We start from the raw sequence: 57671 nt of genomic DNA, 5'->3' as shown, positions 1-57671 counted from the left end.
ACGGAACGCATGCGCGAGCCAGGGCGGAAGGGCGGCGGCGGGAGCGGTACGGCGGAACACGGCAGGGCCTCCTGTCCGGACGACGGCGGGGGTACGCCTTCGGACAACGGCGGCCGAGCGGGTGTGCCACCCACGGTAGATCGCGTTCTTGGCCGGACGGGGACGATGGTGTTTCGGGGATGTGACGGATGTGGCCTGATCCGGCCTTGCGGAGCGGCGGCCCGGAAGTTCAGCCGCTCGCGTGCCGGCGTCGCCGTTCCGCAGCGAAGACGGCCTCGGCGGCATCGACGGCCCCCGCCAGGGCGTCCGGTCCGGCTCCCGTGGGCAACGAACCGATGATGCCGTCCACTTCCCGCAGCCCCGCCCGTTCCAGCAGCCGCTTCTCGTTCGTCACCCACTCGCCCCGCGCCGCCAGCCTGGCGTGACCGGCCTGCAGGGCGGCCGTGGCGATGGCCCCGACGACCTCGGTCAGCCGGCCCGCGGGGGCGTGGTTGGCCTTCGCATACGCGAGGGTGGCGCTGGCCGTGCCGTACCAGCGCTCGGCAGCGGCCGCGCGAAGCTTCGGAGGGTATGCCCGAGGCCGGGGCAACTGCCCCCGCAGGACCTGGTTGACGGCGAGTTCGGCCACGACCAGGTAGCTCGGAATGCCCGCGAGGTGGAAGAGCAGCGGTTCCACCCGGAACCGTCCCTCCTGCGCTTCCGCGAGTTCGTGGTCGACCACGTCGAGGTCGCGGTAGTGCACGTCGACGCGCCGCCCGTCGATCGTCAGCCACGCCCCGCCGTTGAAGACACCCCCGCCCCAGCCACCGACCTCGGAGACCTCCCCCTCCCAGCCGACGGCACGCAGATCACCGGGATCGAAGGCCCCCCGGTAGTAGACGGCAAGGTCCCAGTCACTGTCGGCCCGATGCGTCCCCTGCGCCCGGGACCCACCGAGCGCGACGGCCCGGACGGCGGGCAGGCCGGCGAGACGGTCGGCGGTGGCGTCGAGGAAGGCCTGGTCGGTGGGAGAGGGCTGGGAGGGCACGGACGACACGGGCGGGGCTCCAGCGGAGGACGGGGCCGGGATCGGGATCGGGATCGACCGCAGCGTACGTGGGGTGTGGCGGAGGCGCGAGGCGATTTATCCACGTGCGGTGACCGCGCCGTCCGGGCAGGATCGGCGGGTCGTTTCTCCTGAGGAGGCCCTTTCGTGGACACCCGGCCGCAGGTCGCTCTGCGCCCCGCCATCCCCGCCGACGCCGAGGTTCTCGCCGGTGTGTATCTGCGGTCGTTCGATGCCGCGCTGCCTCAGGTGGTGCGGGCGCATTCGGACGCTGAGGTGCGGGGGTGGTTCCGGTACGTCGTGGTGCCCGAGTTGGAGACGTGGGTGGCCGAGGAGGGGGGTGCGCGGGTCGTCGGGCTGATGGTGCTGGACGGGGGTGAGCTCGCGCAGCTGTATCTGGAGCCCGAGGTGCGCGGGTGCGGGATCGGGGACCGGTTCGTCGCGCTGGCCAAGGAACTGCGGCCGCGGGGGCTGCAATTGTGGACCTTCCAGGTCAACGGGCCCGCCCGGCGCTTCTACGAGCGGCACGGTTTCGTCGCGGCCGAGTTCACCGACGGCAGCCGCAACGAGGAGCGGGAGCCGGATGTGCGGTACGTCTGGGCGCCCTGACCCGGCAGTCGGTCGGTGCGGCCGGTTCCCGTCCGGCGTCACTTCGGGCGCGGATGCGTGTCGGTCAGTGTCCGGCGTACCGGTCCGTCGCCGCCACCAGTGCCTCCTGTACCCCGGGCGCCCCCGCGTCGTGTCCGGCCTCGTCGACGATCAGCAGTTCGCTGCCGGGCCAGGCGTGGTGCAGGCGCCAGACGGTGCCGAGCAGGTTGCCGAAGTCCAGGCTGCCCTGGACGAGGGTGCCGGGGATGCCCCGGAGCAGGTGCGCGTCCCGCAGCACCGCGCCCTGATCGTCGAGGAAGTGGTCGTTGGCCCAGTAGTGCGTCACCGTGCGGGCAAAGCCCGTCCTGAACCGCTCGTCCTCGAACCGCGCCACCGAACGCGGTGGCGCCGGGATGATCGCCGTCTCCCAGTCCGTCCAGGCCCGAGCGGCCCGACGGCGCGTCCCGGGATCGGACGACTCCAGCAACCGGTGGTAGGCCGCGGCCAGATTTCCGGCGCGCTCCTCCTCGGGCACCTGGGCCAGGAAGCTCCGGAAGGCATCCGGGAAGATCTTCCCCAGTCCTCTGGTGAGCAGCTCGACCTCGGCGTTCGTCCCCGTCGCGACACCGGTGAGCACCAGCTCCGACACCGCTTCCGGATGTGTCTGCGCATACCGCAGGCCGAGCATCGACCCGAAGGACACCCCCCACACCAGCCACCGCTCGACCCCGAGATGCCGGCGCAGCAGCTCCAGGTCGGCGAGGAGGTGCTCGGTGGTGTTGACGCTCATGTCCGTGGCGTACGCGCTCGCATGCGGTGTCGACCGTCCGCAGCCGCGCTGGTCCAGCAGCACGATCCGGTACGCCTCCGGGTCGAACAGCCGTCGCGGATACGGCGTGCACCCGGATCCCGGCCCACCGTGCAGCACCAGCGCGGGCTTGCCACGCGGGTTGCCGCACGTCTCCCAGTAGACGCGGTTGCCGTCTCCGACGTCGAGCATGCCGTGCTCGTACGGCTCGATCTCGGGGTAGAGGGCCATCCGCGCACCGTACGTGGGCCCGCGCGCCCCGGTCACCTCAATTTGGTGATCAGCCGGTGTGCGGCAGCCCGGCCGCCTGCGCCGCCGTGCGGAGCACGTTCCGCAGCATCTCGGGGGTGAGCCGCCCCGTGAAGGTGTTGCGCTGGCTGACGTGGAAACAGCCGAAGAGCCTGAGCGGGGCGCCGCCATCGTCCTCGGTCTCCGTGCCGTCACCTCCATCACCGCGGTGCAGCGTCACCTGCGTGCCGTGCGCGAACGCAGGCCGTGGGCGCGGCACCGGCCAGCCCGCCTCGGCGAACGCGGGCAGCGCCGCCTGCCAGCCGAAGGCCCCCAGCACCACCACCGCCCGCAGCGTGGGCCTGAGCAGCGTCAGCTCCTGCACCAGCCAGGCCCGGCAGGTGTCCCGCTCCTGAGGCGTCGGCTTGTTCGCGGGCGGCGCGCAGTGCACCGGCGAGGTCACCCGCACGCCGTACAGCTCCAGACCGTCGTCCACGCTGACGGCGGTCGGCTGCGAGGCCAGCCCCACGTCGTACAGCGCCTGGTACAGCACGTCCCCGGAACGGTCGCCGGTGAACATCCGTCCCGTCCGGTTGCCCCCGTGCGCGGCCGGCGCCAGCCCGAGGATCAGCAGCCGCGCGTCGGCCGGGCCGAACCCGGGCACCGGCCGCCCCCAGTACGTCCACTCGGCGAACGCTGCCCGTTTCGTCCGCGCCACCTCCTCCCGCCAGGCCACCAACCGGGGGCAGGCCCGGCATCCGGCGATCCGCTGGTCCAGGTCGGCGAGTCCGGAGGCTGTGCTGGGGGTCATGGCTCCACGGTAGGCGAGGGCAGGAAACCCGTACGGGACACCCGGCCCTGAGAGTTAAGGTCGGAAACATGGTTGCTGAAGGTGCGGACCACGAGACGACGGACACGGCCGGCGGGGGCGGTGCTCCCGGGGGCGCGGGGACGTCCCGTACGGCTGGCCCGGCTGGCTCCGGTCCGACGGGCTCCGGTGCCACGGGCTCTGGTCCGGCGGGCTCTGGTCCGGCGGGCGCGGACGCCGACGCCGCCGCGTCCTCCGTGGACGCCGCCGCCCCGCAGGAGATCACGGATCCGAAGATCGCCGCTGCCGTGGCGGCCGCCGAGGCCGCCGGGCCGGGGCCCGGGGAGTCCGTCCGGATCGACAGCTGGATCTGGGCCGTGCGGCTGATCAAGACGCGTTCCCTGGGGGCCACCGCCTGCCGTGGCGGGCACGTGCGGGTGAACGGCGAGCGCGTGAAGCCGGCGTACAACGTCCGCGTGGGCGACGAGGTGCGGCTGCGGCACGAGGGCCGGGAGCGGGTCGTGGTCGTGAAGCGGCTGATCCGCAAGCGGGTCGGAGCGCCCGTGGCGGTCCAGTGCTACATCGACAACAGCCCGCCGCCCCCGCCTCGCGAGGCCGTCGCTCCCGCGGGCATCCGCGACCGCGGTGCCGGCCGCCCCACCAAGCGCGACCGCCGCGAACTCGAACGGCTCCGGGCGCTGCGCGGCCTGTCCGGCATGGGCGGCAGCGGTACCGGAGGGTCGGGACGCCGCTGACGCGGGGCACCGGCGGCCGGCACCTCCTGCGAAGCCGCCGGTGCCGGTCACCGCCGCCCGTGCCGGTCACCGCCGCCGGGTGCCCGTCGACGTCGCGGGTGCCGTTCGACGCCGCGCCAGTGCCGCTCAGCGCCACGCCGCCCCGGCGCCGGTCAACGCCGCCGCAGCTCAGGGTCGCCCACACGCTCAACGCCGCCCGTACCGCCTCACGCCGCCCGTACCGCCCGCACCCATATGCGGTCCTCCGTCAGGTAGCGGTCCACCTTCAGGCCCTCCTCCGCCAGCGCCTGCTCGAACTGTTCCCTGGTCAGTGGCCGGGTGCGGAAGGTCTGGGTCCAGACCGCGTCCGGGAACACGTACTCGCACAGCACCTCGTTGACTCCGTCCCCGACCGGCTTCGCCGAGGCGATCCGCACGGTGAAGCCGCTCGGGTCGACGCGTTCGCGCGGCACCTCGGTGTGGTAGTCCTCGCCCTCCCGCTGGATCAGCACACAGCCCCCTTCGGCGAGGTGCCGCACGCAGGTGCGCAGCAGCCCACGCCGCACCTCGACGTCCCCGGAATGCACGAGGAACGACGCGAGCAGCACCACGTCGAATCTCTCGCCGAGGTCGAGGTCCTCGATGGGGCTGCATATCGTGCGTGCTCCGCGCACGTGCTCCAGCATCTCGGCCGACTCGTCGACCGCGGTGACCGTGAAGCCGCGCTCCAGCAGCCGGTGGGTCATCCGCCCGACGCCGCTGCCCAGCTCCAGGATGCGCGCGCCGGGCGGCACGGCCCCGGCGATGATCTCCGGCTCGTCCCCGATCGGCAGCCGCGTGTACAGCTCGACCGCGCAGCCGTCCGGGGTGATCGGCCCCGGCCCCGTTCCCTGATGTCCTGCTCGCTTCGTCCGTCCCATGCCCGTTCAACGGCCCGCTCCCGGACGGCCGTTCCCCCATGCCCCTTCTTCACCCGTTCGAGCGAAGACCCTCCGTTCGAGGCCCGCCCGGAGACCACTTGGTGCGGGCCCCGGGCAGGAGTACGTTGCAAGGAGGAGTGGTGATCGCGATGCGTACCGGGAGTGAGCCGACGACAGCGCGCAGTGCCCTGCGGATGCGCTTCTGGCTGAGCGTGTGGGGCCTGATCTGGGCGGTCGCGGGAACCGCGGCGTTCGCCCTCGCCGGGCGGCCCGGGTGGGCGGCGGCCTTCGGCGTGCTGTGGGTGGTGATCACCGTCGACATGACGGTGATCCTGCGGCACATGCGGCAGGGCCCGCACTTCCAGCCCGGCCCGGACATCCCGCCCTACCGGCCGCCGGAGCAGCGCCGGCGGTGAGGGCGGGGCGGCCTGCGCATCGAGCCTGACGTCTAGGCATCGCAGCGGGGGCTCACGCGTCGAAGCGGGCCGCCTTCAGGTACCGCGGGTTCGGGTCCAGCGCGGCCGCCAGCCGGAAGTGCCGCCGCGCCTGGTCGTCACGGCCCTGGCGCTCGTAGGTGCGGGCGAGCGCGAAGTGGGCGTAGGCGTTGTCCGGTTCCCGCTCCAGGACGATGGTGAATTCCAGCTCTGCGGGCCGCAGTTGCGCGGCGGCGAAGAACGCGCGGGCTCGCAGCAGCCGGGCGGCGGTATTCTCCGGGTGCGCGGCGATCACTCCGTCGAGCAGCTTCACCGCGCCCCGCGGATCGCGGGCGGCGAGCAGTTGCTCGGCGGCACGAAAGTCGATGACGTGTGTTTCCGGAGTACCTCCGGTCGAACCGCTGGTTTGGGGCACGGAGCATTCCTTCCCTCACTCGAGGGCTTCAACGCCCCGTCCGAGTACCCCTATTCCTGCGCCACCCTCGCCGATCACGGGGTCTGCCGGGACTCCCCCGCCCTGCGCGCCAGCTCCTCCCAGACCTCCCGCACCCGCCGCTGCAGCCGCTCCAGCGGCACGTCGTTGTCGATGACGATGTCGGCGATCTCCAGGCGCTTCTCGCGCGAGGCCTGCGCGGCCATGCGTGCGCGTGCGTCCTCCTCGCTCATGCCGCGCAGCCGTACGAGCCGGTCCAGCTGCGTCGCGGGGCTCGCGTCGACGACGACGACCACGTCGTACAGCGGCGACAGGCCGTTCTCGGTCAGCAACGGGACGTCGTGGACGACGACGGCGTCCTCGGCGGCGGCCTGCTCCAGTTCGCGCGAGCGTGCGCCGACCAGCGGGTGCACGATCGCGTTCAGGGCGGCGAGCTTGGCGGGGTCGGCGAAGACGATGGAGCCCAGCTTGGGCCGGTCGAGTCTGCCGTCGGCGGTGAGCACCTCGGACCCGAACGTCTCGACGACGGCGGCCAGGCCGGGTGTGCCCGGCTCGACGACCTCGCGGGCGATACGGTCCGCGTCGATCAGCACGGCCCCGCACTCGACGAGCAGCCGCGACACCTCGCTCTTGCCGGCGCCGATGCCACCGGTCAGGCCCACAGTCAGCATGAGCGGAAGCTTAGGGCCTGCGGCCGACGGCCCGCCCCGTGGGCCGCGTCACGCCGGCGCGGCCCCCGCAGGGCGTGCCGCGGCCTCAGAGGTCGCCTTCCCGCTCCGCCAGGAAGCGCTCGAACTCGCGGCCGATCTCGTCGGCCGAGGGGATCTCGACCGGCTCGGCGAGCATGTTGCCGCGCGTCTCGGCGCCGGCCGCGGCGTCGTACTGGTGCTCCAGGCCCTGCACGAGGGCGGTCAGCTCCTCGTCGCCCTCCCGGATCTGGCGGTCGATCTCGGTCTGGGTGCGATGGGCGTCGTTGCGCAGGGAGTGCGCGATGCCTGGCAGCACCAGCCCGGTGGCGGCCGTGATGGCCTCCAGCACGGTGAGGGCCGCGTCCGGGTACGGCGAGCGGGCGATGTAGTGCGGGACGTGCGCGGCGACGCCGAGGACGTCGTGGCCGGCCTCCATCAGGCGGTACTCGATCAGGGCCTCGGCGCTGCCGGGCACCTGGGCCTCCTCGAAGGGGCTGCGGTGGCCCGGGACGAGGTCGGTGCGGTTGCCGTGCGGGGTGAGGCCGACCGGGCGCGTGTGCGGGACGCCCATGGGGATGCCGTGGAAGTTCACCGACAGCCGGACCCCGAGCCGTTCGACGATCTGGCGTACGGCGGCGGCGAAGCGCTCCCACTCCACGTCCGGCTCGGGGCCGGACATCAGCAGGAAGGGGGCGCCCGTGGTGTCCTGGACGATCCGCACGGTGATGGCCGGCTCCTCGTAGTCCGTCCAGCGGTCGCGGCGGAAGGTCAGCAGCGGGCGGCGGGCGCGGTAGTCGACCAGACGGTCGTGGTCGAAGGTGGCGACGACCTGGTGGGGCAGCGCGTCGAGCAGCCGGTCGACGATCTGGTCGCCGGTCTCCCCCGCGTCGATGTATCCGTCGAAGTGGTAGAGCATGACAAGTCCGGCCGATTCCTGGGCGAGCGCCATGTCGACGACGGCCAGCCCCTTCGGCTCCCACGTGTACAAACCCTGCGGATCAAGCACAGTGACCGCTCCTCCTCGTGTCCGAAGAGAACAACGAGGAACGCAGCGTGAGCATTCCCGTGATCACGCCGCACGAGGATCCGAAGATCAAGAAACGCGGGGCGCCGGCAACGCCCCGAAGGGGCGCGAGGTACTGCGTGACCAGCCACGACGGACCGGCACCGGCATCCGCGCCGCACCCACGTCCGCGCCCGAAACCGCACCGGACCCGCACCCGCACCGGCACCGGCACGGCACCGGCACCCGCACCCGCACCCGCTACCCGCAGGACGACAGGCGTCCGGCAGACGCCACCACGCATGACCGAGGGGCCGCACCTCGAAAGGTACGGCCCCTCAGCAACTACCGGCTGAGCCTCAGCGGCAAGCGATCAGCTCTGGCCGCCGGCCAGCTTCTCGCGCAGCGCGGCCAGCGCCTCGTCCGACGCCAGGGCGCCGGAGGTGTCGCCACCCTCGGAGGAGTACGAGCCACCGGTCGCGGCCGGAGCGGCAGCCTCGCCACCCTCGGCAGCGGCCTGGGCGTCCGCCTCGCGGGACTTGATGACCTGCTGCTGGTGCTGCTCGAAGCGCTGCTGCGCCTCGGCGTACTGGCGCTCCCACTCCTCGCGCTGCTTCTCGTAGCCCTCGAGCCAGTCGTTGGTCTCGGGGTCGAAGCCCTCGGGGTAGATGTAGTTGCCCTGGTCGTCGTAGGACGCGGCCATGCCGTACAGGGTCGGGTCGAACTCGACCGCCGTCGGGTCGGCACCGAAGGCCTCGTTGGCCTGCTTCAGCGAGAGGCTGATGCGGCGACGCTCGAGGTCGATGTCGATGACCTTGACGAAGATCTCGTCGTTGACCTGGACGACCTGCTCCGGGATCTCCACGTGGCGCTCGGCCAGCTCGGAGATGTGGACCAGACCCTCGATGCCCTCGTCCACGCGGACGAACGCACCGAACGGAACCAGCTTCGTGACCTTGCCGGGCACGACCTGGCCGATCTGGTGGGTGCGGGCGAACTGCTGCCACGGGTCTTCCTGGGTCGCCTTCAGCGACAGGGAGACACGCTCGCGGTCCATGTCGACGTCGAGAACCTCGACGGTGACCTCCTGGCCGACCTCGACAACCTCGGAGGGGTGGTCGATGTGCTTCCAGGACAGCTCGGAGACGTGGACCAGACCGTCGACGCCACCCAGGTCCACGAAGGCACCGAAGTTGACGATCGAGGAGACGACGCCGGAACGGACCTGACCCTTCTGCAGGGTGGTGAGGAACGTCTGGCGGACCTCGGACTGGGTCTGCTCCAGCCAGGCACGGCGGGACAGGACCACGTTGTTGCGGTTCTTGTCCAGCTCGATGATCTTGGCCTCGAGCTCCTTGCCCACGTAGGGCTGGAGGTCGCGGACACGGCGCATCTCGACCAGGGAGGCCGGGAGGAAGCCGCGGAGGCCGATGTCGAGGATGAGACCACCCTTGACGACCTCGATGACGGTACCGGTAACGATGCCGTCCTCTTCCTTGATCTTCTCGATGGTGCCCCAGGCACGCTCGTACTGGGCGCGCTTCTTCGAGAGGATCAGGCGGCCTTCCTTGTCCTCCTTCTGGAGGACCAGGGCCTCGATCTCGTCGCCGACGGCGACGACCTCGTTCGGGTCGACGTCGTGCTTGATCGAGAGCTCTCGGCTCGGGATGACACCTTCGGTCTTGTAACCGATGTCGAGCAGGACCTCGTCCCGGTCGACCTTCACGATGACGCCGTCGACGATGTCGCCGTCGTTGAAGTACTTGATCGTCTCGTCGATCGCGGCGAGGAAGGCTTCCTCGTTACCGATGTCGTTGACCGCTACCTGCGGGGTGGTGGCGGTGGTCTCGGTGCTGCTCGTCATGTGGAAAAGGGCTCCGGTACGGACATTGAAGTCGTAGGTACTGCTACGCCGGAGCCCGTTTCGCTCTGCAGAAGCCGGACAGCCAAGGAAGCGCCACACTCCGAGCACCAGGTGCCCTGTGGCGCCTCGACAACCGAGGGGACATACAACAGATGCGAGCGCAGCCTGCTACGTCTGAGGTGCGCAGGCCCGCAGCGCAACTTGTAGCATACGGGCGCGGCCGGGCAGGGTCAATGCGCGAAGCCGCACACCCGGGGCGGATCACCGCAATCCCGGCACAAAAGCTGTCTCGTGAGGCCACACGGGCCGCACCACGCCCCTCTGATGACGCCCCCGGGACGGTCTGGACCAGAGAGTACGACGAGGGAGCCGATCATCCAAGAGCCCGTATCCACCCAGCCCGCTCCCGCCGCGCCCGACGCCGAGGCCGAGGCCACCCGGCGCGCCGCGGGGGTCACCGAGAGCGCCCGCGCCAACCGGGGCTGGTGGGACCGCAACGCCGACGAGTACCAGATCGAGCACGGCACGTTCCTCGGCGACGACCGCTTCGTGTGGGGGCCCGAGGGGCTGGACGAGGTGGAGGCCGCGCTGCTCGGGCAGGCCGAGGAGCTGAAGGGGCGCACGGTGCTGGAGATCGGCGCCGGCGCCGCGCAGTGCGCGCGCTGGCTCGCCGCGCAGGGCGCGCATCCGGTCGCCCTGGACATCTCGCACCGCCAGCTTCAGCACGCGCTGCGCATCGGCTCCTCCTTTCCCCTGGTGTGCGCGGACGCGGCGGCGCTGCCGTTCGCGGACGCCTCCTTCGACCTGGCGTGCTCGGCGTACGGGGCGCTGCCGTTCGTCGCCGACCCGCGGCTGGTGCTGCGGGAGGTGCGGCGGGTCCTGCGGCCGGGCGGGCGGTTCGTCTTCTCGGTGACCCATCCGATCCGCTGGGCCTTCCCCGACGAGCCCGGCCCGGAGGGGCTGACGGTCGCGGCGTCCTACTTCGACCGCACGCCGTACGTCGAGCAGGACGAGGACGGCAACGCGGTGTACGTCGAGCACCACCGCACGATCGGCGACCGGGTGCGGGACGTGGTGACGTCCGGGTTCCGGCTGGTGGACCTGGTGGAGCCGGAGTGGCCGGACTGGAACACCTCCGAGTGGGGCGGCTGGTCGCCGATGCGCGGGCATCTGATCCCCGGCACGGCGATCTTCGTCTGCGAGCGGGACTAGGGCGGGGCGCCAGCGGGCGGGGCCGGAGGCAAGGCGTCCGCGAGCGGGACCGACGGCCGGGCGCGGAGTTTTCCACAGGCCCGCCCGCCGGGCTTCCGGGGTTGTCCACAGGCTCCGCGCCCGCCGTCGCGGACGTACGACACTGGGGGCGTGATCCGTTACGACGCCCTGGACGCGCTGCCCGTGCGCAGCGCCCTGCCCGAGCTGAACGACGCCCTGGAGGGGCACGGTGCCGCCGTGCTCGGGGCGCCGCCCGGCACGGGCAAGACCACACTGGTGCCGCTCGCCCTCGCCGGGCTGCTGGACGGCGGCGCCGAGCGGCGGGTCGTCGTGGCCGAGCCGCGGCGGATCGCGGCCCGTGCCGCCGCCCGGCGAATGGCGTGGCTGCTGGGCGAGCAGCCCGGGCGGAGCGTCGGGTTCACGGTGCGCGGTGAGCGGGTCGTCGGGCGGCACACGCGCGTGGAGGTCGTCACGACCGGTGTGCTGCTCCAGCGGCTGCAGCGCGACCAGGAGCTCGCGGGGGTGGACGCGGTGCTGCTCGACGAGTGCCACGAGCGGCATCTGGACGCCGACACGGTCGCGGCGTTCCTGTGGGACGTACGGGAGGCGCTGCGGCCGGAGCTGCGGCTGGTGGCCGCCTCGGCGACCACGGACTGGGCGGAGTGGGCCCGGCTGCTGGGCGGGGCGCCGGTCGTCGAAGCGCACGGAGCCACGCACGAGGTGAAGGTCGTGTACGCGCCCCCGGCCCGGCCCGTGCGGCCCGCGCACGGCATGTGGGTCGACCCGGCGCTGCTCGCGCATGTGGCGTCGGTGGTGCGGCGGGCGCTGGGCGAGCGGGAGGGGGACGTGCTGTGCTTCCTGCCCGGCGTGGGCGAGATCGCGCGCGTGGCGGGGCTGCTCGGGGATCTCGGTGACGTGGACGTGCTCCAGGTGCACGGGCGGGCGCCGGCCGCGGTGCAGGACGCGGTGCTGGCTCCGGGACGGCGACGGCGGGTGGTCCTCGCGACGTCGGTCGCGGAGTCCTCGTTGACGGTGCCCGGAGTGCGGGTGGTCGTCGACGCGGGGCTGGCGCGGGAGCCCCGGGTGGACCACGCGCGGGGGCTGAGCGCGCTGGCGACGGTACGGGCCTCGCTCGCCGCCGGGCGGCAGCGGGCGGGACGGGCCGGGCGTGAGGCGCCGGGAACGGTGTACCGGTGCTGGGCGGAGGCCGAGGAGAGCCGGCTGCCGAGGTTCCCCTCGCCGGAGATCAAGGTGGCCGACCTGACGGCGTTCGCCCTCCAGGCGGCCTGCTGGGGCGACCCGGACGCCTCCGGTCTGGCGCTGCTGGACCCGCCGCCGGGCGGAGCGATGGCGGCGGCCCGCGAGACGCTGGCGGCCCTCGGCGCGGTGGACTCCGACGGGCGGGTCACGCGGCGCGGGCAGGCGCTGGCGCGGCTGGGCGTGCACCCCCGGCTGGGGCGGGCCCTGCTGGACACGGCCGGAGCGGGCGCCGAGGTGGTGGCGCTGCTGTCGGAGGAGGCGCCACGGGAGTACGGCGACGACCTCGCCGCGGCGGTCCGCGCGGCGCGACGCGGCGGCGACCCCTACGCCACACGCTGGCGGACGGAGGTACGCCGCCTGCGGGCGGCGGTCACGGAGGTCTCGGGCCCTGCCACCGGTCTTCCCGGTGCGGCCTCGGGCCCGGCCGTCGGCGCCATTCCCGGTGCGGCTTCGGGCCCGGCCGTCGGCAACCTTCCGGGTGCGGCCTCGGGCCCGGCCGCCGGCGACCTTCCCGGTGCGGCCGCCGCGGACGCGGGGGCCTCCGGACGGCTTCCGGGTGCGGCCGCCGCGGACGCGGAGGGCTCCGGCACGGCTGCCGGACACCCGCCCGCGGACGCCGCGGCCCCCGTTGCCGTGGACCTCGCAACCCCTACCACCGCCGAGGTCGGTGCGGGTGGTCGCGGGCGAGGGGGCGCGCTCTCCGATGACCGGCTGGCCGGGCTTGTGGCCGCGCTTGCCTTTCCCGAGCGTGTCGCCAGGCTCGACGGGGGTTCGTATCTGATGGCCTCCGGGACCCGGGCGGACCTGCCCGAGTCATCTGCCCTGCGGGGGTCGCCGTGGATCGCCGTCGCGGTGGCCGACCGGCCGCTGGGCCGGGGGCACGCGCGGGTGCGGCTGGGCGCGGTGATCGACGAGGACGTGGCGCGGACGGCCGCCGGGTCGCTGCTGGACGCCGGGGAGGAGGTGCGCTGGGCCGACGGGGACGTCGTGGCGCGGCGGGTCGAGCGGCTCGGTGCGATCGAACTGGCGGTGCGGCCGCTCACCGACGCCGCCCCCGGTGCCGTACGGCAGGCGCTGCTGGACGGGTTGCGGCAGGAGGGGTTCGGGCTGCTGCGCTGGTCGCCCGATGCCGTCGTGCTGCGGCAGCGGCTGGCGTTCCTGCGGCAGCGTCTCGGGGAGCCCTGGCCGGACGTGTCCGACGACGCGCTGCACGCGCGCGTCGAGGAGTGGCTGGAGCCGGAGCTGAGCCGGGCCCGGCGGCGGGCCGATCTGGCCCGGATCGACGCGGGGCAGGCGCTGACCAGGCTGCTGCCCTGGGCGTCCGGGGAGGCCGCACGGTTCGACGAACTGGCGCCGGAGCGGATCACCGTGCCGAGCGGGTCGAGGATCCGCGTGGACTACGCCGATCCCGAGCGGCCGGTGCTCGCGGTCAAGCTCCAGGAGATGTTCGGGCTCCAGGAGTCGCCCACGCTCGCCGGGACGCCGGTGCTCGTGCATCTGCTGTCCCCGGCGGGGCGGCCGGCGGCCGTGACGGCCGACCTGGCCTCCTTCTGGCGCGACGGATACAAGGGAGTGCGGGCCGAACTGCGCGGCCGCTACCCGAAGCATCCGTGGCCGGAGGACCCGGCCACCGCGGAACCGACCCGGCACACGAACGCCCGGCTCAGACGCTGATCGTGTCCCGCTCAGACGCTGACCGTGGCCCGCTCGGGCGCTGACCGTGTCCCGCTCGGGCGCGCATACGACGACACGGCGCCCCTCGCGCGGAGGGACGCCGTGTGCGGTGGTGACGGGTCAGGCGCTCGGGCTCGCCGACGGCGAGGAGGACGGGCTGCCCGTGGGCGACGGGGTCGGAGAGGGAGACGGGCTGGTGGTCGTCTCCGGCGCCGTCACGGTGAGCTCGACGGTGAGCGTGGCCCCGCCCGCGGTGGTGATGCGCAGCAGGAAGGTGCCGGTGGTGTCGTCCGCGTAGAGCTTCGGCAGCTTCAGCAGGCCGTCGGCGCCGGTCTGCAGGTTCAGGGTGCGGACGGTCTTGCCGTCGGCGTCCTTGAAGTAGGGACCCTTGTCGTTCTCGGCCGGGTCGTCGCCCGACTTGACGAGGGTGGCGGTGGTGGCGACCTTGCCGGCCGCCGCTCCCTTGTAGGTGGCCTTGACCTCGATCTGCTCGTCGAACGTGCCGCCCGCGACACAGGTCTGCCGGGTGTCGCTGGTGCGGGCCAGGGCGTCGGCGACGCGCTCGGTCACGGTGGCCGTGTAGGAGAGCGCGGGCACCATACGGCCGACGACAGTGGCGTGGACAGTGAAGTCGCCGGTCTTCTCGCCCGCCTGGAGGGCGGGGGCGAGGGCGACGCCGGAGCTGTCGGTGAGGACGGTGGCGACCTTCTCCCCGCCGGCGAAGGCGGCGTCGGTGTCACCGTCGATGGTGAAGCGGACGCGGACCTTGGCGACGGTCTTGCCGGCCTTGGTCTCGGCGCGGGCGCCGATCCGCTGGGTGAACGGGGCGCCGGCCATCGCGGTGGGCTTGACCGTGCTGGTGCGGTCCAGGTGGTCCACCGTGTCGGTGGGCGTGGGAACCGGCGTGGGCGTGCCGGGGGTCGTGGGCTTCCCGGGCACGGTGGGGGTGCCCGGCTTGCCCGGCTTCGGGGTGGGGGTGCCGCCGGGCGTGGCGGGCGTGCCGGGTGCCGGGTGCGACGGGGTGGGCGTCGGCCGGGGGCTCGCGCCGGAGGTGCCCGAGTCGCTGGGGTGCGAGGGCAGGGTGCCCGTGCCGTCGGGGATCTCGTGGGCGCCCTTGCGGTAGTACTCCAGCCACGTCAGGACCGTGTTGAGGTAGTCCTGCGAGTAGTTGTAGCTGAGGATCGCCCGGTGCAGGTCGGCCTCGACGGCCAGGTTCAGGTTGTTGCGGCACAGGTAGTGGCCGGCGGCAAGGGCGGCGTCGTAGATGTTGTTGGGGTCCTTGACGCCGTCGCCGTTGCCGTCGCGGCCGGCCCACGCCCAGGTGGACGGGATGAACTGCATGGGGCCGACGGCCCGGTCGACGGTGGTGTCGCCGTCGTACGCGCCGCCGTCGGTGTCCTTGATGAGCGCGAAGCCGTTGCCGTCCAGCGCGGGGCCGAGGATCTTGCCGACGGTCGTGCCGTTCGCGTCGACGCGGCCGCCGCGGGCCTGGCCGGACTCGACCTTGCCGATCGCGGCGAGCAGTTCCCAGGGCAGGTTGCAGCCGGGCTTGGACGAGCGCAGCTCGGCGGCCGCCTTCTGGTAGGCGTCGAGGACGGTCGCGGGGATGCCGGACTCGGTGGCGCCGGTGGCCGTGGCCGGCGGGACGGTGCCGGTGGTCGGCGCCGGGTTGGGGCTGTTGAGCGGCGGCAGGTCGGTGTAGTACCGCGAGTTGCCGGTGGCCGTGTCGTCGGCCTGCACGTCGGGGGCGGGGGTGGCTCCGGTGGCGGACTGTCTTCCCTGGTCGTCGATCGTGACGCCGGGAGCCTGGGACGCGGAGAGCGCGGCGACCGCCGCAGCGGCCACGGCGGTGGTGAGCGCGCCCTTGCGCAGCCTGCTGCCGAATTGCGCCGCCATGTAGTGAACCCCTCCCGTGGACGCGTGAACGTCCGGTCTTTTGTTGTGCCAGCCGTCGATGGTGCCCGGTGTGGCGTACTCGCCTTGGTGTGACGAACGAACGGCCGCTCCGGTTGCCCTCATGGGGCGATCGGTCCTCCCCGGCGCGGCATCCAGGTGACCCTACGACAACTTCCTTTCCTCGGGCACCTGTTCGTGCCCGATTTTTACCGGTTGGCCACATGCCGTTCGGGTACCGTGCCGCACCGCATACTGGACGGCGCCGATCATCGGCCGGATGCGGCCGGTCAACGTCCGTCAGGGGGGGGTGAGCACCGTTGCCGTTCACGCTGAGCCACGCGGCCGCCGTCCTGCCCGCCGTGCGCATCGACGGCTCCGGGCGCGGCCCCCTGGTGCCGGCCGTGCTCGTGGCGGGCTCCTTCGCGCCCGACATGACCTATTACGCGGCGAGTGCCGTGCCCGGGGCGATGGAGTTCGGGCAGGTCACCCACTCCTTCCCGGGGGTGTTCACCGTCGACGTGCTCGTGGCCTGGCTGCTCGTGGCGCTGTGGCTGCTGGTGCGGGAACCGCTGGTGGCGCTGCTTCCGTGGGCCCGCCAGGGCCGGTGGGCGGCGCTGCTGCGCTGCGGGGCACCCCGCGCGCGGGTACGGCCCGGCACGGCCTTCCGGTGGTACGCGTCGGCGGCGCTCGGCGCGCTGACCCACGTGGTGTGGGACGCGTTCACCCATCTCGACCGGTGGGGGATGCGGGTGTTCCCCGTCCTGGGGCGGCAGCTGGCGGGCGCGCCGCTGTACTGGTACCTGCAGTACGGCGGGTCGGTGGTGGCCGCGGTCGTGATCATCGTCTTCGTGTGGCGGGCGGTGCGCCGGGCGCCGTCGGGCGAGCCGGCCGGGGTACCCGCGCTGTCGGCGCGGGACCGCTGGTGGGCCGGCGCGCTGCTCGCCGGCTGCGCCCTGGCGGGCGCGGTGCAGCGGGCGACGCGGTGGTGGGCCTACTGGGGGGCGTCGGCCAAGCCGTGGGAACTGATCCCGACGGTGTGCTTCGGCACCGGCGCCGGGCTCGTCCTCGGACTTCTCCTGTACGCCGCCGGGGTGCGGGTACGGCGGCCGGTCGCCCTCGGCGAGCCGACCGCCGGCGGTGAGCCAGCCACCTGCGGTGAGTCCGTGGTCCGCGGGGAGTCCGTGGTCCGCGGTGAGTCAGTCACCCGGAGTGAGCGAGCCAGTCACCCGCGGTGAGTCCATTGCCCGGGGTGAGCCGCTCCCCCTCGGTGAGCCCGAGGTCAGCGGCGTGATCGGGCGGGACCGTCCGGACCGCCGGCCGCCGCGGTCGGGGGCGGCGGGACCACGAACACCGTGACGCTGCGGGTGGGGCGGTGCGGGCGGGGCAGCCGGCTGAGCAGCAGGGCCAGATAGCTCAGGCCCAGCTCGGTCCACACCTGCCGGCGGGACGTCCCGGACGCCGTCGCCGATCCGGCGGTGTCGTCCGACACGGCAGTGCCGTCGCGGTGGGTGAGGCGGCGGGCGAGCGCCGCGGCGCGGCGGCGCAGGGCCTCGGTGCGGGTGACGGGGATGCGGCCGGTACTGGCGTCCGCCGCGAAGGGCGGGACGGGCGGAAGCGGCGCGGGGAGATCCGCCAGGGCGTCGGCTCGGGCCGGTACCTGGTGCTGGGCCTGAGCTCGTGCCGTGCGGCGGTGGAGCATGCGTATACCCATGCCCGCATCCTGGCGCCGGGGCGGTGCGGGGCGCGTTTCTGCGGGGGCCAGGCGAGTGACGGTGCCGCCGGCGGTCAGCGGGAATTCGGTGGGGTGCGGTGAGGTGGGGCGGTGAGGTGGGTGGCGGTGACACCCGTCGTGGGTGGCTTGTGCCGCTGGTCCACTGCGGGCCGTACGTGGCTGGTCGCGCAGTTCCCCGCGCCCCTTCAGGTCGGACCACGCGCCCTCGGCCGAGGAGGCAGCGGTGTGAGAAAGGCCGCGGGGCACGTGGCGGTGGGCGAAGACGGGGTGGGCGTTCCGGCGGGCGATATCACCGCCCGCCCGAACGCCCCTGCCCCTGCCCTTGGGGCACGCATCGTCGCCGGCAGGCTAGTGCGCTGCCGACTCCCAGTCCGGGCCCGCGCCGACCGAGACGCCCAGGGGGACGCGGAGCTGGACGGCGGCGGCCATCTCGCGGCGGACCAGTTCCTCCGCCTGCTCGCGCTCGCCGGGGGCGATCTCCAGCACGATTTCGTCGTGGACCTGGAGGAGCATGCGGGAGCGCAGGTCCGCCTCGCGCAGGGCGCGGTCCACGTTCAGCATCGCGATCTTGACGATGTCGGCGGCGGTGCCCTGGATGGGCGCGTTCAGCGCCATCCGCTCGGCGGCCTCGCGGCGCTGGCGGTTGTCGCTGTTGAGGTCGGGCAGATAGCGGCGCCGGCCGAACAGCGTCGCCGTGTAGCCGGTCGCCCGCGCCTCGTCCACGACCCGGCGCAGATAGTCGCGCACGCCGCCGAAGCGGTCGAAGTAGGCGTCCATCAGCAGGCGGGCCTCGGCGGCGTCGATGTTCAGCTGCTGGGACAGACCGAACGCCGACAGGCCGTACGCCAGGCCGTAGGACATCGCCTTGATCTTGCGCCGCATCTCGGCGTCCACCGCGGTGGGCTCGACGGCGAAGACCTGGGAGGCCGCGGTGGTGTGCAGGTCCTCACCGGAGGTGAACGCCTCGATCAGGCCCGCGTCCTCCGACAGGTGGGCCATCACACGCAGCTCGATCTGGCTGTAGTCGGCGGTCATCAGCGACTCGTAGCCCTCGCCGACGACGAAGCCGCGGCGGATCGCGCGGCCCTCGTCCGTGCGCACCGGGATGTTCTGCAGGTTGGGGTCGGTCGAGGACAGGCGGCCCGTCGCCGCGACCGTCTGGTTGAACGTGGTGTGGATCCGGCCGTCCGAGGCGATCGTCTTGATCAGGCCCTCGACCGTGACGCGCAGCTTGGCCTGCTCGCGGTGACGGAGCATGATCACCGGCAGCTCGTTGTCCGTCTGGCCGGCGAGCCAGGCCAGGGCGTCGGCGTCGGTGGTGTAGCCGGTCTTGGTCTTCTTCGTCTTCGGCAGGCCGAGCTCGCCGAAGAGGACCTCCTGCAGCTGCTTGGGCGAGCCGAGGTTGAACTCGTGCCCGGCCGCCGCGTGCGCCTCCTTCACCGCCTGCTGCACGGCGCCCGCGAACATCTGCTCCATGGCCTCCAGGTGGGCCCGGTCCGCGGCGATGCCGTGCCGCTCCATGCGGGCCAGCAGTGCGGAGGTGGGCAGCTCCACGTCGCGCAGCAGGTCCGCGGCGCCGACCTCCTGGAGCTTGGTCTCGAAGGCCTGGCCGAGGTCGACGACCGCGCGGGCCTGGATCATCAGCGCCTCGGCCTCGGCGCCGTCGTCGGCGCCGAAGGCGAGCTGGCCGTCCGCGGCGGCGGCGGGGGCCAGCTCGCGGTGCAGGTACTCCATCGACAGCGCGTCCAGGTCGAACGAGCGGCGGCCCGGCTTGACGAGGTACGCGGCGAGGGCGGTGTCCATGGCGACGCCGGCGATGCTCCAGCCGTGCTCGGCGAAGACCCGCATGGCGCGCTTGGCGTCGTGGAACACCTTGGGCCGCTCGGCGTCGGCGAGCCAGGCCGCGAAGGCGTTCTCGTCGGCCTCGTCCAGCTGGGAGGGGTCGAACCAGGCGGCCGGGCCGGCGGCGGTGGCGAGCGCCACCTCGGCGACGGAGCCGGTGCCGAGCGCCCAGGTGTCGACCGTGGCGAGGCCGAGCGGTTCGCCGGCGTGCTCGGTGAGCCAGCCGGCCAGCTCGCCACTGCCGAGCACCGTGCCGTCCAGCTCCACGCCGTCGGCGATCACCGGGGTCGTCTCGGCCTCGGCCGCGCCCGGGTCGACGGCGAGCAGGCGCTCGCGCAGGGACGGGTTGCGGATCTCCAGGGTGTCCAGGACCATCGCGACCGCCTTGCGGTCGTAGGCCGGGCGCTCCAGGTCGGCGACCGTCTTCTCCAGCGGCACCTGGCGCTCCAGCTCGGTGAGCCGGCGGTTGAGCTTGACGGCCTCCAGGTGGTCGCGGAGGTTCTGGCCGGCCTTGCCCTTGACCTCCTCGACGCGCTCGACCAGCTCCGCGAACGAACCGAACTGGTTGATCCACTTAGCGGCCGTCTTCTCGCCGACGCCGGGGATGCCGGGCAGGTTGTCGGACGGGTCGCCGCGCAGGGCGGCGAAGTCGGGGTACTGGGCGGGCGTCAAGCCGTACTTCTCGAAAACCTTCTCCGGGGTGAACCGGGTCAGCTCGGAGACGCCCTTCGTCGGGTACAGCACCGTGACGTGGTCGCTGACCAGCTGGAAGGAGTCGCGGTCGCCGGTGACGATCAGCACGTCGAAGCCCTGCTCGGCGGCCTGGGTGGCGAGGGTGGCGATGATGTCGTCCGCCTCGAACCCCTCGACGGCGAAGCGGGAGACGTTCATGGCGTCGAGCAGCTCGCCGATCAGCTCGACCTGGCCCTTGAACTCGTCCGGGGTCTTGGAGCGGTTCGCCTTGTACTCGGTGAACTCCTGCGAGCGCCACGTCTTGCGGGAGACGTCGAAGGCGACCGCGAAGTGCGTGGGCGCCTCGTCGCGCAGTGTGTTCGCCAGCATCGACGCGAAGCCGTAGATCGCGTTCGTCGGCTGGCCGGTCGCGGTGGTGAAGTTCTCCGCGGGCAGCGCGAAGAACGCGCGGTAGGCCAGGGAGTGCCCGTCCATGAGCATCAGGCGCGGGCGGCTGCCGCCGGGGGTGCTGTCGGTCTTCTTCGATGCTGTCTCTGCCACGCCCCCGATCCTGCCACGCCCCACTGACAACCAGCCGCCAGGCGGCTGCCGCCGGCTGCGGGGGCTGCCGTCGGGCAGGGGGCGCCGGGACATCGCCGGGCGGCCGTCCGCGGGTGCGCCGCCGCGGGGTTCGGCCCGCCGGGCCGCCGGGCCGGCCCACCACGGCCGCGTGTCGCCCACGGCGGGTGTGAGGGGCCGCACACGGGAACAAGGCGCCGGGGGCCGTGGCCCTGGGGGCCGTGGGCGAGAGGGATCGAGGGGGCCGACCGACAGGGGGCGGGCGCGATCGACAGGGGGCGGGTGCGGTCGTCGTGGGGCCCGGGCCCCGGGTCGCACGGACGGGCGGGTGGGGCCACCGTGGGACGGCCTGGGCTCGGGGGCGGCGGGCAGGTCGTGCGACGGCCTGGGCTCGGGGCGCGGCGGGGAGAGCCAGGAGGCCTGGGCTCGGGGCCAGGGTGAGTCGTCGCGGTGCGGTCTGGGCTCGGCGGCGGGGCAAGGTTGTCGTCAAGCAGCCTGGGCCCGGCGGCGGGGTCGCCGAGCGGCCTCCGCTCGGGCGGGGCGCGGCGGGGACGTCGTACAGCCGCTGCGGGCACCTGCGCGCGGACGACGTCCGGCATCCGCCCCACCTCCGCGCGGCCGGCGCCCCCGCCGTCGCGAGCCGCGCGACCACGCACCGCCGCCTCCTCCCCCCGCAACGGATCCCCGCCGCGCGGGGCCACCGCGGCACCCGGAACACCCCCGTCACCACCCGCCCCACGGGCGCACGTCCCGCCCCCGCCCACGGGCGCACGTCCCGCCCCCGCGGGGCTGATCGTTGTCACAGGGCCGTGCGAGGATCGGAGCGAGAGCACACCCGTGTACCCGAAGGAGAGTGCGCGATGGCCACGAAGCCGCCGAAGGGCGATCCGGTTCAGGACGCGCCGCAGGTCGCGGAGCCGCAGCACGCCGCGGCGGGGCTGCCGGCCATCGGGCACACGCTGCGCGTCGCCCAGCAGCAGATGGGCGTGAAGCGCACCATGCTGACGCTGCTGAACGTCAACCAGAAGGACGGCTTCGACTGCCCGGGCTGCGCCTGGCCGGAGCCGGACCACCGGCACAAGGCGGAGTTCTGCGAGAACGGTGCGAAGGCGGTCGCCGAGGAGGCCACCCTGCGCCGGGTCACCCCGGAGTTCTTCGCCGCGCACCCGGTCTCCGACCTGGCGACCAGGAGCGGGTACTGGCTGGGCCAGCAGGGGCGGCTCACGCACCCCATGTACCTGCCCGAGGGCGCCGACCACTACGAGCCGGTGACCTGGGAGCGCGCCTTCGGCATCGTCGCGGAGGAGATCGCCGCGCTCGGCTCCCCCGACGAGGCCGTCTTCTACACCTCCGGCCGCACCAGCAACGAGGCGGCGTTCCTCTACCAGCTCTTCGCCCGCGAGCTCGGCACGAACAACCTGCCGGACTGCTCCAACATGTGCCACGAATCGTCCGGGTCCGCGCTGAGCGAGACGATCGGCATCGGCAAGGGCAGCGTCCTGCTGGAGGACCTGTACCGGGCCGACCTGATCATCGTCGCGGGGCAGAACCCGGGCACGAACCACCCGCGCATGCTCTCCGCCCTGGAGAAGGCGAAGGCGAACGGCGCGAAGATCATCAGCGTGAACCCGCTGCCGGAGGCCGGCCTGGAGCGCTTCCGCAACCCGCAGACGCCCAAGGGCCTCACGGCGGGCGCCGCGCTCACCGACCTGTTCCTGCAGATCCGCATCGGCGGCGACCAGGCTCTCTTCCGCCTCCTCAACAAGCTCATCCTGCAGACCGAGGGCGCGGTGGACGAGGAGTTCGTCCGCGAACACACCCATGGCTTCGAGGAGTTCGCGCAGGCCGCGCTGGCCGCCGACTGGGACGAGACGCTCGCCGCGACCGGCCTGTCCCGCACGCAGATCGAGCAGGCCCTGGCCCTGGTGCTCGGCTCGCGGCGCACCATCGTGTGCTGGGCCATGGGGCTCACCCAGCACAAGCATTCCGTGCCGACCATCCGGGAGATCGTCAACTTCCTGCTGCTGCGCGGCAACATCGGCCGCCCGGGCGCGGGCGTGTGCCCGGTGCGCGGCCACTCCAACGTGCAGGGCGACCGCACGATGGGCATCTTCGAGCGCCCGGCGCCGGCCTTCCTGGACGCGCTGGAGAAGGAGTTCGGCTTCGCTCCCCCGCGCGAGCACGGCTACGACGTGGTGCGCGCCATCGGAGCGCTGCGGGACGGTGAGGCCAAGGTGTTCTTCGCGATGGGCGGCAACTTCGTCTCCGCCTCCCCGGACACGGAGGTCACCGAGGCGGCGATGCGCCGGGCCCGGCTGACCGTGCACGTGTCGACGAAGCTGAACCGCTCCCACGTGGTCACGGGCGCGCGGGCGCTGATCCTGCCGACGCTGGGCCGCACCGAGCGCGATCTGCAGGCGAGCGGCGAGCAGTTCGTCACGGTCGAGGACTCCATGGGCATGGTGCACGCCTCGCGCGGCCGGCTGGAGCCGGCGAGCCGGCACCTGCTGTCCGAGCCGGCCATCGTCTGCCGTCTGGCCCGCCGGGTGCTCGGGGACAAGAGCGTCGTGCCGTGGGAGGAGTTCGAGAAGGACTACGCGAGGATCCGCGACCGCATCGCGCGGGTCGTGCCCGGGTTCGAGGACTTCAACGCGCGCGTGGCCCGCCCCGGCGGTTTCGCGCTGCCGCACGCCCCGCGCGACGAGCGCCGCTTCCCGACGGCCACCGGCAAGGCCAACTTCACGGCGGCGCCGGTGGAGTTCCCGCGGCTTCCCGAGGGCCGGCTGCTGCTGCAGACCCTGCGCTCGCACGACCAGTACAACACCACCATCTACGGCCTGGACGACCGTTACCGGGGCATCCGCAACGGCCGCCGGGTGGTCCTGGTGAACCCCGAGGACGCCCGCGCCCTGAACGTGGCCGACGGCTCCTACGTCGATCTGGTCGGCGAGTGGCGGGACGGTGTGGAGCGGCGGGCGCCCGGCTTCCGGGTGGTGCACTACCCGACCGCGCGGGGCTGCGCGGCGGCCTACTACCCGGAGACCAACGTCCTGGTGCCGCTGGACGCCACCGCGGACACCAGCAACACCCCGGCCAGCAAATCCGTCGTGGTGCGTCTGGAACAATCGGCCACCGACTGAGCGTTCGCTTAAGTCGGAGGCGGACTGTGCGCGCGGGCCCGTGGGGCCCGGGCGCGCCGGACCGCGCCAGGACGTGTCACGACGACGAACGGAGCCGGGCCCATGGGCGAGCAGCAGCACGTGAAGTTCCCGCAGGAGATCCTCGACGAGTACGCCGCGCTCGGTGTCGACCTGCCGGCCCTGTTCTCCGCGGGACACCTCGGGACGCGCATGGGCGTGCAGATCCTCGAGGCCTCCCCCGAGCGCGTCGTCGGCACCATGCCGGTGGAGGGCAACACCCAGCCCTACGGCCTGCTGCACGGCGGCGCCTCCGCGGTGCTCGCCGAGACGCTCGGCTCGGTCGGCTCCATGCTGCACGGCGGCAGCTCCAAGATCGCCGTGGGCGTCGACCTCAACTGCACGCATCACCGCGGGGTCCGCTCGGGCCTGGTCACCGGTGTGGCGACGCCGGTGCACCGGGGCCGCTCGACGGCGACGTACGAGATCGTCATCTCGGACGAGGAGGGGCGGCGTGTGTGCAGCGCGCGGCTGACCTGCCTGCTGCGCGACGCCCGCCCCGGCGCCGACAGCACCGCCCGCCCGGCGGACTGACCACCACCCCGGCGCGAAGCCGCCCCATCCCGCGCGGCCCTGGGGCGACTCACCCCCGCCGACCCCGAGGCCACCCACCCCGCGCGACCGCGGGGCCACTCACCCCCGCCCACCCCGGGGCCACCCATCCCGCGCGACCCCCGAGGCCGTCCCTCCCCACCGGAGGGACGGCCTCGCCCCTTTCCCCGGTTTCCCCCGGCAAACGGACAAAGAAGCCGCATCCCCCCGCAAGATCACGATCACCCCTGCATGCCGCGGAAGAGGGGAATCTGACGTGGAATCATCGCTTCCTTTTCCCGTCCGGTAACCGTGTGTAATGCGGACGCAATAAACGATCACTCATTCCTCTTGATCATCTTTTGCCGCCCGACCGCCCGCACCCCCCACAAGGCGCCCATGGCAACGATTCCCCGTCATCACCAAAAAGGCTGAGACGCCTGAACTCACCCCGGCGAGTCCTGCGGGTTCTCAGAATCCGGACGGGGCGAATCGGCCTGAATTCCGCTGTTCCCCCCACGTAGTACCGCTCTGCATTACGTCGTGTCATAACAAGAGCGTCACAGCATTGGACAGACTCTCCTCCACGTTCCCCACACACGCTTAGAGTCACCGCCAGTCACCGCGCCGTCGGAATGCCACTTCGGACCAGCGCTCGACTCAGCCGTTTCCACGGGGATTCGGCTGTGCCAGGGGAAAGGACTGATCGTGCGTCAACGTTCGCTCATCGCCATCACCGCCGCGCTGGCGGCGGGAGCTCTCACCCTCACCGCGTGCGGCTCGCGTGACAAGGACGGCGGCTCGGACTCCGGAAACGGCGGCGGCACCAAGGTGGTCATCGGCGTCGACGCGCCCCTCACGGGCGACCTGTCCGCGATCGGCCTCGGCATCAAGAACTCCGTCGACCTCGCCGTCAAGCAGGCCAACAAGAACAAGGCCGTCGACGGCATCACCTTCGAGATGCAGGCCCTGGACGACCAGGCCCAGCCCTCCTCCGGCCAGCAGAACGCCACCAAACTGGTCGCCAACAAGGACGTCGTCGGCGTCGTCGGCCCGCTGAACTCCTCCGTCGCCGAGTCGATGCAGAAGGTCTTCGACGACGCCAAGCTGGTCGAGATCTCCCCGGCCAACACCAACCCGGCGCTCACCCAGGGCACCAACTGGCAGTCCAGCAAGACCCGCACCTACAAGTCGTACTTCCGCACCGCGACCACGGACGCCGTGCAGGGTCCCTTCGCCGCCCAGTACGTCTTCAACAAGGCCAAGAAGAAGAAGGTCTTCGTCATCGACGACAAGAAGACCTACGGCGCCGGCCTCGCGGGCACCTTCACCGAGGAGTTCAAGAAGCTCGGCGGCACCGTCGCGGGCACCGAGCACATCAACCCCGACGCCAAGGACTTCTCCGCGGTCGCCACCAAGGTGAAGAACTCCGGCGCCGACGTCGTCTACTACGGCGGCGAGTACCCGCAGGCCGGCCCGCTCAGCAAGCAGATCAAGGCCGCGGGCGCCCAGGTCCCGGTCGTCGGCGGCGACGCCCTGTACGACCCGACCTACGTCAAGCTCGCCGGCGCCGCCAGCAACGGCGACCTCGCCACCTCCGTCGGCGCCCCGCTCGACGAACTGCCCTCCGCCAAGCAGTTCCTGGAGAACTACAAGGCCGGCGGCTACAAGGAGGCCTACGGCGCGTACGGCGGCTACGCCTACGACTCCGCGCAGGCGATCATCGAGGCCGTCAAGAAGGTCGTCGCCGACAACAACGGCAAGCTTCCCTCCGACGCCCGCGCCAAGATCACGGAGGCCATGCAGAACGTCTCCTTCGACGGAGTGACGGGCAAGGTCTCCTTCGACCAGTACGGCGACACGACGAACAAGCAGCTCACCGTCTACGCCGTCGAGAACGGGGCCTGGAAGACCGTGGAGTCCGGTACCTACAACGGTGGCTGACCCACACTCCCACCCGCACCACACATGAGCCGCGCGGGGCGCTGTTCCACTGGCGCCCCGCGCGGACTCACATCCGGACATCCGGCACATCCGTCGAACATCCGAACGTCTCGGAGGACATGCGGTGAACGAACTGCCGCAGCAGCTGGTCAACGGCCTGCTACTGGGATCCATGTACGGGCTGGTCGCCATTGGCTACACGATGGTCTACGGCATCGTCCAGCTCATCAACTTCGCCCACGGCGAGATCTTCATGACCGGCGCCTTCGGCGCGCTCACGGTCTACGCCTACGTCCTGCCCGACGGGACGAGCATGTGGATAGCCCTCCCCCTCATGCTCATCGGCGGCATCATCGTCGCCGTCCTCGTCGCCGTCGCAGCGGAACGTTTCGCCTATCGGCCGCTGCGCAGCGCGCCGCGCCTCGCGCCCCTCATCACCGCCATCGGCCTCTCCCTCGCCCTCCAGCAGGCGGTGTGGGCCTGGTACCCCGAGGCCAAGTCCGCCCGCACCTTCCCGCAGATCGACGGCGGCCCGTTCCACATCGGCAGCGTCACCATCCAGACCGGCGACATCTTCCTCATCGTCGCCGCGCCGCTCAGCATGGCCGTGCTCGCCTGGTTCGTCATGAAGACCCGCACCGGGCGCGGCATGCAGGCCACCGCCCAGGATCCGGACACCGCGAAGCTGATGGGCATCAACACCGACCGCATCATCGTGATCGCGTTCGCCCTCGGTGCCGCCTTCGCCGCCGTCGCCGGAGTCGCCAACGGCCTCAAGTACGGCCAGATCGACTTCAAGATGGGCTTCATCCTCGGCCTCAAGGCCTTCACCGCGGCCGTCCTCGGCGGCATCGGCAACATCTACGGCGCCATGATCGGCGGAGTCGTCCTCGGCGTCGCCGAGACCCTCGCCGCGGCCTACATCTCCGACCTCCCCGGCATGGACAAGTTCGGCAGCCAGTCCTGGGCCGACGTCTGGGCCTTCGTACTCCTCATCCTTGTTCTGCTGCTCAGGCCCCAGGGCCTGCTCGGCGAGCGCGTCGCGGACAGGGCGTGACACCGATGACCACACAGACCACCGCACCCGAGACCCCCGAGACCCCCAGCACGCCCCCCACGGGCAGCGGCTCCGGCCTCATCGGCATCCCGCCGCACCTCGGCCGCGCCCTCGCCACCGGCGGCGCCGTCCTCACCATCCTCGCCACGTTCCTCGCCTGGACCTGGACCGCGGACTTCCCCGGCGACCTCACCGTCTACGGCTACCCGGGCGGCCTGCAGGTCCTCGTCCTCATCGGCGGCGCCCTCACCACCCTGTTCGGCCTGGCCTCCTACGGCGTGAAGTACCTGCGCTGGCTCGTCCCCGCCGGCGCCGACGCCGCCCTGAAGTTCGCGGCCCTCGCCACCTTCGCCACCGCCTGGTACACCGTCGTCTCCATCAGCGTCGAACTCGGCGGCGTCGTCAACCTCGAACCCGGCGGCTACATCGTCGCGGTCACCAGCCTCCTCGCCCTCCTCGGCGCCCTCGCGCTGCCCTTCGAGCGGCCGGAACCCGACCCGATCGACCCGGACGAGAGCGCCTGGGAGCACTTCAAGAACCGCGCCGCGCACGGCCGCGCCACCCTCAAGGCGGCCTTCACCGCCGGCAGCGCGCGCCCCGCACCCAAGCTCCCCGCCGCCGCCGAGATCCTGGTCATCGTCGCCGTCCTCGCCGTCGCCCTCGTCGTCTTCACCTACGGCATCGGCACCGAGTACGACGAACTCTTCGTCGGCTTCCTCATCACCGCCGGCTTCGGCTTCGCCGCCCTCGCCAAGTCCGGCCTGGTCGCCCACGCCTCCCAGATCACCGCGCGACACCAGAACATCACCATGGTCGGCGCGTTCGTCACCGCCGCCCTGTTCCCCTTCACCCAGACCGACGACCAGTACGCGACCCTCGGCGTCTACATCCTCATCTTCGCCACCGTCGCCCTCGGCCTGAACATCGTCGTCGGCCTCGCCGGCCTCCTCGACCTCGGCTACGTCGCCTTCCTCGGCGTCGGCGCCTACGCCGCGGCCCTGGTCTCCGGCTCCCCCAGCTCGCCCCTCGACGTGCACTTCCCCTTCTGGGCCGCCGTGCTCGTCGGCGCCGCCGCCTCCCTCGTCTTCGGCGTCCTCATCGGCGCCCCGACCCTGCGGCTGCGCGGCGACTACCTGGCCATCGTCACCCTCGGCTTCGGAGAGATCTTCCGCATCACCGTCAACAACCTCGACGGCACCTCCGGACCGGACGTCACCAACGGCTCCAACGGCATCTCCTCCATCCCCAACCTGAACATCCTGGGCTGGGACCTCGGAGCCGAACACACCATCGCCGGCTTCACCATCGGCCGGTTCGCCAACTACTTCCTGCTGATGCTGGTCATCACGGCCGTCGTCGTCCTCGTCTTCCGGCGCAGCGGCGACTCCCGCATCGGCCGCGCCTGGGTCGCCATCCGCGAGGACGAGACCGCCGCCCTCGCCATGGGCATCAACGGCTTCCGCGTCAAGCTCATCGCCTTCGCCGTCGGCGCCTCCCTCGCCGGACTCGCCGGCACCGTCCAGGCCCACGTCACCTACACCGTGACCCCCGAGCAGTACCAGTTCGCCGGCCCCATCCCGCCCAACAGCGCCTTCCTGCTCGCCGCGGTCGTCCTCGGCGGCATGGGCACCATCGGCGGCCCGCTCATCGGCGCCTCGCTGCTCTACCTCATCCCCAACAAGCTGCAGTTCCTCGGCGACTACCAGCTGTTCGCCTTCGGCGTCGCGCTCATCCTCCTGATGCGCTTCCGCCCCGAGGGCCTCGTCGCCAACCGGCGCCGCCAGCTCGAATTCCACGACGAGGCCGAAGCGCCCGCAGTCCTCGGCAAGACAGGGGCCTGACACACGATGACCACCCAGACCATCACCAGCGCCGGCGAGACCGTGCTCGACGCACGCGGCGTCACCATGCGCTTCGGCGGCCTCACCGCCGTCCGCGGCGTCGACCTCACCGTCAACAGCGGCGAGATCGTCGGACTCATCGGCCCGAACGGCGCCGGCAAGACCACCTTCTTCAACTGCCTCACCGGGCTGTACGTCCCCACCGAGGGCGAAGTCCGCTACAAGGGCGCGGTCCTGCCGCCGAAGTCCTTCAAGGTCACCGCGGCCGGCATCGCCCGCACCTTCCAGAACATCCGCCTGTTCGCCAACATGACGGTCCTGGAGAACGTCCTCGTCGGCCGCCACACCCGCACCAAGGAAGGCTTCTGGTCCGCCGTCCTGCGCGGCCCCGGCTTCCACAAGGCGGAGAAGGCCTCCCGCGAACGCGCCATGGAACTGCTGGAGTTCGTCGGCCTCGCCGACAAGGCCGACCACCTCGCCCGCAACCTCCCCTACGGCGAACAGCGCAAGCTGGAGATCGCGCGGGCCCTCGCCAGCGAGCCCGGCCTGCTGCTCCTCGACGAGCCGACCGCCGGCATGAACCCGCAGGAGACCCGGACCACCGAGGAACTGGTCTTCGCCATCCGCGACCAGGGCATCGCCGTCCTCGTCATCGAGCACGACATGCGGTTCATCTTCAACCTGTGCGACCGCGTCGCCGTCCTCGTCCAGGGCGAGAAGCTCATCGAGGGCGACAGCGCCACCGTCCAGGGCGACGAACGCGTCGTCGCCGCCTACCTCGGCGAGCCCTTCGAGGGCGACCCCGGCGAGGCCGAGGCCGCCCGCGTCGAAGCGGCTGAAGCCCAGGCCGCGGAGGACACCCCCGCCGAGACCCCGGCCACGGACGAGACCCCCGCCGAAGCCCCGGCCACGGACGAGACCCCCGCCGAAGCCCCGGTCACGGAGGACACCCCCGCCCAGGCCACGACGGAGGACACCGCCGAGGCCACGACGGACGCCGCGCCCGGCAAGGAGAACGACCGATGACCGCACTGCTCGAAGTCGAGGACCTCCGCGTCGCCTACGGCAAGATCGAGGCCGTCAAGGGCATCTCCTTCACGGTCGAGGCGGGCGAGGTCGTCACCCTCATCGGCACCAACGGCGCCGGCAAGACCACCACCCTGCGCACCCTGTCGGGCCTGCTCAAGCCCGTCGGCGGCCAGATCAGGTTCAACGGCAAGTCGCTCAAGAAGGTCCCGGCCCACCAGATCGTCTCCCTGGGCCTCGCCCACTCCCCCGAGGGGCGGCACATCTTCCCGCGCATGACCATCGAGGACAACCTGCGCCTCGGTGCCTTCCTGCGCAGCGACCGGGCCGGCATCGAGAAGGACATCCAGCGCGCCTACGACCTCTTCCCCATCCTGGGCGAACGGCGCAAGCAGGCCGCGGGCACCCTCTCCGGCGGTGAGCAGCAGATGCTGGCGATGGGCCGCGCCCTGATGTCCCAGCCGAAGCTGCTCATGCTGGACGAGCCCTCCATGGGTCTCTCCCCGATCATGATGCAGAAGATCATGGCCACCATCGCCGAGCTGAAGTCCCAGGGCACGACGATCCTGCTGGTCGAGCAGAACGCCCAGGCCGCGCTCTCCCTGGCCGACCACGGTCACGTCATGGAGATCGGCAAGATCGTCCTGTCCGGCACGGGGCGCGACCTGCTGCACGACGAGTCGGTCCGCAAGGCGTACCTCGGCGAGGACTGAGCCCCCGCCCACGACAGAGGCCCGCGCTCCCCCTTCCGGGGGACGCGGGCCTCACGCACGTGCGGGCTCAGCCCTTCGCGGCCTTCTTCTCCTCGGCGTCCTGGATGACCGCCTCCGCGACCTGCTGCATCGACATGCGCCGGTCCATCGAGGTCTTCTGGATCCACCGGAACGCGGCCGGCTCCGTCAGCCCGTACTCGGTCTGCAGGATCGACTTCGCGCGGTCCACCAGCTTGCGCGTCTCCAGCCGCTGGGCGAGGTCCGCGACCTCCTTCTCCAGCGCCTTCAGCTCCGTGAAGCGCGAGACGGCCATCTCGATGGCCGGGACGACGTCGCTCTTGCTGAACGGCTTCACCAGGTACGCCATGGCCCCGGCGTCCCGCGCCCGCTCCACGAGGTCGCGCTGCGAGAACGCGGTGAGCATCAGCACCGGCGCGATCCGCTCCTCGGCGATCTTCTCGGCGGCGGAGATGCCGTCCAGCTTCGGCATCTTCACATCGAGGATGACGAGGTCCGGCCGGTGCTCGCGGGCGAGCTCCACGGCCTGCTCACCGTCACCGGCCTCGCCGACGACGCTGTAGCCCTCCTCCTCCAGCATCTCTTTGAGGTCCAGCCGGATCAGCGCCTCGTCCTCGGCGATGACGACACGGGTCGTCAGCGGAGGCACATGCGACTGCTCCTCGTCGTTCACGTCAGCGGGCTGGGGCGACTCGGCGGTCACGGGGGCGCTCCTTGTTCAGGCCGGGTACTGCTGACAAGAGCCTACCTAGCTGCGGTAAGGTGGACGCGCGGAGGGTCAGGGATGACCTTTGATTCTGCGAGCCCCGGTAGCCCAATTGGCAGCAGGCAACGGATTCAAAACCCGTACAGTGTCGGTTCGAGTCCGACCCGGGGCACTTTTCCTTGGTTTCCAAGGTCAGTGATTCCATGGCTCGTATCGGAGCCGCCGCAAGAAAGGCCCCTCGCCGAGGGGCCTTTTCCCGTTACGGACCGTCGCCACTTGGGGCTGTCGTCACTTGGGGCTGTCGTCACTTAGGGCTGTCGTCCTCGCCGATGTGATGGACGCGGACCATGTTCGTGGAGCCGGAGACTCCGGGCGGGGAGCCGGCGGTGATCACGACCACGTCGCCCTTGGCGCAGCGGTTGTACCTCAGGAGCAGTTCGTCCACCTGGTCGACCATCGCGTCGGTGGAGTCGACGTGGGGGCCGAGGAAGGTCTCCACGCCCCAGGTCATGCTGAGCTGGGAGCGGGTCGCCGGGTCCGGGGTGAAGGCGAGGACGGGGATGGGTGAGCGGTAGCGGGAGAGGCGGCGGGCGGTGTCGCCGGACTGGGTGAAGGCGACGAGGAACTTCGCGCCGAGGAAGTCGCCCATCTCCGCTGCCGCGCGGGCGACCGCTCCGCCCTGGGTGCGGGGCTTGTTGCGTTCCGTGAGGGGCGGCAAACCCTTGGCGAGCATGTCCTCTTCCGCCGCCGCGACGATCTTGGCCATGGTCCTGACCGTGTCGATGGCGTGCTTGCCGACGCTGGTCTCGCCGGAGAGCATCACCGCGTCGGTGCCGTCGATGACCGCGTTGGCGACGTCGCTCGCTTCGGCGCGGGTGGGGCGGGCGTTCTCGATCATGGAGTCGAGCATCTGGGTGGCGACGATCACCGGCTTGGCGTTGCGCTTGGCGAGCTTGATCGCGCGCTTCTGGACGATGGGCACCTGTTCGAGGGGCATCTCCACGCCGAGGTCGCCGCGGGCGACCATGATGCCGTCGAAGGCGGCGACGATGTCGTCGATCGCCTCGACGGCCTGCGGCTTCTCGATCTTGGCGATGACCGGGAGACGGCGGCCCTCCTCGTCCATGATCCGGTGGACGTCCTTGATGTCCTTGCCGGAGCGGACGAAGGACAGGGCGATGACGTCGAAGCCGGTGCGCAGGGCCCAGCGCAGGTCGTCCTCGTCCTTCTTGGACAGGGCGGGCACGGAGACGGCGACGCCGGGCAGGTTGAGGCCCTTGTGGTCGGAGACCATGCCGCCTTCGACCACGCGGGTGCGGACGCGGGGGCCGTCGACCTCGGTCACTTCCAGGCAGACCTTGCCGTCGTCGACGAGGATGCGCTCGCCGGGGGTGACATCGTCGGCGAGGCCGCTGTAGGTGGTGCCGCACTGGTCGTGGTTGCCTTCGGCGCCGTCCTCGACGGTGATGGTGAAGGTGTCGCCGCGTTCAAGGAGTACGGGGCCTTCGGTGAAACGGCCGAGGCGGATCTTCGGACCCTGAAGATCGGCGAGGATGCCGACGCTGCGGCCGGTTTCGTCGGCCGCTTTGCGCACGCGGTGGTAGCGCTCCTCGTGTTCGGCGTGGCCGCCGTGGCTGAGGTTGAAGCGGGCGACGTCCATTCCGGCGTCGACGAGGGCCTTGATCTGGTCGTACGTGTCGGTGGCGGGGCCCAGGGTACAGACGATCTTTGCTCGGCGCATGAGTCGAGCCTATGACTTACCGGCGGGTAGTGAATGGGAGAGGCGTGACTACTCAACAACGCTTGGATGAAGTGCTTTTGACAAGTGTTGAATTGTGCGGCAGCCCGCTCCGATGAGCATTTCGAGGTCATTCTTTCGGGTGTTCCGGCCGCGCGTCTTCCGGTCGCTTTTTCGAATACCGGAATTCACAGGCTGGGCGGGACCATCGTGAACCGTGCGTTGATCTCCGCGCGGATGTGCTGCCGCTGGGGTTCCAGGTCGAGCGGCGGGGCGGCCGCTCCCGGTTCGGCGGGCCCGGCGTAGGCCATCGAGCGGGCGCGGCCGGGGGCGGCCGGGAAGGCCGGCGCGGGACTTTCCGCGCCGATGTCGGCGAGTTCGACGAGGGCGGCGAGGGTGGTGCCGAGTGCCTCGGCGTATTCGCGGGCGCGCTGGACGGCGGCCTGGACCGCCTGCCGGCGGGCGGTGCGGTGGACGGGTGAGCCGGGGCGCAGGGACCACCAGGGGCCGTCGACCCGGGTGAGGTCCAAGTCGGCGAGGCGGGTGGTGAGTTCGCCGAGGGCGGTGAAGTCGCTGAGTTCGGCGGTGAGGTGGACGGCGCCGTGGTAGGTGCGCACGCGTTCGCCGCGGCTCTTGGGGGTGAGCACGGGTGTGAGGGTGAGGGCGCCGGTCTCCAGGCGTTCGACGGCCTCGCCGTAGGACTTGACGAGGTCCAGGACCTCCGCGTTGCGGCGGGTGAGGTCGTCGAGGGTGGTGCGGCGGTCCTTGCCGCGGGCGGTGACGGTGATGCCGATGCGGGCGAGTTCGGGGTCGACCTCGAGGTGGGCTTCCCCGCGGACGGCGATGCGGGGGGCGTCGGGGGTGCCGTACGGGAGGGCGGTGGGTTCCTGAGCGGGTGTCATGGGCTCACTGTCGCAGCTGTGGTCACCAGATCGAAACCTCCGGGACCTGTTGCGTGCCGCTGGGCGCGGGTCAGAATCTACGCGCGTTATCTACGCGCGTCGTTGTCCCGTTCCACGAGGACGCTGAGCGAGGAGAGACAGGCCATGGCGTTGAACCGCCGGAAGTTTCTGGAGAAGTCCGCCGCGACCGGAGCGGGGGTGGCCGTCGCGAGCGCGGTGGCGGCTCCGGCCGCGCAGGCGGCGCCGGCCGAGCGGCCCGGCGGGCACGAGAAGCGGTACGCGCTGACCGTCATGGGGACGACGGACCTGCACGGGCACGTCTTCAACTGGGACTACTTCAAGGACGCGGAGTACGCCGACAAGGCGGGCAACGCCATGGGCCTGGCGCGGATCTCGACGCTGGTGAACCAGGTCCGCGCGGAGAAGGGCCGCGAGAACACGCTGCTGCTGGATGCGGGTGACACCATTCAGGGCACCCCGCTGACGTACTACTACGCGAAGGTGGACCCGATCACCGCCGCGGGCGGTCCGGTGCACCCGATGGCCGCGGCGATGAACGCGATCGGGTACGACGCGGCGGCCCTCGGCAACCACGAGTTCAACTACGGCATCGAGACGCTGCGCCGGTTCGAGGAGCAGCTGGACTTCCCGCTGCTGGGTGCGAACGCGGTGGACGCGAAGACGCTGCGGCCGGCGTTCCCGCCGTATGTCATGAAGACCTTCCGTGTGAAGGGCGCGCGGCCGGTGAAGGTGGCCGTGCTGGGGCTGACGAACCCGGGCATCGCGATCTGGGACAAGGCATACGTGCAGGGCAAGCTGGCGTTCCCGGGTCTTGAGGAGCAGGCCGCGAAGTGGGTGCCGAAGCTGCGGTCGATGGGCGCGGACGTGGTGATCGTGTCGGCGCACTCGGGTACCTCGGGGACGTCCTCGTACGGTGACCAGGTGCCGTACGTGGAGAACGCGGCGGCGAACGTGGCGCAGAAGGTGCCGGGGATCGACGCGATCCTGGTCGGGCACGCGCATCTGGAGATTCCGGAGCTGAGGGTCGTCAACGAGCAGACGGGGAAGACGGTCGTGCTGTCGGAGCCGCTGTGCTTCGCGGAGCGGCTGACGCTGTTCGACATCGAGCTGGTGTTCCGCCGGGGCTGCTGGGAGGTGGAGTCGGTCGCGGCGTCGCTGCGCGACTCCAAGACGGTGGCGGACGACCCGCGGATCACGCAGCTGCTGGAGCAGCAGCACGCGAAGGTGGTGGCGTACGTCAACCAGGTGGTCGGCAAGGCGACGGCGACGCTGACGACGGTGGACGCCCGTTACACGGACGCGCCGATCATCGACCTGATCACGAAGGTGCAGGAGGACGTGGTCAAGGCGGCGCTGGCGGGCACGCAGTACGCGTCGCTGCCGGTGATCGCGCAGGCGTCGCCGTTCTCGCGGACGTCGCAGATCCCGGCGGGCGATGTGACGATCCGGGACCTGTCGAGTCTGTACGTGTACGACAACACGCTGGTCGCGAAGCTGATGACGGGTGCGCAGCTGCGGGCGTACCTGGAGTACTCGGCGGAGTACTTCGTGCAGACGGCGCCGGGCGCGGTGGTCGACGTGGAGAAGCTGACGAACGCGAACGGCCGCCCGGACTACAACTACGACTATGTGTCGGGTCTGCGCTACGACATCGACATCGCGCAGCCGGCCGGGTCGCGGATCAAGAACCTGACGTTCGGCGGTGCGCCGCTGGACGACGCGCAGCAGTTCGTGCTGGCGGTGAACAACTACCGGGCGAACGGGGGCGGTGCGTTCCCGTTCGTGGCGTCGGCGAAGGAGCTGTGGTCGGAGTCGACGGAGATCCGCACGCGGATCGCGGAGTGGGTGACGGCGAAGGGGGTGCTGGACCCGAAGGACTTCGCGTCGGTGGACTGGAAGCTGACGCGCGACGGGGTGCCGGTCTTCTGACGGGTCCGTCTCGCACAGGGTCCGGCAGGGGTCGGACGGCGGCGCCGGCGAGGGCTTCCTCGCCGGCGCCGCCGTTTCGGGCCGCGGTTCAGCGTCCGTCGACGAGCGGGGTGAGGTGCTCGGGCGGGCGGCGGCCGGAGGGCAGCCGCTCGGAGCGCTGCAGCCCGAAGGTGGTGAAGGCGGTGCGGGACGGCAGGGGGTAGGTCTCCTTGCCGGTGAGGGAGTTGAGGATGGTCGCGCTGCGCCAGGCGGCGAGGCCGAGGTCGGGGGCGCCGACGCCGTGGGTGTGGCGTTCGGCGTTCTGCACGTAGACGGAGCCGGTGACGGAGGGGTCGAGGACGAGGCGGAAGTGCTCGTCGACGCGGGGGCGTTCGGAGCTGTCGCGGCGCAGGTAGGGGTCCAGGCCGGCGAGCAGCCGGTCCAGGGGGCGTTCGCGGTAGCCGGTGGCGAGGACGACGGCGTCGGTGGTGAGGCGGGTGCGGGTGCCCTGCTGGATGTGTTCGAGGTGGAGTTCGACCTTGGTGGTGGCGAGGCGGCCGGCGGTGCGTACGCGGACGCCGGGGGTGAGGACGGCGTCGGGCCAGCCGCCGTCGAGGGTGCGGCGGTAGAGCTCGTCGTGGATGGCGGCGAGGGTGTCGGCGCCGATGCCCTTGTGGAGTTGCCACTGGGCGGCGACGAGCTGGTCGCGGACGGGTTCGGCGAGGGCGTGGAAGTAGCGGGTGTAGTCGGGGGTGAAGTGTTCCAGGCCGAGCTTGGAGTACTCCATGGGGGCGAAGGCCTCGGTGCGGCCGATCCAGGTGAGCCGTTCCCGGCCGGCGGGGCGGTGGCGGAGCAGGTCGAGGAAGACCTCGGCGCCGGACTGGCCGGAGCCGACGACGGTGATGTGCTCGGCGGCGAGGAGGCGTTCGCGGTGGCCGAGGTAGTCGGCGGCGTGGACGACGGGTACGCCGGGGGCGTCGGCGAGGGGCCGGAGCGGTTCGGGGACGTGGGGTTCGGTGCCGACGCCGAGGACGATGTTGCGGGTGTGGGTGCGGCCGAGGGCCTCGGCCTCCCCGTCGGCGTCGAGCTGGGTGTAGTCGACCTCGAAGACCTCGCGTTCGGGGTTCCAGCGGACGGCGTCGACCTGGTGGCGGAAGTGCAGTCCGGGGAGGTTCGCCGCGACCCAGCGGCAGTAGGCGTCGTATTCGGCGCGCTGGATGTGGAAGCGCTCGGCGAAGTAGAAGGGGAACAGCCGGTCGCGGGCCTTGAGGTGGTTGAGGAAGGTCCAGCGGCTGGCGGGGTCGACGAGGGTGACCAGGTCGGCGAGGAAGGGCACTTGGAGCGTGGTGCCGTCCAGGAGCAGCCCGGGGTGCCAGTCGAAGCCGGGGCGCTGTTCGTAGAAGGCGGTGTCGAGTTCGGCGAGCGGCTGGGCGAGGGCGGCGAGGGAGAGGTTGCAGGGGCCGATGCCGATGCCGACGAGGTCGCGGGGGGTGTCGGGCGCGGTGGGGGGCGGGGTCATCGGGGAGTGGTTCCTTCCACGAGTGCGTCCTGGACGAGGGTGAGGAGGGCGGCCAGGTCGCCGGTGCGGGTGCAGGGGTTGAGGAGGGTGGCCTTCAGCCAGAGGCGGCCGTCGAGGCTGGCGCGGCCGAGGACGGCGCGGCCCTCGGTGAGGAGGGCACGGCGCAGGGCGGCGACGGCCTCGTCGGGGGCGCCGGCGGGGCGGAAGAGGACGGTGCTGAGGGTGGGGGTGTCGTGGAGCTCGAAGGCGGGGTGGTCCTTGACCAGGGCGGCGAGTTCCTGGGCGAGGTCGAGGACCCGGTCGACGAGGGCGCCGACGCCGCGCCGGCCGAGGGTGGTGAGGGTGGCGGCGATCTTCAGTACGTCGGGGCGGCGGGTGGTGTGCAGGGAGCGGCCGAGGAGGTCGGGCAGGCCGGCGTCGGTGTCGTCGTCGGCGTTGAGGTAGTCGGCGCGCTGGCCGAGGGCGGCGAGGTCGGCGGCGTCGCGGACGGCGAGGACACCGGCGGGGACCGGCTGCCAGCCGAGTTTGTGCAGGTCGAGGGTGACGGTGTGGGCGGCGTCGAGCCCGGCGAGCGCGGGGCGGTGGCGGTCGCTGAAGAGGAGTCCGCCCCCGTAGGCGGCGTCGATGTGCAGGCGGGCGCCGTGGGCCGCGCAGCGGGCGGCGATGTCGGGCAGCGGGTCGATGAGGCCGGCGTCGGTGGTGCCGGCGGTGGCGGCGACGAGGTGGGGGCCGGGGACGTGGGTGAGGGCCTCGTCGAGGGCGGCGGGGTCGAGGGTGCCGCCGGGGGCGGGCACGATCACGGGGTCGGGCAGGCCGAGGAGCCAGGCGGCGCGGGCCAGGGAGTGGTGGGCGTTGGCCCCGGTGACCAGGCGCAGACCCGCGCCGTGCCGTTCGCGGGCCAGGAGCAGGGCGAGCTGGTTGGACTCGGTGCCGCCGCTGGTGAAGAGCGCGTCGGCGGTGCCCGCGAGCCGGGCGAGCGCCTGCGTGACGAGGGCTTCGAGGGCGGAGGCGGCGGGGCCCTGGTCCCAGGATTCGAGGGAGGGGTTGAGGGCGGAGGCGGCGAGGTCGGCGGCGGTGGCGACCGCGAGGGGCGGGCAGTGCAGGTGGGCGGCGCACAGCGGGTGGGCGGGGTCGGCGGCGCCGGCGGCGAGGGCGGTGACCAGCGCGCGCAGGGCGCCGGGGTCGCCGTCCTCGGGCAGGACGTCTGTGATGGCCTCGCGCAGGCGTACGGCGACCTGGCCGGGTCCGCCGGCGGGCAGCGGGCCGCCGCGGGCGCGGGTGCCGTCGTGCAGGGCGTCGAGGACGGTGTCGAGCAGGGGACGCAGGGCGCCGGGGCCTTCGGGCCCCGAGGCGAGGGGCGGCGTGCTCATGGGATCCTCCGGGCGGCCGCGGGACGGGGTTCCAGCGTGTACGCACGGAATGCGGGCGCGCCCGGATGTCCAACGATCGCGACCCCAAAGGGGGTACGTCCTTGCGGGGGCGGCGTGCCGGGAGGTAGGGGCGGTGTCCCGCGGCCGGGAGGAGCGGCCGGGGCCGAGGGCCTGTCCGGCCCCGGCGTGGACGGGCCGGGGTGGACGGGAAGGGGCGGCCGGGAAGGGGCGGCCGGCAAGGGTGGCCGGCCAGGGTCGGACAGGCCCTGAGGGATCAGTTCCGGAAGTCGGCGGTGTGGTCGGCGGCCCAGTCGGCGAAGGTGCGGGCGGGGCTGCCGGTGATCTTCTCGACCGTGGGGGTGATCTCCTGCGGGGTGCCGACGGTCTCGGCGAAGGTCTGCAGCAGCCGGTCGAGCATCTGCGGCGGTACGTGCGGGAAGAGTTCGGCGCGCGCCTGTTCGGCCGGGATTTCCACGAAGCGCAGGTCGCGGCCGAGGGCGTGGCCGAGGGCGGCGATCTGCCCGGCGTTGGTGATCTCCTCGGCGCCGGTGAGGCGGTACACGGCGCCCTCGTGGCCGTCGTCGAGGAGGGCGCGTTCGGCGACGGCGGCGATGTCGTCCTCGTGGATGGGCACGCTGCGCCCCTCGGCGAAGACACCGCGGACCTCGGTGCGGCCGGCGCGGATCTGCGGCGCGTACTGCAGCGCGTTGGCGGCGAAGGCGCCCGGCCGCAGGAAGGTCCACTCCAGGTCGCTCTCGCGCAGCTGCTCCTCGACGCGCGCGTGCATGACGTGGATGGGGTGGGTGGGGTCGTCGGCGCCCTCCTGGATGATGGCGGAGGACAGCAGCACGACGTGGCGGACGCCGGCGGCGCGGATCGCGGGCAGCAGCTCCGCGGACTGGGCGTAGAGGAAGACCCGGCTGACGCCGTCGAACAGGGCGGCGGGGTCGCCCTGGCCGACGGCGGCGACCTCGGCGCCCTCGGGCAGGCCGGCCCGCGCCGGGTCGCGGGTGAGGGCCCGCACGGGGGCGCCGGCGGCGAGCAGGCGGTGGACGAGGGCACGGCCGACGTTGCCGGTGGCGCCGGTGACTGCGATCACGGTGTCTCCTGACATGGAGGGGTGGTTCCGCTTACTGCTGGTGCGAGCCTAGAAGCAGTGATCGGCCCCGCGCATCGTCGTCAGGGAGCAGCCACCGGCTGCCGTGCCCTACGCCTGTGGTCCTACTCCCCCGCCTCCCCGCGCACCCGCAACGCCCGGGCCAGGTCGTCGAGTTGGTCGGCGAGCTTGCGGCGCAGGGCGGGGATGGGGTCGGCGTCGCGCAGGCACTCCTCGCCCAGGCGCAGGGTGTGGGCGTCGACGGCGTGCACGGGGAACGCCCAGCGGCCGGCGGCGTCGGCCATGGCGGGGCCGCGGCGGGCGGCGACGGCGACCGCGTCGGCGTAGTAGCGCTCGACGTAGGGCCGTACGAGGTCGGCCTGTTCGGGCTGCCAGAAGCCCTGGGCGGTGGCGGTGAACAGGTAGTTGGACAGGTCGTCGCCGCCGAACATGGCCTCCCACGCACGGGCTTTGGCGTCGGCCTCGGGCAGCGCGGCCCGGCAGCGGGCGGCGCCCTCCTGGCCGGTGGCGGACGGGTCCCGGTCCAGTTCGGCGGCGATGGTGGCCTCGTCGACGGCGCCGAGGACGGCGAGCCGGGTCAGCACGCGCCAGCGCAGCTCGGGGTCGAGTTCGGGGCCGCCGGGCACGGTGCCGTCGGCGAGCCAGGCGGCGATGGTGTCGGGGTGGGCGGCGGTGTCGATGTAGTGGCGTACGGCGATCAGGCGCAGGCCGGGGTGGTCGCCGTCCTCGGTGCGGCGGATGAGGTCGCGGCACAGGTCGGCAAGGGTGGCCAGGGCGGCGGGCCGCTGTCCGGGCTGGACGTAGCGGTCGGCGATCTGGCCGTGGGCGAAGGCGAGGACGCCCTGGACGAGGGCGAGGTCCCGCTCGTGCGGCAGATGGGCGCGGGCCGCCTCGAGGTAGGCGGTGGGCGGCAGTTCGCCGTCGCGGACGGCGTCGCGCAGGGCGTTCCACACGACGGCGCGGGTGAGCGCGTCGGGCAGCCCGGACAGGGCGGCGCGGACGGTGTCGAAGGAGCCGGCGTCGAAGCGGACCTTGGCGTAGGTGAGGTCGCCGTCGTTGAGGAGCAGCAGGGCGGGCTTCTTGCCGAGCGGCTGCGGCTCGGTGAGCGGGACGTCGATCTCGACGCGTTCGCGCAGCATGAGCCGGCCCTCGTCGGTGAGGTCCTGGTCGTACAGGCCGACGGCGATGCGGTGCGGGCGGCTGCCGGCGTGGTCGACGGTGAGCACGCGGTCGCCGTTGCTGCCGCTGATGCGCGGGGTGAGGGTGTCGACGCCGGTGGTGCGCAGCCAGGCCTCGGCCCAGGCGTGGACGTCGCGGTCGGTGGCGGAGGCGAGGGAGTCGATGAAGTCGGCGAGGGTGGCGTTGGCGAACCGGTGCCGGGCGAAGTGGGTGTTGATGCCGGCGAGGAAGTCCTTCTCGCCGAGCCAGGTGACGAGCTGGCGCAGCGCGGAGGCGCCCTTGGCGTAGGAGATGCCGTCGAAGTTGAGCAGCGCGGAGGCGGTGTCGGGGACGGCGTCGGGGGCGACGGGGTGGGTGGAGGGGCGCTGGTCGGCGTCGTAGCCCCAGGCCTTGCGGGTGACGCCGAACTCGACCCAGGGCTGGGTGAAGCGGGTGGCCTCCAGGGTGGTCTGGTAGCCCATGTACTCGGCGAAGGACTCGTTGAGCCAGATGTCGTCCCACCACTTGAGGGTGACGAGGTCGCCGAACCACATGTGGGCCATCTCGTGGGCGATGACCATGGCGCGGGTCTGCCGCTCGGTGTCGGTGACGGCGGAGCGGTAGACGAACTCGTCGCGGAAGGTGACCAGGCCGGGGTTCTCCATGGCGCCGGCGTTGAACTCGGGCACGAAGGCCTGGTCGTAGGAGTCGAAGGGGTAGGGCTCGGCGAACTTCTCGTGGTAGCGGTCGAAGCACGCGCGCGTGATGTCGAGGATCTCCTCGGCGTCGGCGTCGAGGTGGGGCGCGAGCGAGCGGCGGCAGTGGATGCCGAAGGGCAGGCCGCGGTGCTCGGTGCGCACCGAGTGCCAGGGGCCGGCGGCGACGGCGACGAGGTAGGTGGAGATCAGCGGCGTGGACGCGGCCTTCCAGCGGCCGTCGGCGAGCTGCTCGGTGACGCCGTTGGCGAGGACGGTCCAGCCTTCGGGCGCGGTCACCGTGAGGTCGAAGACGGCCTTGAGGTCGGGCTGGTCGAAGGCGGCGAAGACGCGCTGCACGTCCTCCATGAACAGCTGGGTGTAGACGTACGTCTCGCCGTCGCTGGGGTCGGTGAAGCGGTGCATGCCCTCGCCGGTGCGGGAGTAGCGCATGGCGGCGTGGACGCGCAGCTCGTGCTCGCCGGCGGTCAGGTTCTTCAGCGGCAGCCGGTTGCCGTCGAGGCTCTCGGGGTCGAGGGGGTGTCCGTCCAGGGTGACGGTGCGCAGCTCGGCCGGCTTCAGCTCCACGAAGGTGTCCGCGTCCGTCCGGGCGGTGAAGCGGATCAGGGTGCGGGAGTCGAAGGTCTCGTCGCCGGTCGTCAGATCGAGGTCGATCGTGTACCGGTGGACGTCGAGGAGCTGGGCACGGGTCTGCGCTTCGTCGCGCGTGAGTACGGACATGCAGGACATGCTGCCTGATGGCACCGGCATCGCACAGGGGCGGTTCGGTACGCGGCCTATGTCCCCTCGTGCGCCGGAGCCGACCGGGCGGGGCGCGGGGCGGCGGAGCCGGGCGCGGTCCCCGCGGCGGGGCCCGGGGTGGTCCTCGCGGCGGAAGCGGTCCCGGGAGCGGAAGCGGTCCCGGGGGCGGAAGCGGTCTCCGCGCGGGCGCCGGGCGCGGCCGGGGCCGGGCGGCCCGGGTCGCGCTGCTGCGGTACGCCCGTGCGCCGGCTGTCGGGATGGGGCAGCGGTGCCTGCGCCGCGCGGCCCGGGTCGTCGAGCAGGGCGCGCAGCCGGCGGACCTCCGCCTCCAGGGCGAGCCGGCGCTGGTGGCCGTCGTAGAGGTGGCGGACGTGGGTGCGCAGCGTCCAGGGGTCGACGGGGGTGCCGAGGACGGCGGCGACGTCCAGGGCGAAGGCGGCGGAGGCCAGTTCCGGGTCGGGGCTGAAGCCGGTGAGCAGGACGACGGGGATGTGCTGGGTCTGCTCCAGGCGGCGCATGTAGCGCACCACCTCCAGGGCGCCGGTGCCGGGGGTGCGCACCTGCAGCAGGAGCAGCCCGACACGGCCGCGCAGCAGCTGTTTGAGCGCCGCGTCGCCGCTGGTGGCCCGGCCCAGGCGGTAGCCGAGCGGGGCCAGGGCGCTCTCCAGGGCGTACAGGGTGCCCTGGTGGTCGTCGACGATGAGAATCTCGGCATCCGGCGGCATGGCCCGACCTCCCCTCCGGGGCGTCCAGCTTACGTCGGTGCGCTGACGCGGGGTGCCGGTCGGCTCACGGTTCGTGCACGCGGTGGCCGGATCCGTGCGCCGGGGGCGGCAGGGGCCGGTTCGCCGGGAGCGGGCAGGGGGCCGGTTCGCCGGGAGTGGCAGGGCTCAGTGCGCCGGGCGGGGCGTGGGGCCGGAGCCGGAGACGGCGGGGCCGGGCGCCGCGGCGGACGTGCCGTTCGCGGTGTCCTCGGCGATCCGCTCGTGGTGGCGGATGACCTCGGCGACGATGAAGTTCAGGAACTTCTCCGCGAACGCGGGGTCGAGTTTGGCGCTTTCGGCGAGGCCGCGCAGGCGGGCGATCTGCCGGGCCTCGCGGTCGGGGTCGGCCGGCGGGAGCTGGTGGGCGGCCTTGAGGTGGCCGACCTGCTGGGTGCACTTGAAGCGCTCGGCGAGCATGTGGACGACGGCGGCGTCGATGTTGTCGATGCTGTCGCGCAGCCGGGTGAGCTCGGCGCGGACGGCCGGGTCGACGTCACCGGTACCGGTGTTGCTGATGGTCATGGCGGTCCACCCTAGTGCGTCCGGGGTACCGCCCGACCAGCGAGGATCGGCCTTCGCCGGACGGTCGGCGGCCGGGCGGCGGCTGCGTACAGTGGAAGCGGGTTCAGGCGGCTTGGGGGTTGGGCGTGGCCAACGGCGGACCGGTCCGGCACGGCTACCCGCACCTGGAGACGGTGCGGGCCGCGATCACGGCGCTGTACAAGCGCCTGTCGTACGACACCATCCGCACGTTCGCGACGAGCGTGGCGCCGGTGGACGTGGCGTTCTGCGACACCGACGACCTGTATCTGGGGGCGCAGCGGGTGGCGCGGGAACTGGTGCGGCACTACCGGCTGCCGGACGCGCGGCTGATCGTCTCCTTCCGGGAGATGACGCACGCGGCGAACATCGAACTCACCGCCGGACCCGAGTACTTCGTGGAGCTGAATGACCGGTTCCGTACGCATCGGCGGGACATCGGGGCGGCCCTGGCGCACGAGATCATGCATGTGTACCTGCACCGGCTGGATCTGGCGTTCGCGGGGACGCGGGAGAACGAGATCCTCACGGACACCGCGACGACGTACCTCGGCGCGGGCTGGCTGCTGCTGGACGCCTACCGGGAGGACGGGGCGTCGTCGCAGAAGCTGGGCTACCTCACGCCGGAGGAGTTCGGGTACGTGCTGGCGAAGCGGTCGCTGCTGTTCGGCGAGGACCCCTCGACGTGGTTCACCAGCGCGCGGGCGTACGAGGCGTATGCCGAGGGGCTCGCGCGGGCCCGCCGGGACGAGCGGCAGCCGCCGCTGACGGCGGCCGGCTGGGCGGGGCGCCGGCGGTACGCGCGCGACCGGCGCCATGCGCAGGAGGACGCGCGCGTACCGGCGGCGGACGCGGTGCCGTACCGCTTCAGCCCGGACGGGCACGGGCCGTTGCGGGTGTCGTTCCCGTGCCCGACCTGCCATCAGCGGATCAGGGTGCCGGTGCGGGGCCGGGTCCGCGCCCGGTGCTCCCTGTGCCGGACGGTGCTGGAGTGCGACACCTAAAGCCTGTGGCGAAAGTCCCTAGGCGAGGGCGACTCGCGCCTTGTGTACGGCGCCCAGGGTGCCGGGTGTGATCCGCAGCCGCAGTGAGCTTCCGGTGGCGAGGACCTGGACCGTGGGGTCGGCCGACGTCACCGCCGCGACCGGACGGTCCCAGGTGAGGTCGATGGCCGCGCCGTCGCGCAGGGGGCCGGAGACGCAGACGGTGGCGGTGCCGCCGCTCCGGCGGATCACGACGCTCGCGGGGGCGCTCGCGGTGACGTCGCCGACGGTGCCGGGCAGCCAGAAGTTGACGCCGGTGAAGCCGAGGGCCGGGGCGCACAGGCCCTGCTGGTCGCCCGTGTTGGCGAGGATCTTCAGCCGCCCGGCGTCGTCGGCGCGGGCGGCGGTCTGCCGGGCGCTCGCGCCGGGCAGGATCGCGTAGGCGTAGCCCGCGGCCGTCGGGTCGGTGCCGTGGTCGCACCACAGGGTGAGGTAGCGGCGGGTGACGGGGTCGGTGGTGCCGCCGGTGTTGATGGCGGACCAGGAGCCGGTGCGGGCCTCGCGCAGGGCCTTCACGTCGGCTCCGCCGGGGAAGAGGTAGCCGCCGAAGCCGTCCAGGTGGGCCCAGCGGGCACCGGTGAAGCCGGCGTTCCAGCCGAGGGTGGTGGGCTGGACGCGGCCGTCGACGGTGAGGGCGTGGCTGCCGCTCGCGCCGAGGTTGCGGTTGTCGACGATCGTCTCGACGCCGGTGCCGTCGCGGCCGGTGATGCCGGCGCCGAGGCAGACGATCATGTCGTCGAGGAAGAACCAGGACTTCTTGGCCTGCATCGTGGAGGACAGGCCCTTGAGGTACTGGCCGACGGCCGCGTACGTGCCGTCGGTGGCGCCGCCGACCCAGCGCACGTCGGGCCGTGCCGCGCCCCAGGCGCCGCCCTCGCCGTCGGCGAGGGGCTTGCGGGAGGCGGTGGTGCCGGGCAGCCGCATCGGGTCGACGGTGGCCCAGAAGCTGTCGCTGTACTGGCCGTTGCCGAAGGTGTCGCCCCACCAGTAGAGCATTCCGGAACCGCTGTGCCAGCCGCGCAGGTGCTCGCCGTTGCCGTTCTCGTAGTAGGTGATCCGCTTCGACGCCATGGAGACGGTCGCGGCCCATCCGGGGCGGCGGTGCACGGCCCGGTCCATGCAGGGGAAGAGGCGGTGGCCGACGGGTTCCGGGGCGGCGCTCGCACCGGAGTCGGCGATGGCCTTCAGCCGGGCGAGCTGGGCCACGCCGAGCGCGTCGCTGGCGAGCAGCGGCCGGTAGTACTCCCGGGCGATCCAGCCCTTGATCATGCTCTCCCAGCGGGTGCGCTCGCCCGGGGAGGCGCTGCGGGCGAGCAGCGCGATGCAGGCGATGATCCCGTGTCCGCGCAGGTGGTCGTCCTGGAGGACGCCGCGGGTGTCGCTCTTCTGCACGCCGCGGCTGACCGCGCGGCCGGAGACGCCGTCCATCGCCAGGCCGTTGAAGAGGAACGGCGCGTAGGCCTTCTCCACGGAGTCGAGGACGACCTGCCGGCCCGGGTCGGTGACCTCCCAGGCGGAGCCCTCCAGCAGCGCGAACAGCAGGGAGAGCCCGCCGAGCATCACGGCGCCGTAGGACCCGGCGTAGGGGACGTAGGTGTGCTGGATGAAGCTTCCGTCGGCGTAGAGGCCATCGCCGGAGGTCACGTACGGGAAGACGGGGCTGAGGGCGTCGCGGGCGAGGGCGATCTTGGCGGCGTTCTTGCCGACGACGCCGCGCAGGGCGAGGACCCGGCACAGGTCGACGCGGTTGGCGCCGGTGGAGGTGCCGGTGTACTGGGCGACCGCGCTGTCGGGGACGAAGTGGTCGACGGCGGCGGTCCAGTCGGCGATCCGGGTGGCGCCGAGGTGGTCGTACAGGTGGGCGGCGATGTCGAGGAGGGCCTGCGGGATGCCGATCTGCCAGCTCCACCAGTTGCCGTAGCGGGCCTGGCCGGCGTTGTACCCCTCGGCGTGCAGATGGTCGAGGCCGGCGAGGATCTCGCCGAGCAGGTCCGGGTCGCCGGTGAGACCGGTGCCGGGCTGGGCGTAGGCCTCCGTGAGGGTGCGCAGGCGGGTGTAGCTGGTGGTGAGGTTCCCGGAGTAGGTGTACGACTCGCTGTCGGTGTCCGGGTCGGGGTCGGCGTAGGGGAGGTCGGGCCACAGGGAGCCGGGCGCTTGCCGCATCGTGGCGCGCAGGCCGGTGGCGGTGGCGCCGAGGGCGGCGAGGCGGCCGGCGTAGGGCTCGGCGGTGGCGTCGAAGCCGGTGCCGAGCAGGAGGTCGCGCCAGGTGTGGCGGAGGGTGTCGTAGGCGTCTTCGGTGCCGCCCGCGTCCGCCGCCCGGGCCGGGGCGGCCAGGAGCAGCGGGGTGGTGGCGGCGCCGGCGAGGGCGGCGCGCAGGAGGGTGCGGCGGGTGGGACGGGGCATGGGGACGTACCTCCGAGGAGAGGACGTGACGGGGTGAAGCGGTTTCTAACACGAACGAACAGGGGTGAGCAATCAATCGCGCAAACTTCACCAGATTGATCAAATGAACAGAGGTGTTCAGAACCGATCAGGCGCGGGCTACACTCCGGGGAGGAGCAGCGACCGGTCGGGAGCCGGGGCGCGAGGGCGGACGAGGGGAGCGTCGGTTACGTGCACGCCGAGGAACGGCATCGCGAGATCCTGCGCAGGCTGCGCGAGAACGGCTCGGTCCGGGTCCGTGACGTGGCCGCGGAGCTGGGCGTCTCCTCCATCACCGTGCGCCGCGACGTGGAGGTGCTGGCCGAGCGCGGTCTGCTGGCGCGGGTGCACGGCGGCGCGGTGCTGCCGGAGACGGCCGCGGGCGCGGCCCCGGCGTCGCGGTCCGTGGGGCCGGGCGGGCGGGAACGCGTGGCCGGCCTGGTCGTGCCCGCCGCCGACTACTACTTCCCCGAGGTCATCAAGGGCGCCCGGGAGGCGGCCGCCGAGCGGGGCATCCGGCTGGTGCTGGGGATCACGCAGTACGACCCGGAGCAGGAGCGGGCGCAGGTGCGGCACCTGCTCGCCGAGGGCGTCGACGGCCTGCTGATCACTCCGTGCGGGCCGGCGGGCGAAGTGAGCGTGCCGGACGACGCCGGGGTGCCGTACGTGCTGGTGGAGCGGCGGGCCGGGGACGACGCCATCGACGCCGAACAGGTCGTCAGCGACCACGCGTACGGCGCGCGGATCGCGGTGCGGCACCTCGCGGAGGCCGGGGCCGGGCGGACGCGGATCGGGTTGCTGCTGCGGGAGGACAGCCCGCACCGGGACGCGGTGCGCGAGGGCTTCCTCGCCGGCCTGGCGGCGGTGGGGCTGGCCGGAGCGGAGTCCTCGGTGTTCCGGCTGCCGGCGCCGGGGCGGCCGGAGGAACGGGAGCGGGTGCTGCGGGAGTTCACCGAGGCCGCGGCGGCGGGACGCTTCGACGCGGCGCTCGTGCACAACGACCGGGACGCGATCGTGCTGCTGCAGCGGCTGCGCGCGGCCGGGGTGCGGGTGCCCGAGGAGGTGGCGGTCGTGGCGTACGACGACGAGGTCGCCGCGCTGGCCGACATCCCGCTGAGCGCGGTGGCCCCGCCCAAGCACGCGGTGGGGGCGGCCGCGGTCGACCTCCTCGCCCGCCGGCTGGCGGATCCCGACCGCGCACGGCACCGCGTCACGATCCTGCCGGAGCTGCGGGTACGGGAGTCCAGCGGGTAACCGTGGCCGCGGGTGCGGGAGCCGGGCGGGTGACCGGAGCCGCGGGTGCGGGAGCCCGGCGGGCGGCCGGAGCCGCGGGGTGCGGGAGCCCGGCGGGCGGCCGGAGCCGCGGGGTGCGGGAGCCCGGCGGGCGGCCGGAGCCGCGGGGTGCGAGTCCGGCGGCTGACCAGAGCCGCGGGGTGCGGGAGCCCGGTGGATGACCGGAGCCGCGGGGTGCGGGAGCCCGGCGAGCTGCCGGCGCGGGCGCGCGGACCCGCGGACGGGCTCACGCGCGCCTCCCCCGTTCGCTCCCCCTCCCCCGTTCACTCGCCCTGCCCGTTCACTCCCCCTGACCGGTCACCGCGGTCTTCGGCAGCGCCGGGGTCAGCACCGCACAGAGCACGAACGCGGCCGTCACCCACGGCATCGCCGTCGTCAGGGCCTCCGACAGCCCGTGGTCCGCGTGGCCGAAGAAGACCGTGCCGACCGCCGCCGCACCCAGCGCGCCCCCGAACTGCTGCGCCGTCGAGAAGATCCCGGACGCGCCGCCCGCGAGGTCGGCGGGGACGGCCGACAGGACCACGTTGACCAGCGGGACGACGAGGAAGCCCAGGCCGGCGCCGGACACCAGCAGCCCCGGGACCAGCGGCCACGCCCCGGTGTGCGGGGCCGAGGCGTGGGCGACGGCCACCCAGATGCCGCCGAAGCCGGCGGCCATCAGCAGCGCCCCCGCGCCCAGCACCGCCCGCCCGTACCGCGTGGCGAGGGAGTCGGCGACCGGCGCGGTCAGGAAGCCGCCGACCGAGAACGCCACCGTCACCAGCCCGGCCTGCATCGGCGTGTACCGCTCACCGGCCTGCAGCCAGATCGCGAAGACCAGGAAGAAGCCCTGCATGCCGACGGAGAAGAGGAGTTGGACGAGGACGCCGAGGGAGAACGCGGGCAGGCGGAAGGCGCGCGCCGGCAGGAGAGGGGTGATGTGGCCGGCGTGGCGGCGCGCCTCGTACACGCCCAGACCCGCGACCGCGCACACGCCCGCGGCCAGGCAGAGCCAGCCCCACAGCGGCCAGCCGTTCTCGCGGCCCTGCACCAACGGCAGGACGATCGCCACCAGACCCGCCGCGAGCAGCACACTGCCGAGGACGTCGGGGCGTCCGGCCGAGCGCTCCCTCGTGGCCGGGACCAGGAGCAGGCCGCCGAGGAAGGTGGCCACCGCGATGGGCACGTTGACCAGGAACACCGAGCGCCAGCCCCAGCCGAAGAGGTCGGCGTCGGTGAGCAGGCCGCCCAGCAGCAGCCCCACCGCGGAGGCGAAGCCCGAGACGGCGCCGTACATCCCGAAGGCCGCGCCGCGCTCCCTGCCGACGAAGAGCGTCCGGAAGGAGCCGATGACCTGCGGGACGAGGACGGCGGCGAGCACGCCCTGCACGGCTCGCGCGGCGATGAGCTGCCCCGGCGACTGGGCGAGCCCGCAGGCCAGGCTCGCGAGGCCGAAGCCGGCGGTGCCGGTGAGGAACAGGCCGCGGCGGCCGTAGCGGTCGCCGAGGTGGCCGGAGACGATCAGGGTCGCCCCGAAGCCGAGCAGGTAGGCCGAGACCAGCCATTGCAGGTCGCCGGCCGAGGCGTGCAGGTCACGGGCGATGGACGGGACGGCGACGTTGACGATCGTCACGTCGAGCAGGTCCATGAGGGCCGCGGTCGTCATCACGATGGCCGCGGCCCAGCGGCGCGGATGCGGCGCCGTGGCCGGTGCTGTGCTGGTGAGCGCCGGTGTGGACATGGGTGACTCCCCCTTTTATTTCGTTCGGACTAACGAAAGAGTTGCACGCACACGAGCTTGGTCGCAAGTCGTTCGTTCGAGCGAACTAAATTCCCGCTACGATGGCGCCATGTCGGATGGGAAGCGGACCGAGACCCTGGAGCGGCTGATGGCCGCGGGACGGGAGCACAGCGGCGTGACGGTGATGTTCCACTCGGCGATCGCCGCCAAGCAGGGACTCAACGCCACCGAGGAGAAGACCCTCGACCTGCTGGAGCGGCACGGTCCGCTGACCGCCAAGGACCTCGCGCGGCTGACCGGCCTGGCCCCCGCCTCCGTGACCGGGCTGGTGGACCGCCTCGAGGCCAAGGGGTTCGCGCGGCGCGTGAAGCACCCGACGGACAAGCGCCGGGTGCTGGTGGAGCTGGAACGCGACCGGATCGGCGATCTCGCCGAATTCTTCGAGGACTGGGCCCGCGACATCGTCGAGGTCTGCGAGGACTTCACCACCGAGGAACTCGACACCGTGGTGCGGTTCTTGACGGTGATGGCCGAGCGGCAGCGCGCGGCAGCGGCCCGGCTCACCGGGTCCTAGGTGTCCTAGGGCTCCCAGGGTGCCGGGAGCCGGCGCCGGGGGGTGGACGGGACGGCGGCGGAGGCGCCCGGGTGAAGCGCGCCGGTCAGGGGATTCGCACGATGCCCCGGGCGCGGGCCGCCGCCAGCCACTGGGGGAACTCGCCCACCAGCCGGTCGTAGAGCTCGGCGTCGGAGACCGTGCGCGGGTCCTCGCCCGCGTGGAAGAAGCCGGCGTTGTCGACCATCCGCTTGTCCGGTACGGCGAGGTCGTCGAGCCGGCGCAGGAAGTCGAACTGCTTGCTGTGCGGGTCGCCGAAGCCGACGAACTGCCAGAACAGCGGTAGCCGTGCCGCCTTGCACAGGTAGCGCTCCGCGGCGAGCTTGTTGATCGGGCCGCCGTCGGTCTGGAAGACCACCAGGGCGGGGTCCGTGGCGCCGCTGTCCAGGTAGTGGTCGATGACGGCGTCCATGGCCAGGTGGTAGCTGGTCTTGCCCATGTGCCCGAGCCCGGCCACGATCCGCTCGACGCGCCCTCGGTGGTCGGCCAGCGCGATGTCGGTGACCGCGTCGACGTCCGTGGAGAAGAAGACGACCGGGACGGTGCCGTCGTCGTCGAGGTGCGCGGACAGGGCCAGCACCCGGTCGGCGAGCGCCTGCACGCTGCCGTCCTTGTAGTACGGCTTCATGGAGCCCGAGTAGTCGACGACGAGGTAGACGGCGGCCCGCTGCCCTTGCAGCCCGTGCCCGGTGAGCGAGGCCCCGGCGGCCTTGTAGAGGCTGACCAGCGCGGGCGCGGTCTCCTCCACCTTGGTCAGACTGATCGCGGCCACGCGCGGCTCCCCCTCGGCTTCGTGGACTTCGGGTGCGAGGGTACGCCACAACCGCCCCTGACCTCCCACGAGTCACGGGCGTTCGCTATTTTGTTCGCCGCCGTCCCCACCGGCTCACCGTCCGTCCCACCACTGCAAGGAGCCGGCGTGGAACCCGAGTCCGCCGTCACCACGTGCTACCGCCATCCGAAGGTGGAGTCCTACGTCCGCTGCACCCGCTGCGAGCGCTACATCTGTCCCGACTGCATGCGCGAGGCGGCGGTCGGCCACCAGTGCGTGGAGTGCGTCAAGGAGGGCGCCCGCTCGGTGCGGCAGGCCCGCACGGTCGTGGGCGGCAAGGTCGCGGCGACGCCGGTGCTCACCTGCGTGCTGATCGGGCTCAACGTGCTCGCCTACCTCGGCGAGCTGGTGCGGCCGGAGATCGTCGACCGGTTCTCCATGCTCGGCGCCCGCCTGGTCGGCCCGGACGGCGGCCACTACGTGTACGTCGGCGGCTTCCCGGCCGGCTACCACGCCGAGGGCCTCGTGGCCGGCGAGTGGGAGCGGCTGCTCACCGGCGCCTTCCTGCACTCGCCGCCGACCGAGGGCACCTTCGGCATCGCGCACATCGTGATGAACATGCTCGCGCTGTGGCAGATCGGGCGCGTGACCGAGGCTCTGCTCGGCCGGGTCCGCTACCTCGCGCTGTATCTGCTGTCCGCGCTCGGCGGTTCGGTGCTGGAGCTGCTGATCGCCGACCCGGCGGTGGAGTCGGTGGGCGCCTCGGGCGCGATCTTCGGCCTGGGCGCGGCCTACTACGTCCTCGCCCGGCGCATGGGCGGCGACCTGCGGCAGGTCAACCGGTTCATGGGCTTCCTGCTGCTGTGGCTGCTGATCTCCGCCGGCCTGACCTCCTGGCAGGGCCACCTCGGCGGCCTGCTGACCGGCGGCCTGGTCACGCTGGCGTACGCCTACGCGCCGCGCGACGGGCGCCGCGCCCTGGTGCAGGCGGGCGCCTGTGTCGTGGTGCTGGCGCTGCTCGCCCTGTGCGCGTGGGGCAAAGTGGCGGAACTGACCTCGGCCGCCGCCTGAGCCGGGGGATGCGAGCAGGGAGACGAGAACCATGAAACGCACCGGTTGCCTGACGCTGGCCGCCCTCCCCGTCGTCGCGGTGGCGGCGTTCGCCTTCCTCGCCCCGCAGGACGGCGGCGGCTCCCCGGGCGGCGCCGCGTCCAGCGCGCAGGAGTCCCCCCGGGACGCCAAGACCCGGGCCGAGCACGGCCCTTCGCAACGCTCGGAGGACGCGGAGGTGCTCGCCGACGCGCCGCCGGGGCTGGCCGCGCCCGCCAAGAAGGAGCTGGCGCAGCGCATCGTCGCCAGCACCGAGAACTCCACGCTGAACTGGCGCGACTCCTACGGCTTCGTCGAGGACATCGGCGACGGCTGCGGATACACGGCCGGCATCATCGGCTTCTGCACCGGCACCCACGACCTGCTCAGCCTCGTCGAGCGCTACACGAAGGACCACCCGGACAACGGCCTGGCGCGCTTTCTGCCGGCGCTGCGCGCGGTGGACGGCACCGCCTCCCACGAGGGCCTGGACCCGGGCTTCACCGCGGCCTGGAAGGCGGAGGCGAAGCTGCCGGCCTTCCGCCGGGCGCAGGAGGACGAACGCGACCAGGTGTACTTCGAGCCGGCGGTGCGCCTGGCCAAGCTCGACGGCCTGGGCACGCTCGGCCAGTTCGTCTACTACGACGCGATGGTCTTCCACGGCCCGGGCGTCGACGCCGACGGCTTCTACGTGCTGCGCGAGCGCGCGATGCGGCAGGCGAAGACCCCGGCGCAGGGCGGCGACGAGAAGGCCTACCTCGGTGTCTTCCTGGACGTGCGGCGCGCGGCGATGAAGGAGCGCCGGACCACCCAGGACACCTCCCGCGTCGACACCGCCCAGCGCCGCTGGCTGGACGCCGGCAATCTGGACCTGGACACGCCGCTGGCCTGGCGGGTGTACGGGGAGACGTACCGGGTGCCGTAGCGGCCCGGAAAGGCGACGGCGCCTGCCCGAAGTCCGGTCGGGGACAGGGCAGGCGCCGTCTGTGTTCCGCACGCCGTTGTACGGGACGTCAGGGGTGGTGACCCCGAAGGGTCACCGGGTCCGTCAGACCGCGAGCGCGCGGTCCGTCGGGCGGATCGGGGCCGGCAGTTCGCTGGCCCCGGTCAGGAAGCGGTCGACGCCGCGGGCGGCCGAGCGGCCCTCCGCGATCGCCCACACGATCAGGGACTGACCGCGGCCGGCGTCACCGGCGACGAACACGCCGGGCACGTTCGTCTGGAAGTCGGCGTCGCGGGCGATGTTACCGCGTTCGTCGAGCTCCAGGCCGAACTGCTCCACCAGGCCGTTCTCCCGGTCGGTGCCGGTGAAGCCCATGGCGAGGGTGACCAGCTGGGCCGGGATCTTGCGCTCGGTGCCCGGCTTGGAGGTCAGCTTGCCGTCGACGAACTCCACCTCGCTCAGGTGCAGCCACTGGACGTTGCCGTCCTCGTCGCCCTCGAAGTGGGTGGTGGAGGCGGAGTAGATCCGCTCGCCGCCCTCCTCGTGGGCCGAGGTGACCTTGTACAGGATCGGGAAGGTCGGCCAGGGCTGGTTGACCGGGTGCCGCTCCTCGCTCGGGCGCGGCATGATCTCCAGCTGCGTGACCGAGGCCGCGCCCTGGCGGTGGGCGGTGCCCACGCAGTCGGCGCCGGTGTCGCCGCCGCCGATGACGACGACGTGCTTGCCCTCGGCCGAGATGGGGGGCGCCACGAAGTCGCCCTCCTGCACCTTGTTGGCCAGCGGCAGGTACTCCATCGCCTGGTAGATGCCCTTGAGCTCGCGGCCCGGCACGGGCAGGTCGCGGGCGGTGGTGGCGCCGACGGCCAGGACGACCGCGTCGTACCGCTTCTTCAGGTCGGTGGCCTTCAGGTCGCGGCCGATCTCGATGCCGGTCCGGAAGCGGGTGCCCTCCGCGCGCATCTGCTCGATACGGCGGTTGATGTGCCGCTTCTCCATCTTGAACTCGGGGATGCCGTAGCGCAGCAGGCCGCCGATGCGGTCGGCGCGCTCGTACACGGCCACGGTGTGGCCGGCCCGGGTCAGCTGCTGGGCGGCGGCCAGGCCCGCGGGGCCCGAGCCGACGACGGCGACGGTCTTGCCGGACAGGCGCTCGGGGATCTGCGGGACGACGTCCCCGGTCTCCCACGCCTTGTCGATGATCGAGACCTCGACGTTCTTGATGGTGACCGGCGGCTGGTTGATGCCGAGCACGCACGCCGACTCACAGGGCGCCGGGCACAGGCGGCCGGTGAATTCCGGGAAGTTGTTGGTGGCGTGCAGCCGCTCGGAGGCGGCGCCCCAGTCCTCGCGGTAGGCGTAGTCGTTCCACTCGGGGATGAGGTTCCCGAGCGGACAGCCGTTGTGGCAGAACGGGATGCCGCAGTCCATGCAGCGGCTCGCCTGCTTGGAGATGATCGGCAGCAGCGAGCCGGGGACGTAGACCTCGTTCCAGTCCTTGACGCGCTCCTCGACCGGACGGGACTTGGCGACCTCGCGGCCGTGGTTCAGAAAGCCCTTCGGGTCAGCCATTGATCGCCGCCTCCATCATCTTCTCGGTGATCTCGGTCTCGGACAGACCGGCTCGCTCGGCGGCGTCCTTGGCGGCGAGCACTGCCTTGTACGTGCTGGGGATGATCTTGCTGAAGCGCTCGACGGCGGTGTCCCACTCGGCCAGCAGCTTCTCGGCCACGGTCGAGCCGGTCTCCTCCTGGTGGCGGCGCACGACCTCGTGCAGCCACTGCTTGTCCGCCTCGTCCAGCGCCTCGATCGCGCCGAGGTTGCCGGCGTTGACGTTGTCGCGGTCCAGGTCGATGACGTACGCGACGCCACCGGACATGCCGGCCGCGAAGTTGCGGCCCGTCTCGCCGAGGACGACCGCGTGACCGCCGGTCATGTACTCGCAGCCGTGGTCGCCCACGCCCTCGGAGACGACCAGCGCGCCGGAGTTGCGGACGCAGAAGCGCTCGCCGACCTTGCCGCGCAGGAACATCTCGCCGCCCGTCGCGCCGTACCCGAGCGTGTTGCCCGCGATGACGCTGTACTCGGCGAGGTGGTCGGCGGCTCGGTCCGGGCGGACCACGATCCGGCCGCCGGACAGGCCCTTGCCGACGTAGTCGTTCGCGTCGCCCTCCAGGCGCAGCGTGATGCCGCGCGGGACGAAGGCGCCGAAGGACTGGCCGGCGGAGCCGGTGAAGGTGATGTCGATGGTGTCGTCGGGCAGGCCCGCTCCGCCGAACTTCTTCGTCACCTCGTGGCCGAGCATGGTGCCGACCGTGCGGTTGATGTTGCGGATGGCGACCTGGGCGCGCACCGGCTGGGCCTCGGTCGCGTCGTTCGCGGCCAGGGCGTCGGCGGCCAGCTTGATCAGCTCGTTGTCCAGGGCCTTCTCCAGGCCGTGGTCCTGGGCGATCAGCTGGTGGCGGACCGCGCCCTCGGGCAGGTCGGGCACGTGGAAGAGCGGCTCCAGGTCCAGGCCCTGCGCCTTCCAGTGGTCGACCGCCCGCTCGACGTCGAGCATCTCGGCGTGGCCGACGGCCTCCTCGATGGAGCGGAAGCCCAGCTCGGCCAGCAGCTCGCGGACCTCCTGCGCGATGAACTCGAAGAAGTTCACCACGAACTCGGCCTTGCCGCTGAAGCGCTCGCGCAGCACCGGGTTCTGGGTGGCGATGCCGACCGGGCAGGTGTCCAGGTGGCACACGCGCATCATCACGCAGCCGGAGACGACCAGCGGGGCGGTCGCGAAACCGAACTCCTCGGCGCCCAGCAGCGCGGCGATGACCACGTCACGGCCGGTCTTGAGCTGGCCGTCGGTCTGCACCACGATCCGGTCGCGCAGGCCGTTGAGCAGCAGCGTCTGCTGGGTCTCGGCGAGGCCGAGCTCCCAGGGGCCGCCCGCGTGCTTGAGCGAGGTGAGCGGGGAGGCACCGGTGCCGCCGTCGTGGCCGGAGATCAGCACCACGTCCGCGTGCGCCTTGGACACACCCGCCGCGACCGTGCCGACGCCGACCTCGGAGACCAGCTTCACGTGAATCCGCGCCTGCGGGTTCGCGTTCTTCAGGTCGTGGATCAGCTGCGCCAGGTCCTCGATGGAGTAGATGTCGTGGTGCGGCGGCGGGGAGATCAGGCCGACGCCCGGCGTCGAGTGACGCGTCTTGGCGACCCACGGGTAGACCTTGTGGCCGGGCAGCTGGCCGCCCTCGCCGGGCTTGGCGCCCTGGGCCATCTTGATCTGGATGTCGTCCGCGTTGACCAGGTACTCGCTCGTCACGCCGAAGCGGCCGGAGGCCACCTGCTTGATCGCCGAGCGGCGCGCCGGGTCGTACAGGCGCTCCGGGTCCTCGCCGCCCTCACCGGTGTTGGACTTGCCGCCCAGCTGGTTCATGGCGATGGCGAGGGTCTCGTGCGCCTCCTTGGAGATGGAGCCGTACGACATGGCGCCGGTGGAGAAGCGCTTGACGATCTCGGAGACCGGCTCGACCTCGTCGATCGGGATCGGGCCGCGGTCGGACTTGAAGCCGAACAGGCCGCGCAGCGTCATCAGGCGCTCGGACTGCTCGTTCACGCGCTCGGTGTACTTCTTGAAGATGTCGTAGCGGCCGGTGCGCGTGGAGTGCTGGAGGCGGAAGACCGTCTCCGGGTCGAACAGGTGCGGCTCGCCCTCGCGGCGCCACTGGTACTCGCCGCCGATCTCCAGCGCGCGGTGCGCGGGAGCGATGCCGGAGGCCGGGTAGGCCTTGGCGTGACGGGCGGCGACCTCCTGGGCGATGACGTCGATGCCGACGCCGCCGAT

General features: G+C 72.5%; 44 protein-coding genes, 1 tRNA gene and 1 pseudogene (2 of these 46 running past the window's edge). 20 read left to right on the top strand and 26 right to left on the bottom strand.

The features are described from left to right. Both ACF1AL_RS11235 and ACF1AL_RS11230 read right to left on the bottom strand, forming a co-directional pair. A protein-coding gene (locus ACF1AL_RS11235; RefSeq protein WP_391697391.1) for an FUSC family protein crosses the window boundary here: on the bottom strand, positions 1-60 show its start. Its footprint begins 1938 nt before the window's first position; the window shows 60 of its 1998 coding nt (coding positions 1-60); it begins with the start codon at positions 58-60; its stop codon lies beyond the left edge, outside the window. 169 nt (positions 61-229) lie between these two features. After that, positions 230-1036 (bottom strand): nucleotidyltransferase domain-containing protein, encoded by an 807-nt coding sequence (locus tag ACF1AL_RS11230; RefSeq protein WP_391825823.1) that lies wholly within the window; start codon positions 1034-1036, stop codon positions 230-232. 156 nt (positions 1037-1192) lie between these two features. On the opposite strand from ACF1AL_RS11230, the gene ACF1AL_RS11225 reads away from it, so the two are divergent. Further along, a complete protein-coding gene (locus ACF1AL_RS11225; RefSeq protein ID WP_391825822.1) occupies positions 1193-1654 on the top strand; it encodes a GNAT family N-acetyltransferase in 462 nt (153 codons plus the stop codon). A 64-nt stretch (positions 1655-1718) separates the two neighbouring features. Here the strand turns inward: ACF1AL_RS11225 and pip are convergent, their stop codons facing one another. Together pip and ACF1AL_RS11215 are read right to left on the bottom strand one after the other, a co-directional pair. Next, complete coding sequence (gene pip, locus ACF1AL_RS11220; protein WP_391825821.1) at positions 1719-2672, bottom strand: prolyl aminopeptidase; 954 nt, start codon at positions 2670-2672, stop codon at positions 1719-1721. Between the two features lie 49 nt (positions 2673-2721). Then, the gene (locus ACF1AL_RS11215) at positions 2722-3480 is read right to left on the bottom strand and encodes a uracil-DNA glycosylase (RefSeq protein ID WP_391778757.1); all 759 of its coding nucleotides are present in this window, start codon (positions 3478-3480) and stop codon (positions 2722-2724) included. 254 nt (positions 3481-3734) lie between these two features. Here ACF1AL_RS11215 and ACF1AL_RS11210 point away from each other — a divergent pair, with 254 nt between their 5' ends. Next, positions 3735-4232 (top strand): RNA-binding S4 domain-containing protein, encoded by a 498-nt coding sequence (locus tag ACF1AL_RS11210; protein WP_391820619.1) that lies wholly within the window; start codon positions 3735-3737, stop codon positions 4230-4232. 206 nt (positions 4233-4438) lie between these two features. Here the strand turns inward: ACF1AL_RS11210 and ACF1AL_RS11205 are convergent, their stop codons facing one another. Beyond that, positions 4439-5131 (bottom strand): class I SAM-dependent methyltransferase, encoded by a 693-nt coding sequence (locus ACF1AL_RS11205; protein WP_391825820.1) that lies wholly within the window; start codon positions 5129-5131, stop codon positions 4439-4441. Between the two features lie 149 nt (positions 5132-5280). Here ACF1AL_RS11205 and ACF1AL_RS11200 point away from each other — a divergent pair, with 149 nt between their 5' ends. After that, positions 5281-5547 (top strand): DUF6343 family protein, encoded by a 267-nt coding sequence (locus tag ACF1AL_RS11200; RefSeq protein ID WP_366835832.1) that lies wholly within the window; start codon positions 5281-5283, stop codon positions 5545-5547. Between the two features lie 52 nt (positions 5548-5599). On the opposite strand, the gene ACF1AL_RS11195 is transcribed toward ACF1AL_RS11200, so the two are convergent. The 4 genes from ACF1AL_RS11195 to rpsA form a co-directional block, all read right to left on the bottom strand. Next, positions 5600-5980 (bottom strand): tetratricopeptide repeat protein, encoded by a 381-nt coding sequence (locus ACF1AL_RS11195; RefSeq protein ID WP_366835833.1) that lies wholly within the window; start codon positions 5978-5980, stop codon positions 5600-5602. 74 nt (positions 5981-6054) lie between these two features. Continuing rightward, positions 6055-6669: a dephospho-CoA kinase gene (gene coaE / locus ACF1AL_RS11190; RefSeq protein ID WP_391820617.1), complete on the bottom strand. Its 615-nt coding sequence runs from the start codon at positions 6667-6669 to the stop codon at positions 6055-6057. A gap of 85 nt (positions 6670-6754) precedes the next feature. Next, positions 6755-7693, bottom strand: a complete 939-nt coding sequence (locus tag ACF1AL_RS11185) for a PAC2 family protein (protein ID WP_391820616.1) — start codon at positions 7691-7693, stop codon at positions 6755-6757. Between the two features lie 370 nt (positions 7694-8063). Then, positions 8064-9554: a 30S ribosomal protein S1 gene (gene rpsA / locus ACF1AL_RS11180; RefSeq protein WP_103782508.1), complete on the bottom strand. Its 1491-nt coding sequence runs from the start codon at positions 9552-9554 to the stop codon at positions 8064-8066. A 324-nt stretch (positions 9555-9878) separates the two neighbouring features. Between rpsA and ACF1AL_RS11175 the strand changes: the two genes are divergently transcribed. Further along, entirely contained in the window at positions 9879-10766 is an 888-nt protein-coding gene (locus tag ACF1AL_RS11175) for a class I SAM-dependent methyltransferase (RefSeq protein ID WP_391825819.1), read from the top strand. 150 nt (positions 10767-10916) lie between these two features. Further along, on the top strand, positions 10917-13700 hold the full coding sequence (locus ACF1AL_RS11170) for an ATP-dependent RNA helicase (RefSeq protein WP_391825818.1): 2784 nt from the start codon (positions 10917-10919) through the stop codon (positions 13698-13700). A gap of 120 nt (positions 13701-13820) precedes the next feature. Here ACF1AL_RS11170 and ACF1AL_RS11165 read toward each other — a convergent pair whose 3' ends face one another. Next, entirely contained in the window at positions 13821-15596 is a 1776-nt protein-coding gene (locus tag ACF1AL_RS11165) for a lytic transglycosylase domain-containing protein (protein ID WP_391825817.1), read from the bottom strand. 317 nt (positions 15597-15913) lie between these two features. Here ACF1AL_RS11165 and ACF1AL_RS11160 point away from each other — a divergent pair, with 317 nt between their 5' ends. Beyond that, positions 15914-16831, top strand: a complete 918-nt coding sequence (locus ACF1AL_RS11160; protein WP_391825816.1) for a DUF4184 family protein — start codon at positions 15914-15916, stop codon at positions 16829-16831. Positions 16832-16875: 44 nt separating this feature from the next. Here the strand turns inward: ACF1AL_RS11160 and ACF1AL_RS11155 are convergent, their stop codons facing one another. Both ACF1AL_RS11155 and polA read right to left on the bottom strand, forming a co-directional pair. Beyond that, entirely contained in the window at positions 16876-17307 is a 432-nt protein-coding gene (locus ACF1AL_RS11155) for a hypothetical protein (protein WP_391820612.1), read from the bottom strand. Between the two features lie 369 nt (positions 17308-17676). Next, positions 17677-20403, bottom strand: a complete 2727-nt coding sequence (gene polA, locus ACF1AL_RS11150; protein ID WP_391820611.1) for a DNA polymerase I — start codon at positions 20401-20403, stop codon at positions 17677-17679. 878 nt (positions 20404-21281) lie between these two features. Here polA and ACF1AL_RS11145 point away from each other — a divergent pair. The 7 genes from ACF1AL_RS11145 to ACF1AL_RS11115 all read left to right on the top strand — a co-directional run bounded on the left by ACF1AL_RS11145 (position 21282) and on the right by ACF1AL_RS11115 (position 30730). After that, a complete protein-coding gene (locus tag ACF1AL_RS11145; protein WP_391825815.1) occupies positions 21282-23561 on the top strand; it encodes an FdhF/YdeP family oxidoreductase in 2280 nt (759 codons plus the stop codon). A 102-nt stretch (positions 23562-23663) separates the two neighbouring features. Beyond that, on the top strand, positions 23664-24152 hold the full coding sequence (locus ACF1AL_RS11140; protein WP_366835843.1) for a hotdog fold thioesterase: 489 nt from the start codon (positions 23664-23666) through the stop codon (positions 24150-24152). Positions 24153-24857: 705 nt separating this feature from the next. Beyond that, positions 24858-26093 carry a branched-chain amino acid ABC transporter substrate-binding protein gene (locus tag ACF1AL_RS11135; protein ID WP_384207061.1) on the top strand — a complete coding sequence of 412 codons (1236 nt, stop codon included), beginning with the start codon at positions 24858-24860 and terminating at the stop codon, positions 26091-26093. 124 nt (positions 26094-26217) lie between these two features. Beyond that, the gene (locus ACF1AL_RS11130; protein ID WP_366835845.1) at positions 26218-27150 is read left to right on the top strand and encodes a branched-chain amino acid ABC transporter permease; all 933 of its coding nucleotides are present in this window, start codon (positions 26218-26220) and stop codon (positions 27148-27150) included. A 5-nt stretch (positions 27151-27155) separates the two neighbouring features. Continuing rightward, entirely contained in the window at positions 27156-28991 is a 1836-nt protein-coding gene (locus ACF1AL_RS11125) for a branched-chain amino acid ABC transporter permease (protein ID WP_391697432.1), read from the top strand. Between the two features lie 6 nt (positions 28992-28997). Further along, on the top strand, positions 28998-30017 hold the full coding sequence (locus ACF1AL_RS11120; protein ID WP_391825814.1) for an ABC transporter ATP-binding protein: 1020 nt from the start codon (positions 28998-29000) through the stop codon (positions 30015-30017). Beyond that, positions 30014-30730: an ABC transporter ATP-binding protein gene (locus ACF1AL_RS11115; protein ID WP_391660616.1), complete on the top strand. Its 717-nt coding sequence runs from the start codon at positions 30014-30016 to the stop codon at positions 30728-30730. The genes ACF1AL_RS11120 and ACF1AL_RS11115 overlap by 4 nt, the downstream gene beginning before the upstream one ends. Positions 30731-30797: 67 nt before the next feature. Here ACF1AL_RS11115 and ACF1AL_RS11110 read toward each other — a convergent pair whose 3' ends face one another. Then, positions 30798-31451, bottom strand: a complete 654-nt coding sequence (locus ACF1AL_RS11110) for a response regulator (protein ID WP_366835849.1) — start codon at positions 31449-31451, stop codon at positions 30798-30800. Between the two features lie 100 nt (positions 31452-31551). Here ACF1AL_RS11110 and ACF1AL_RS11105 point away from each other — a divergent pair. Then, positions 31552-31626, top strand: a tRNA-Leu gene (locus tag ACF1AL_RS11105). A 132-nt stretch (positions 31627-31758) separates the two neighbouring features. Here the strand turns inward: ACF1AL_RS11105 and pyk are convergent. Next, positions 31759-33195, bottom strand: a complete 1437-nt coding sequence (gene pyk, locus ACF1AL_RS11100; RefSeq protein ID WP_391778765.1) for a pyruvate kinase — start codon at positions 33193-33195, stop codon at positions 31759-31761. A 185-nt stretch (positions 33196-33380) separates the two neighbouring features. Next, positions 33381-34094 (bottom strand): SIMPL domain-containing protein, encoded by a 714-nt coding sequence (locus tag ACF1AL_RS11095; RefSeq protein ID WP_366835851.1) that lies wholly within the window; start codon positions 34092-34094, stop codon positions 33381-33383. Between the two features lie 144 nt (positions 34095-34238). On the opposite strand from ACF1AL_RS11095, the gene ACF1AL_RS11090 reads away from it, so the two are divergent. After that, a complete protein-coding gene (locus ACF1AL_RS11090; RefSeq protein ID WP_391778766.1) occupies positions 34239-36044 on the top strand; it encodes a bifunctional metallophosphatase/5'-nucleotidase in 1806 nt (601 codons plus the stop codon). Positions 36045-36132: 88 nt separating this feature from the next. Here the strand turns inward: ACF1AL_RS11090 and ACF1AL_RS11085 are convergent, their stop codons facing one another. The 6 genes and pseudogenes from ACF1AL_RS11085 to ACF1AL_RS11060 all read right to left on the bottom strand — a co-directional run bounded on the left by ACF1AL_RS11085 (position 36133) and on the right by ACF1AL_RS11060 (position 43930). Then, positions 36133-37542, bottom strand: coding sequence for a lysine N(6)-hydroxylase/L-ornithine N(5)-oxygenase family protein (locus tag ACF1AL_RS11085; RefSeq protein ID WP_391825813.1), 1410 nt, complete (start codon positions 37540-37542; stop codon positions 36133-36135). After that, a complete protein-coding gene (locus ACF1AL_RS11080) occupies positions 37539-38912 on the bottom strand; it encodes a pyridoxal phosphate-dependent decarboxylase family protein (RefSeq protein WP_391825812.1) in 1374 nt (457 codons plus the stop codon). Before ACF1AL_RS11080 ends, ACF1AL_RS11085 begins: the two co-directional genes overlap by 4 nt. Positions 38913-39186: 274 nt before the next feature. Further along, entirely contained in the window at positions 39187-40011 is an 825-nt protein-coding gene (locus tag ACF1AL_RS11075; protein ID WP_391697447.1) for an NmrA family NAD(P)-binding protein, read from the bottom strand. 122 nt (positions 40012-40133) lie between these two features. Beyond that, positions 40134-42623 carry an aminopeptidase N gene (pepN, locus tag ACF1AL_RS11070; protein ID WP_391697450.1) on the bottom strand — a complete coding sequence of 830 codons (2490 nt, stop codon included), beginning with the start codon at positions 42621-42623 and terminating at the stop codon, positions 40134-40136. Positions 42624-42832: 209 nt separating this feature from the next. Beyond that, a pseudogene (locus ACF1AL_RS11065) lies at positions 42833-43369 on the bottom strand (two-component system response regulator); the annotation flags it as partial. A 165-nt stretch (positions 43370-43534) separates the two neighbouring features. Continuing rightward, a complete protein-coding gene (locus ACF1AL_RS11060; protein ID WP_391697452.1) occupies positions 43535-43930 on the bottom strand; it encodes a chorismate mutase in 396 nt (131 codons plus the stop codon). 125 nt (positions 43931-44055) lie between these two features. Between ACF1AL_RS11060 and ACF1AL_RS11055 the strand changes: the two genes are divergently transcribed. Then, positions 44056-44952: a hypothetical protein gene (locus ACF1AL_RS11055; protein WP_366835858.1), complete on the top strand. Its 897-nt coding sequence runs from the start codon at positions 44056-44058 to the stop codon at positions 44950-44952. Between the two features lie 18 nt (positions 44953-44970). Here ACF1AL_RS11055 and ACF1AL_RS11050 read toward each other — a convergent pair whose 3' ends face one another. Continuing rightward, positions 44971-47394 carry a polysaccharide lyase 8 family protein gene (locus ACF1AL_RS11050; protein WP_391697455.1) on the bottom strand — a complete coding sequence of 808 codons (2424 nt, stop codon included), beginning with the start codon at positions 47392-47394 and terminating at the stop codon, positions 44971-44973. Between the two features lie 210 nt (positions 47395-47604). On the opposite strand from ACF1AL_RS11050, the gene ACF1AL_RS11045 reads away from it, so the two are divergent. Continuing rightward, the gene (locus ACF1AL_RS11045; RefSeq protein WP_391820603.1) at positions 47605-48666 is read left to right on the top strand and encodes a LacI family DNA-binding transcriptional regulator; all 1062 of its coding nucleotides are present in this window, start codon (positions 47605-47607) and stop codon (positions 48664-48666) included. Between the two features lie 319 nt (positions 48667-48985). Here the strand turns inward: ACF1AL_RS11045 and ACF1AL_RS11040 are convergent, their stop codons facing one another. Next, positions 48986-50425, bottom strand: coding sequence for an MFS transporter (locus tag ACF1AL_RS11040; RefSeq protein ID WP_391825811.1), 1440 nt, complete (start codon positions 50423-50425; stop codon positions 48986-48988). Between the two features lie 109 nt (positions 50426-50534). Between ACF1AL_RS11040 and ACF1AL_RS11035 the strand changes: the two genes are divergently transcribed. Then, on the top strand, positions 50535-50999 hold the full coding sequence (locus ACF1AL_RS11035) for a MarR family winged helix-turn-helix transcriptional regulator (RefSeq protein WP_391778774.1): 465 nt from the start codon (positions 50535-50537) through the stop codon (positions 50997-50999). A gap of 85 nt (positions 51000-51084) precedes the next feature. Here ACF1AL_RS11035 and ACF1AL_RS11030 read toward each other — a convergent pair whose 3' ends face one another. Further along, complete coding sequence (locus tag ACF1AL_RS11030; protein ID WP_391825810.1) at positions 51085-51810, bottom strand: vWA domain-containing protein; 726 nt, start codon at positions 51808-51810, stop codon at positions 51085-51087. Between the two features lie 147 nt (positions 51811-51957). On the opposite strand from ACF1AL_RS11030, the gene ACF1AL_RS11025 reads away from it, so the two are divergent. Both ACF1AL_RS11025 and ACF1AL_RS11020 read left to right on the top strand, forming a co-directional pair. Then, the gene (locus ACF1AL_RS11025; RefSeq protein WP_391697463.1) at positions 51958-52881 is read left to right on the top strand and encodes a rhomboid family intramembrane serine protease; all 924 of its coding nucleotides are present in this window, start codon (positions 51958-51960) and stop codon (positions 52879-52881) included. A 31-nt stretch (positions 52882-52912) separates the two neighbouring features. Next, positions 52913-53824 (top strand): chitosanase, encoded by a 912-nt coding sequence (locus tag ACF1AL_RS11020; protein WP_391825809.1) that lies wholly within the window; start codon positions 52913-52915, stop codon positions 53822-53824. A 123-nt stretch (positions 53825-53947) separates the two neighbouring features. On the opposite strand, the gene ACF1AL_RS11015 is transcribed toward ACF1AL_RS11020, so the two are convergent. Together ACF1AL_RS11015 and gltB are read right to left on the bottom strand one after the other, a co-directional pair. Then, positions 53948-55411: a glutamate synthase subunit beta gene (locus tag ACF1AL_RS11015; RefSeq protein ID WP_366835866.1), complete on the bottom strand. Its 1464-nt coding sequence runs from the start codon at positions 55409-55411 to the stop codon at positions 53948-53950. Then, on the bottom strand, positions 55404-57671 hold the 3' end of the coding sequence (gltB, locus tag ACF1AL_RS11010; RefSeq protein ID WP_391697471.1) for a glutamate synthase large subunit. It continues 2331 nt past the right edge of the window; the window shows 2268 of its 4599 coding nt (coding positions 2332-4599); its start codon lies off the right edge, out of view; it ends in the stop codon at positions 55404-55406. Before gltB ends, ACF1AL_RS11015 begins: the two co-directional genes overlap by 8 nt.

It is taken from the genome of Streptomyces sp. NPDC014801 (genome assembly GCF_043082085.1).
Lineage (GTDB): Bacteria > Actinomycetota > Actinomycetes > Streptomycetales > Streptomycetaceae > Streptomyces.
This window is presented reverse-complemented; position numbering and strand designations above follow the sequence as displayed.

What these genes read in the sequence shown, in the direction of transcription:
- pip (WP_391825821.1), bottom strand. Translation starts at nt 2,672, where the DNA reads ATGGCCCTCTACCCCGAGATCGAGCCGTACGAGCACGGCATGCTCGAC.
- ACF1AL_RS11215 (WP_391778757.1), bottom strand. Translation starts at nt 3,480, where the DNA reads ATGACCCCCAGCACAGCCTCCGGACTCGCCGACCTGGACCAGCGGATC.
- ACF1AL_RS11205 (WP_391825820.1), bottom strand. Translation starts at nt 5,131, where the DNA reads ATGGGACGGACGAAGCGAGCAGGACATCAGGGAACGGGGCCGGGGCCG.
- ACF1AL_RS11200 (WP_366835832.1), top strand. Translation starts at nt 5,281, where the DNA reads ATGCGTACCGGGAGTGAGCCGACGACAGCGCGCAGTGCCCTGCGGATG.
- coaE (WP_391820617.1), bottom strand. Translation starts at nt 6,669, where the DNA reads ATGCTGACTGTGGGCCTGACCGGTGGCATCGGCGCCGGCAAGAGCGAG.
- rpsA (WP_103782508.1), bottom strand. Translation starts at nt 9,554, where the DNA reads ATGACGAGCAGCACCGAGACCACCGCCACCACCCCGCAGGTAGCGGTC.
- ACF1AL_RS11175 (WP_391825819.1), top strand. Translation starts at nt 9,879, where the DNA reads ATGACGCCCCCGGGACGGTCTGGACCAGAGAGTACGACGAGGGAGCCG.
- ACF1AL_RS11165 (WP_391825817.1), bottom strand. Translation starts at nt 15,596, where the DNA reads ATGGCGGCGCAATTCGGCAGCAGGCTGCGCAAGGGCGCGCTCACCACC.
- ACF1AL_RS11155 (WP_391820612.1), bottom strand. Translation starts at nt 17,307, where the DNA reads ATGGGTATACGCATGCTCCACCGCCGCACGGCACGAGCTCAGGCCCAG.
- ACF1AL_RS11145 (WP_391825815.1), top strand. Translation starts at nt 21,282, where the DNA reads ATGGCCACGAAGCCGCCGAAGGGCGATCCGGTTCAGGACGCGCCGCAG.
- ACF1AL_RS11140 (WP_366835843.1), top strand. Translation starts at nt 23,664, where the DNA reads ATGGGCGAGCAGCAGCACGTGAAGTTCCCGCAGGAGATCCTCGACGAG.
- ACF1AL_RS11125 (WP_391697432.1), top strand. Translation starts at nt 27,156, where the DNA reads ATGACCACACAGACCACCGCACCCGAGACCCCCGAGACCCCCAGCACG.
- ACF1AL_RS11120 (WP_391825814.1), top strand. Translation starts at nt 28,998, where the DNA reads ATGACCACCCAGACCATCACCAGCGCCGGCGAGACCGTGCTCGACGCA.
- ACF1AL_RS11115 (WP_391660616.1), top strand. Translation starts at nt 30,014, where the DNA reads ATGACCGCACTGCTCGAAGTCGAGGACCTCCGCGTCGCCTACGGCAAG.
- pyk (WP_391778765.1), bottom strand. Translation starts at nt 33,195, where the DNA reads ATGCGCCGAGCAAAGATCGTCTGTACCCTGGGCCCCGCCACCGACACG.
- ACF1AL_RS11095 (WP_366835851.1), bottom strand. Translation starts at nt 34,094, where the DNA reads ATGACACCCGCTCAGGAACCCACCGCCCTCCCGTACGGCACCCCCGAC.
- ACF1AL_RS11090 (WP_391778766.1), top strand. Translation starts at nt 34,239, where the DNA reads ATGGCGTTGAACCGCCGGAAGTTTCTGGAGAAGTCCGCCGCGACCGGA.
- ACF1AL_RS11085 (WP_391825813.1), bottom strand. Translation starts at nt 37,542, where the DNA reads ATGACCCCGCCCCCCACCGCGCCCGACACCCCCCGCGACCTCGTCGGC.
- ACF1AL_RS11080 (WP_391825812.1), bottom strand. Translation starts at nt 38,912, where the DNA reads ATGAGCACGCCGCCCCTCGCCTCGGGGCCCGAAGGCCCCGGCGCCCTG.
- pepN (WP_391697450.1), bottom strand. Translation starts at nt 42,623, where the DNA reads ATGTCCGTACTCACGCGCGACGAAGCGCAGACCCGTGCCCAGCTCCTC.
- ACF1AL_RS11060 (WP_391697452.1), bottom strand. Translation starts at nt 43,930, where the DNA reads ATGACCATCAGCAACACCGGTACCGGTGACGTCGACCCGGCCGTCCGC.
- ACF1AL_RS11050 (WP_391697455.1), bottom strand. Translation starts at nt 47,394, where the DNA reads ATGCCCCGTCCCACCCGCCGCACCCTCCTGCGCGCCGCCCTCGCCGGC.
- ACF1AL_RS11040 (WP_391825811.1), bottom strand. Translation starts at nt 50,425, where the DNA reads ATGTCCACACCGGCGCTCACCAGCACAGCACCGGCCACGGCGCCGCAT.
- ACF1AL_RS11035 (WP_391778774.1), top strand. Translation starts at nt 50,535, where the DNA reads ATGTCGGATGGGAAGCGGACCGAGACCCTGGAGCGGCTGATGGCCGCG.
- ACF1AL_RS11020 (WP_391825809.1), top strand. Translation starts at nt 52,913, where the DNA reads ATGAAACGCACCGGTTGCCTGACGCTGGCCGCCCTCCCCGTCGTCGCG.
- ACF1AL_RS11015 (WP_366835866.1), bottom strand. Translation starts at nt 55,411, where the DNA reads ATGGCTGACCCGAAGGGCTTTCTGAACCACGGCCGCGAGGTCGCCAAG.